This is a genomic window from Sphaerochaeta sp. PS (assembly GCF_032144095.1).
Classification (GTDB): Bacteria; Spirochaetota; Spirochaetia; order Sphaerochaetales; family Sphaerochaetaceae; genus Sphaerochaeta.
This window is the reverse complement of the sequence record NZ_JAVSNJ010000007.1, coordinates 1-57,671: the sequence shown is the minus strand read 5'-3', so window position 1 is coordinate 57,671 and position 57,671 is coordinate 1. Positions and strand designations below refer to the sequence as shown.

Annotated in this window: 50 protein-coding genes, 5 tRNA genes, 1 other RNA gene and 1 riboswitch (1 of these 57 running past the window's edge); of the genes, 18 read left to right on the top strand and 38 right to left on the bottom strand. The window is 52.0% G+C overall.

What is annotated here, in order from left to right; translation table 11 throughout:
• The 12 genes from ROJ03_RS08030 to dnaA form a co-directional block, all read right to left on the bottom strand.
• Window positions 1–482 carry the 5' portion of a YDG domain-containing protein gene (locus tag ROJ03_RS08030; RefSeq protein ID WP_313726500.1) on the bottom strand. It extends 3,211 nt beyond the left edge of the window, so the window shows 482 of its 3,693 coding nt (coding positions 1–482); the start codon lies at window positions 480–482; the stop codon falls past the left edge of the window.
• Window positions 483–491: 9 nt separating this feature from the next.
• The gene (locus ROJ03_RS08025) at window positions 492–1,571 is read right to left on the bottom strand and encodes a hypothetical protein (protein ID WP_313726499.1); all 1,080 of its coding nucleotides are present in this window, start codon (window positions 1,569–1,571) and stop codon (window positions 492–494) included.
• A 412-nt stretch (window positions 1,572–1,983) separates the two neighbouring features.
• A complete protein-coding gene (locus ROJ03_RS08020; RefSeq protein WP_313726498.1) occupies window positions 1,984–2,685 on the bottom strand; it encodes an anaerobic ribonucleoside-triphosphate reductase activating protein in 702 nt (233 codons plus the stop codon).
• Window positions 2,682–4,763 carry a ribonucleoside triphosphate reductase gene (locus ROJ03_RS08015; protein ID WP_313726497.1) on the bottom strand — a complete coding sequence of 694 codons (2,082 nt, stop codon included), beginning with the start codon at window positions 4,761–4,763 and terminating at the stop codon, window positions 2,682–2,684. Before ROJ03_RS08015 ends, ROJ03_RS08020 begins: the two co-directional genes overlap by 4 nt.
• A gap of 75 nt (window positions 4,764–4,838) precedes the next feature.
• Window positions 4,839–4,985: riboswitch (cobalamin riboswitch) on the bottom strand.
• 173 nt (window positions 4,986–5,158) lie between these two features.
• A complete protein-coding gene (gene jag / locus ROJ03_RS08010; RefSeq protein WP_313726496.1) occupies window positions 5,159–5,869 on the bottom strand; it encodes an RNA-binding cell elongation regulator Jag/EloR in 711 nt (236 codons plus the stop codon).
• 56 nt (window positions 5,870–5,925) lie between these two features.
• Window positions 5,926–7,743 carry a membrane protein insertase YidC gene (gene yidC, locus ROJ03_RS08005; protein ID WP_313726495.1) on the bottom strand — a complete coding sequence of 606 codons (1,818 nt, stop codon included), beginning with the start codon at window positions 7,741–7,743 and terminating at the stop codon, window positions 5,926–5,928.
• A 102-nt stretch (window positions 7,744–7,845) separates the two neighbouring features.
• On the bottom strand, window positions 7,846–8,241 hold the full coding sequence (gene rnpA / locus ROJ03_RS08000; protein ID WP_313726494.1) for a ribonuclease P protein component: 396 nt from the start codon (window positions 8,239–8,241) through the stop codon (window positions 7,846–7,848).
• Window positions 8,177–8,344, bottom strand: a complete 168-nt coding sequence (gene rpmH / locus ROJ03_RS07995) for a 50S ribosomal protein L34 (RefSeq protein ID WP_313726493.1) — start codon at window positions 8,342–8,344, stop codon at window positions 8,177–8,179. The genes rnpA and rpmH overlap by 65 nt, the downstream gene beginning before the upstream one ends.
• Window positions 8,345–8,455: 111 nt before the next feature.
• Window positions 8,456–8,776, bottom strand: coding sequence for a DUF721 domain-containing protein (locus ROJ03_RS07990; RefSeq protein WP_313726492.1), 321 nt, complete (start codon window positions 8,774–8,776; stop codon window positions 8,456–8,458).
• Complete coding sequence (recF, locus tag ROJ03_RS07985; RefSeq protein ID WP_313726491.1) at window positions 8,766–9,857, bottom strand: DNA replication/repair protein RecF; 1,092 nt, start codon at window positions 9,855–9,857, stop codon at window positions 8,766–8,768. Before recF ends, ROJ03_RS07990 begins: the two co-directional genes overlap by 11 nt.
• A complete protein-coding gene (dnaN, locus tag ROJ03_RS07980) occupies window positions 9,857–10,963 on the bottom strand; it encodes a DNA polymerase III subunit beta (RefSeq protein WP_313726490.1) in 1,107 nt (368 codons plus the stop codon). The genes recF and dnaN overlap by 1 nt, the downstream gene beginning before the upstream one ends.
• A 214-nt stretch (window positions 10,964–11,177) precedes the next feature.
• Window positions 11,178–12,599, bottom strand: a complete 1,422-nt coding sequence (gene dnaA / locus ROJ03_RS07975; RefSeq protein WP_313726489.1) for a chromosomal replication initiator protein DnaA — start codon at window positions 12,597–12,599, stop codon at window positions 11,178–11,180.
• A gap of 199 nt (window positions 12,600–12,798) precedes the next feature.
• Between dnaA and gyrB the strand changes: the two genes are divergently transcribed.
• Together gyrB and gyrA are read left to right on the top strand one after the other, a co-directional pair.
• Complete coding sequence (gene gyrB, locus ROJ03_RS07970; protein ID WP_313726488.1) at window positions 12,799–14,838, top strand: DNA topoisomerase (ATP-hydrolyzing) subunit B; 2,040 nt, start codon at window positions 12,799–12,801, stop codon at window positions 14,836–14,838.
• Window positions 14,839–14,852: 14 nt separating this feature from the next.
• The gene (gene gyrA, locus ROJ03_RS07965; protein ID WP_313726487.1) at window positions 14,853–17,390 is read left to right on the top strand and encodes a DNA topoisomerase (ATP-hydrolyzing) subunit A; all 2,538 of its coding nucleotides are present in this window, start codon (window positions 14,853–14,855) and stop codon (window positions 17,388–17,390) included.
• A gap of 512 nt (window positions 17,391–17,902) precedes the next feature.
• On the opposite strand, the gene ROJ03_RS07960 is transcribed toward gyrA, so the two are convergent.
• Window positions 17,903–18,130, bottom strand: coding sequence for a NifU family protein (locus tag ROJ03_RS07960; RefSeq protein WP_313726485.1), 228 nt, complete (start codon window positions 18,128–18,130; stop codon window positions 17,903–17,905).
• Window positions 18,131–18,237: 107 nt separating this feature from the next.
• Here ROJ03_RS07960 and ROJ03_RS07955 point away from each other — a divergent pair, with 107 nt between their 5' ends.
• The 4 genes from ROJ03_RS07955 to radA all read left to right on the top strand — a co-directional run bounded on the left by ROJ03_RS07955 (window position 18,238) and on the right by radA (window position 22,299).
• Entirely contained in the window at window positions 18,238–19,008 is a 771-nt protein-coding gene (locus ROJ03_RS07955) for a ParA family protein (protein ID WP_313726484.1), read from the top strand.
• A gap of 61 nt (window positions 19,009–19,069) precedes the next feature.
• Window positions 19,070–19,942, top strand: a complete 873-nt coding sequence (locus ROJ03_RS07950; RefSeq protein ID WP_313726483.1) for a ParB/RepB/Spo0J family partition protein — start codon at window positions 19,070–19,072, stop codon at window positions 19,940–19,942.
• Between the two features lie 20 nt (window positions 19,943–19,962).
• Window positions 19,963–20,913: a peptidylprolyl isomerase gene (locus ROJ03_RS07945; protein WP_313726482.1), complete on the top strand. Its 951-nt coding sequence runs from the start codon at window positions 19,963–19,965 to the stop codon at window positions 20,911–20,913.
• A 24-nt stretch (window positions 20,914–20,937) separates the two neighbouring features.
• A complete protein-coding gene (gene radA, locus ROJ03_RS07940; RefSeq protein ID WP_313726481.1) occupies window positions 20,938–22,299 on the top strand; it encodes a DNA repair protein RadA in 1,362 nt (453 codons plus the stop codon).
• Window positions 22,300–22,558: 259 nt separating this feature from the next.
• On the opposite strand, the gene ROJ03_RS07935 is transcribed toward radA, so the two are convergent.
• The gene (locus ROJ03_RS07935; RefSeq protein WP_313726480.1) at window positions 22,559–23,752 is read right to left on the bottom strand and encodes a TraB/GumN family protein; all 1,194 of its coding nucleotides are present in this window, start codon (window positions 23,750–23,752) and stop codon (window positions 22,559–22,561) included.
• Between the two features lie 80 nt (window positions 23,753–23,832).
• On the opposite strand from ROJ03_RS07935, the gene ROJ03_RS07930 reads away from it, so the two are divergent.
• Window positions 23,833–24,777 carry a lysine exporter LysO family protein gene (locus ROJ03_RS07930; protein ID WP_313726479.1) on the top strand — a complete coding sequence of 315 codons (945 nt, stop codon included), beginning with the start codon at window positions 23,833–23,835 and terminating at the stop codon, window positions 24,775–24,777.
• Here ROJ03_RS07930 and ROJ03_RS07925 read toward each other — a convergent pair.
• On the bottom strand, window positions 24,774–25,205 hold the full coding sequence (locus tag ROJ03_RS07925) for a hypothetical protein (protein WP_313726478.1): 432 nt from the start codon (window positions 25,203–25,205) through the stop codon (window positions 24,774–24,776). The two genes, ROJ03_RS07930 and ROJ03_RS07925, sit on opposite strands and share 4 nt — an antisense overlap.
• Window positions 25,206–25,223: 18 nt before the next feature.
• Between ROJ03_RS07925 and ROJ03_RS07920 the strand changes: the two genes are divergently transcribed.
• The gene (locus ROJ03_RS07920; RefSeq protein WP_313726477.1) at window positions 25,224–25,934 is read left to right on the top strand and encodes a SprT family zinc-dependent metalloprotease; all 711 of its coding nucleotides are present in this window, start codon (window positions 25,224–25,226) and stop codon (window positions 25,932–25,934) included.
• Window positions 25,935–25,994: 60 nt separating this feature from the next.
• On the top strand, window positions 25,995–27,206 hold the full coding sequence (locus tag ROJ03_RS07915) for an FprA family A-type flavoprotein (RefSeq protein ID WP_313726476.1): 1,212 nt from the start codon (window positions 25,995–25,997) through the stop codon (window positions 27,204–27,206).
• On the opposite strand, the gene ROJ03_RS07910 is transcribed toward ROJ03_RS07915, so the two are convergent.
• Genes ROJ03_RS07910 through ROJ03_RS07890 form a run of 5 tightly spaced genes read right to left on the bottom strand, consistent with a single transcriptional unit; the run spans window position 27,193 to window position 33,847 of the window.
• Window positions 27,193–27,921 (bottom strand): gamma-glutamyl-gamma-aminobutyrate hydrolase family protein, encoded by a 729-nt coding sequence (locus ROJ03_RS07910; RefSeq protein ID WP_313726475.1) that lies wholly within the window; start codon window positions 27,919–27,921, stop codon window positions 27,193–27,195. The two genes, ROJ03_RS07915 and ROJ03_RS07910, sit on opposite strands and share 14 nt — an antisense overlap.
• Complete coding sequence (locus ROJ03_RS07905; protein ID WP_313726474.1) at window positions 27,918–29,363, bottom strand: aminoacyl-histidine dipeptidase; 1,446 nt, start codon at window positions 29,361–29,363, stop codon at window positions 27,918–27,920. Before ROJ03_RS07905 ends, ROJ03_RS07910 begins: the two co-directional genes overlap by 4 nt.
• A 17-nt stretch (window positions 29,364–29,380) precedes the next feature.
• Window positions 29,381–30,565, bottom strand: a complete 1,185-nt coding sequence (nagA, locus tag ROJ03_RS07900) for an N-acetylglucosamine-6-phosphate deacetylase (RefSeq protein WP_313726473.1) — start codon at window positions 30,563–30,565, stop codon at window positions 29,381–29,383.
• A gap of 46 nt (window positions 30,566–30,611) precedes the next feature.
• Entirely contained in the window at window positions 30,612–31,973 is a 1,362-nt protein-coding gene (locus tag ROJ03_RS07895) for an MATE family efflux transporter (RefSeq protein WP_313726472.1), read from the bottom strand.
• On the bottom strand, window positions 31,970–33,847 hold the full coding sequence (locus tag ROJ03_RS07890; RefSeq protein WP_313726471.1) for a YgiQ family radical SAM protein: 1,878 nt from the start codon (window positions 33,845–33,847) through the stop codon (window positions 31,970–31,972). The genes ROJ03_RS07895 and ROJ03_RS07890 overlap by 4 nt, the downstream gene beginning before the upstream one ends.
• A gap of 68 nt (window positions 33,848–33,915) precedes the next feature.
• Between ROJ03_RS07890 and ROJ03_RS07885 the strand changes: the two genes are divergently transcribed.
• From ROJ03_RS07885 to ROJ03_RS07875, 3 genes are all read left to right on the top strand, one after another.
• On the top strand, window positions 33,916–34,848 hold the full coding sequence (locus ROJ03_RS07885; protein WP_313726470.1) for a diacylglycerol kinase family lipid kinase: 933 nt from the start codon (window positions 33,916–33,918) through the stop codon (window positions 34,846–34,848).
• 276 nt (window positions 34,849–35,124) lie between these two features.
• Window positions 35,125–36,549: an MGH1-like glycoside hydrolase domain-containing protein gene (locus ROJ03_RS07880; protein ID WP_313726469.1), complete on the top strand. Its 1,425-nt coding sequence runs from the start codon at window positions 35,125–35,127 to the stop codon at window positions 36,547–36,549.
• 13 nt (window positions 36,550–36,562) lie between these two features.
• Entirely contained in the window at window positions 36,563–37,318 is a 756-nt protein-coding gene (locus ROJ03_RS07875) for a TerB family tellurite resistance protein (RefSeq protein WP_313726468.1), read from the top strand.
• A 7-nt stretch (window positions 37,319–37,325) separates the two neighbouring features.
• Here the strand turns inward: ROJ03_RS07875 and recR are convergent, their stop codons facing one another.
• Genes recR through dnaX form a run of 3 tightly spaced genes read right to left on the bottom strand, consistent with a single transcriptional unit; the run spans window position 37,326 to window position 39,841 of the window.
• Window positions 37,326–37,916, bottom strand: coding sequence for a recombination mediator RecR (recR, locus tag ROJ03_RS07870; RefSeq protein WP_313726467.1), 591 nt, complete (start codon window positions 37,914–37,916; stop codon window positions 37,326–37,328).
• A gap of 2 nt (window positions 37,917–37,918) precedes the next feature.
• Window positions 37,919–38,236 carry a YbaB/EbfC family nucleoid-associated protein gene (locus tag ROJ03_RS07865; protein WP_313726466.1) on the bottom strand — a complete coding sequence of 106 codons (318 nt, stop codon included), beginning with the start codon at window positions 38,234–38,236 and terminating at the stop codon, window positions 37,919–37,921.
• Window positions 38,237–38,257: 21 nt separating this feature from the next.
• Window positions 38,258–39,841 (bottom strand): DNA polymerase III subunit gamma/tau, encoded by a 1,584-nt coding sequence (gene dnaX, locus ROJ03_RS07860; RefSeq protein ID WP_313726465.1) that lies wholly within the window; start codon window positions 39,839–39,841, stop codon window positions 38,258–38,260.
• 296 nt (window positions 39,842–40,137) lie between these two features.
• On the opposite strand from dnaX, the gene ROJ03_RS07855 reads away from it, so the two are divergent.
• Window positions 40,138–41,016, top strand: a complete 879-nt coding sequence (locus ROJ03_RS07855; protein ID WP_313726464.1) for a sensor domain-containing diguanylate cyclase — start codon at window positions 40,138–40,140, stop codon at window positions 41,014–41,016.
• Between the two features lie 9 nt (window positions 41,017–41,025).
• Here the strand turns inward: ROJ03_RS07855 and ffs are convergent.
• From ffs to ROJ03_RS07825, 6 genes are all read right to left on the bottom strand, one after another.
• Window positions 41,026–41,124: signal recognition particle sRNA small type (ffs, locus tag ROJ03_RS07850), an RNA gene on the bottom strand.
• A gap of 13 nt (window positions 41,125–41,137) precedes the next feature.
• Window positions 41,138–41,222 (bottom strand) — tRNA-Ser (locus ROJ03_RS07845).
• Between the two features lie 50 nt (window positions 41,223–41,272).
• A tRNA-Ser gene (locus ROJ03_RS07840) sits at window positions 41,273–41,359 on the bottom strand.
• A 29-nt stretch (window positions 41,360–41,388) separates the two neighbouring features.
• Window positions 41,389–41,462, bottom strand: a tRNA-Arg gene (locus ROJ03_RS07835).
• Between the two features lie 20 nt (window positions 41,463–41,482).
• Window positions 41,483–41,569 (bottom strand) — tRNA-Ser (locus ROJ03_RS07830).
• Window positions 41,570–41,618: 49 nt separating this feature from the next.
• A tRNA-Ser gene (locus ROJ03_RS07825) sits at window positions 41,619–41,703 on the bottom strand.
• A gap of 168 nt (window positions 41,704–41,871) precedes the next feature.
• Between ROJ03_RS07825 and ROJ03_RS07820 the strand changes: the two genes are divergently transcribed.
• Window positions 41,872–43,278: a M28 family peptidase gene (locus ROJ03_RS07820; protein WP_313726463.1), complete on the top strand. Its 1,407-nt coding sequence runs from the start codon at window positions 41,872–41,874 to the stop codon at window positions 43,276–43,278.
• Here the strand turns inward: ROJ03_RS07820 and ROJ03_RS07815 are convergent.
• The 3 genes from ROJ03_RS07815 to ROJ03_RS07805 are packed head-to-tail and all read right to left on the bottom strand — an operon-like array spanning window position 43,268 to window position 45,708.
• Complete coding sequence (locus ROJ03_RS07815) at window positions 43,268–43,864, bottom strand: YigZ family protein (RefSeq protein ID WP_313726461.1); 597 nt, start codon at window positions 43,862–43,864, stop codon at window positions 43,268–43,270. The genes ROJ03_RS07820 and ROJ03_RS07815 overlap by 11 nt on opposite strands.
• 1 nt (window position 43,865) lies before the next feature.
• Entirely contained in the window at window positions 43,866–44,789 is a 924-nt protein-coding gene (locus tag ROJ03_RS07810; protein ID WP_313726460.1) for an aldo/keto reductase, read from the bottom strand.
• On the bottom strand, window positions 44,776–45,708 hold the full coding sequence (locus ROJ03_RS07805; protein WP_313726459.1) for an 8-oxo-dGTP diphosphatase: 933 nt from the start codon (window positions 45,706–45,708) through the stop codon (window positions 44,776–44,778). The genes ROJ03_RS07810 and ROJ03_RS07805 overlap by 14 nt, the downstream gene beginning before the upstream one ends.
• Before the next feature lie 128 nt (window positions 45,709–45,836).
• On the opposite strand from ROJ03_RS07805, the gene deoC reads away from it, so the two are divergent.
• The 3 genes from deoC to ROJ03_RS07790 all read left to right on the top strand — a co-directional run bounded on the left by deoC (window position 45,837) and on the right by ROJ03_RS07790 (window position 49,084).
• Entirely contained in the window at window positions 45,837–46,502 is a 666-nt protein-coding gene (deoC, locus tag ROJ03_RS07800; protein WP_313726458.1) for a deoxyribose-phosphate aldolase, read from the top strand.
• Entirely contained in the window at window positions 46,489–47,631 is a 1,143-nt protein-coding gene (locus ROJ03_RS07795; RefSeq protein ID WP_313726457.1) for a thymidine kinase, read from the top strand. The genes deoC and ROJ03_RS07795 overlap by 14 nt, the downstream gene beginning before the upstream one ends.
• A 91-nt stretch (window positions 47,632–47,722) precedes the next feature.
• Window positions 47,723–49,084, top strand: a complete 1,362-nt coding sequence (locus ROJ03_RS07790) for a glycoside hydrolase family 28 protein (RefSeq protein WP_313726456.1) — start codon at window positions 47,723–47,725, stop codon at window positions 49,082–49,084.
• Between the two features lie 85 nt (window positions 49,085–49,169).
• On the opposite strand, the gene ROJ03_RS07785 is transcribed toward ROJ03_RS07790, so the two are convergent.
• The 5 genes from ROJ03_RS07785 to ROJ03_RS07765 all read right to left on the bottom strand — a co-directional run bounded on the left by ROJ03_RS07785 (window position 49,170) and on the right by ROJ03_RS07765 (window position 55,693).
• Entirely contained in the window at window positions 49,170–50,273 is a 1,104-nt protein-coding gene (locus ROJ03_RS07785; protein ID WP_313726455.1) for an ABC transporter ATP-binding protein, read from the bottom strand.
• An 11-nt stretch (window positions 50,274–50,284) separates the two neighbouring features.
• Window positions 50,285–52,522: an iron ABC transporter permease gene (locus tag ROJ03_RS07780; protein ID WP_313726454.1), complete on the bottom strand. Its 2,238-nt coding sequence runs from the start codon at window positions 52,520–52,522 to the stop codon at window positions 50,285–50,287.
• A gap of 78 nt (window positions 52,523–52,600) precedes the next feature.
• Window positions 52,601–53,680 carry an ABC transporter substrate-binding protein gene (locus ROJ03_RS07775; RefSeq protein WP_313726453.1) on the bottom strand — a complete coding sequence of 360 codons (1,080 nt, stop codon included), beginning with the start codon at window positions 53,678–53,680 and terminating at the stop codon, window positions 52,601–52,603.
• A gap of 115 nt (window positions 53,681–53,795) precedes the next feature.
• Window positions 53,796–54,653 (bottom strand): GNAT family N-acetyltransferase, encoded by an 858-nt coding sequence (locus ROJ03_RS07770; protein WP_313726452.1) that lies wholly within the window; start codon window positions 54,651–54,653, stop codon window positions 53,796–53,798.
• 77 nt (window positions 54,654–54,730) lie between these two features.
• Window positions 54,731–55,693: a bifunctional 4-hydroxy-2-oxoglutarate aldolase/2-dehydro-3-deoxy-phosphogluconate aldolase gene (locus tag ROJ03_RS07765; RefSeq protein WP_313726451.1), complete on the bottom strand. Its 963-nt coding sequence runs from the start codon at window positions 55,691–55,693 to the stop codon at window positions 54,731–54,733.
• A 141-nt stretch (window positions 55,694–55,834) separates the two neighbouring features.
• Between ROJ03_RS07765 and ROJ03_RS07760 the strand changes: the two genes are divergently transcribed.
• Entirely contained in the window at window positions 55,835–56,872 is a 1,038-nt protein-coding gene (locus ROJ03_RS07760) for a sugar kinase (protein ID WP_313726450.1), read from the top strand.
• A 259-nt stretch (window positions 56,873–57,131) separates the two neighbouring features.
• On the opposite strand, the gene ROJ03_RS07755 is transcribed toward ROJ03_RS07760, so the two are convergent.
• Window positions 57,132–57,671 (bottom strand): hypothetical protein (locus ROJ03_RS07755; RefSeq protein WP_313726449.1); only part of this gene is annotated, 540 nt, incomplete at its 5' end.

Below are 57,671 nucleotides of genomic sequence, written 5' to 3'. Positions count from 1 at the left end.
GTGTAGGTATCTTCAGAGGCAGGCTTATATTCCATTGCAGTAGTTGTACCTGTAACACTGCCCTTATTGTCAAACCGAGTTGGAGCTACTGGGCTGAGGGTATTAGGAGTTGATTGTCCAAAAACCACAAGAATGGTCTGTTCTACTAACTTACCAACTGAAAGGAGGACTTCCTTGGAGCCTGTGCCAATTTGAGTTTTATCTCCATCAAAAGCAGTGACAGTAAGAACCCAGGTACCTGGAGTAAGGTCTGAAATCTTTATCGTTGTTTCCGTAAGGTTTTCCAGCAAAATGGTTGATCTGCTTCCGGCAAGCGTCCCACTAATTGCATAGGTTGCTACATCTACTCCAACATTTTCAAACTCAACCTGCAAAACAATCTCACCCATTTTCTCCATCATGTCGCTACAACCGACAAAAAGGAGGAGCATACAGGCAAGCACAACAAGCAACGCTGAAATATGTCTGTTCATGTTTTTCATACCATCCACCTATAGAGTAATTCGGAGGCCAGCCTGACATCCGTACATCAGCCCAAAATCGGACTTCTCAAAGAACAACACCCCCAAGGGAGCGATGAACAGCGTATAGCGTTGACTCATTTCATAGGTAATGTAGAGGGCAAGACGGATTTGCTGGTCAACGAAGAACTCAAAGCCATAGGTCCCATCCTTGTCGGAATCGGCATCCAAAAAGTGGAAGATGACACCATAGCCAAGTTCCGGGATGAGCCCTACCTTTTCTGATAGGGGAAGAGGATAGCCAATTCCAACGGCCATACCAAGCGCCTGTTGTGATTTGACCCAATCGCTTTTGGGAGGACCCTTGCTGAATGTAAGGGAGGTATAGCCAAGCAGTTTTCCCAAGGAGATGTTTGCCTGGAAGGCTCCACCCAACAGATAGGAATAGAAATCACTGCTGCAGCCAGAAGGAACCAGGCCATAGGCCTTCACATCAAAGGATTGGTTGCTAGGGTGCCTGGACTCCGGCTTGGGGGTATAGAGTGACCAGCTCTTTTGGAGATAGTCATACTGATAGGTGAACATAGTACCCCAGTCATCGTTGTTCTCTGTTTGCTGCACAAACAGGAATTCGTTGGCACTGTCAAACTCCTCTATCAGCAAAGCTGAAGCAGGATCGTCCGATACAACCCAGGATCTACCTGGTTCGCTTCCGTGTTGGTACCTGAGCATCTGAACTGGGCCACTGGAGGCCTTGATGTGGAACCTGACAGGACCTTTCGGCGGAAAGGCAACAAGTGACCAGGCTTTCTTGGTATTGTCGTACTGGTAGGCATAGAGATCTCCCCACGCTCCCTCAGTTTCGGCTTGCTGCACAAACAGGAACTCCGTTTCACCATCAAAGTCCTCCAGCTGGAGCAAGGAACCTGAAGAGGGGATACTTTTCCAACCCTTGTCTGGTATTGTTCCCGTCTGGAAACGAATCTTCTGTATTGACGCTGTCACTGGGCTGATCTGCACCTTCAAGATAGAAGCCGAAGCGAAGGCATACGCCATGGACAGAAGTAGCAACAACCCGGTGCACAACAAGGAACGAACTCTTATACGCATTACTACCACCTACAATATCCCCTGAGCTATACAAACATGAGAAAGACGAAGGATAGAGAAGGTAGAAACGTAGGACAAAAGAACAGAAAGGAGAATTATGGATGAGAAATACTACTAAAGATGAAAGTGTGCAAGAGAATCCACTGCTCCAACCATTTTCCCTTTGATCGAGAGTTTTTTACCTTCAATACAATATTCCTCTACCTGCTTATACCAAGAAGACGATCAAAACAACCAGCTTGGCATATTTGGTCGTTATTTGGCATATTTGGTCGCAGCTCGACTATTAGTTAGCTATTTTCAGTATTTTTTGTGACATGGTGTCGCTTAAGGATGCAAACCCACCTTCAGACAAAAGGACCCCACCTTCCCGAATACAATGCGAAAAGGTGGGGTGGAAAAATGTTTGGGTTTACAGGATAAGATTTGGCTGCAAGAGCTTCAGCTCCTGTTTCCAGGAGTCAACCTCTGCCTGTAGGGGTTGCCCTGCATGGATTCGAAACGCATCCTCCTCCTTATACAGGGGAGGCTTCCTATAGCTGTTGATCCTCCACAAGGGAACAACTGGCATCGCCTGTGCAATTGAGATGAGGTCCTCCTTGCCTATAGTGGGGGCAAGGGTGGTCCTCACCTCATACATGAAGGAAGGAAAGTCTTCCTTTTTCCTGGCGAGCAGGGAGAGGCTCTGCCGCACCGTATCAGGGTCGGCATGCTGGCCGCAGATCTCCCTATAGCGAACAGAGGGTGCCTTCACATCCAGGGCCACATAGGAGAGCAGGTCGAGGTCGAGCAGTGTGGCAAGTAGCGAAGGGGAGCAACCGTTAGTATCCAGCTTTATCGCAAAACCCAATGCATGAACCATTTGGATGGAGGATATGAGATCTTTCTGCAAGGTGGGTTCCCCACCGCTGAACACCACCCCCTCCAAAAGCCCTACCCGCTTTTCCAGAAATGAGAGGGCTTCAGAAAACAGGACAGGGCCCTCACCAAAGCCTATGAGTTCACGGTTGTGGCAGTAGAAGCAGTCATAGGTGCACCCCTGGGTAAACAGTACACAGGCAAGACGCCCTGGAAAATCCAGGAGCGTCGTCTTTGCTATTCCTCCCAGGTTCATGCACCTGAGACCTTATAGAGCTTTCTCTGCCTGTACTCCTCTTTCTTCCCCTGGTGGAAATCCTTGACAGGGCGGAGGTAACCGACTACACGGGTCCATACCTCTGTCTCCTTGTGACAGTGAGGACAGACCGGCTGTTCCCCTACCAGATACCCATGCTCCTCACAGGTCGAGAAGGTGGGGGTCAACGATACATAGGGTAGCTTGTATTTGGTGAAGATGGTCCTGATAAGCCTTTTTGCTACCTCTGTATCGACAATCCTCTCCCCCACATAGAGGTGGAGGACCGTTCCCCCGGTATACTGGCACTGCAGCTCATCCTGCTTGTCCAAGGTCTCGAACATGTCATCGGTATAGCCAACCGGCAGCTGGGAGGAGTTTGTGTAGTAGGGAACATCGACACCAGCTGTGATGATGGCAGGGTAGTGCTCCCTATCGAGCTTGGCCAGACGATAGCTTGTCCCCTCTGCCGGGGTAGCCTCCAGATTGTAGTAGTGCTTGGTCTCCTCCTGGAACGACTGTATGGTGGATCGGAGAAGGGTGAGGGTCCTTAGGGCGAAGGCCTGCCCTTCGTCGGTGACAAGGCTGCCCTCTTCTCCCAGAAGGTTGAGTGCTGCCTCTTCCATCCCAACGATGCCGATGGTGCTGAAGTGGTTTGCCCACCAGGCTCCCTCGCGTTCATACACCGCCTCAAGATTGCGCCGGCTGAACGGGTACATCCCCCTGGCAGTCTCATGCTCGATGACCTTTCGTTTGGTTTCCAGGCTCTCCTTTGCAAGGTTGGCAAACTCAACCAGATTGGTCCGGAAGACCTCCTCATTCGCACTCTCATAGGCAAGCCGGGGCAGGTTGATGGTCACCACACCTACCGATCCGGTAAGGGGGTTGGAACCAAACAGTCCTCCACCACGCTTACGGAGCTCCGAGGTGTCGAGACGGAGACGACAGCACATGGATAGGGCATCCTCAGGGGAGAGGTCACTGTTGATGTAGTTGGAGAAGTAGGGGATGCCATACTTGCATGTCATCTCCATGATGGCGTCGGATACCTCGCTCTCCCAGTCAAACTCCTTGGTGATGTTGATGGTGGGGATGGGGAAGGTAAAGACACGGCCCGAGGCATCACCTTCACACATCACCTGGCAGAATGCAAGGTTGAAGATGTCCATCTCAGCCTGAAATTCAGAGTAGGTCTCGTCCTTGCACTCACCACCGATAAGGACGCTCTGCTCCGCAAGCGTCTTGGGCACCTTCAGGTCAAAGGTAAGGTTGGAGAACGGGCACTGGAACCCTACACGGGTTGGAACATTGAGGTTGAAGACAAACTCCTGGATAGCCTGCTTCACCTCCTTGAAGGTAAGCTTGTCATAGCGTATGAAGGGAGCACAGTAGGTATCGATGGATGACCATGCCTGGGCACCCGCACTCTCACCCTGGGTCGTGAAGGTTGCGTTGACTATCTGGCCAAGAAAGGATCGCAGGTGCTTGGCAGGCTTTGAGGACACCTTTCCCTCAACCCCACCGAAGCCCATGGTCAGGAGCTGCCGTAGGTCCCATCCACAGCAGTAGGGTCCGAAGAACCCCAGGTCATGGATGTGCAGGGCCCCACTGAGATGGGCATCGCGGATCTGCTGCGGATAGATCTCATGGAGCCAGTACTGCTTTGTAAAGCTCTCACGGATATAGTTGTTCATGCCGTTTACGCTTTTCCTGGTGTTTGCATTTTCCTGGATGAGCCAATCCTTGTCATCGAGGTAGGACTTGAAAAGCTTGGTGGTCGCATCGACAAGCACCCTCCCTTCCCGGATCTTCCTTCTCTGCTCTCTATAGAGGATGTAGGCCTTGGCGACGGAAGCCGATCCATTGGCCATAAGGACCTCTTCAACCTGGTCCTGGATTGTCTCCACATCGACCTGTTCCTGCTGAAGGGATCCAAGGTTCTGCAATACCTTGTTTGCAAGGTTTTGTGCATCTACCTGGACGTTTGCAGCCTTTGCTGCCTTTTCGATTGCAATGGTAATCTTCTGTCCATCGCAGAATACTACCTGCCCATCTCGCTTTACAACCTGTGTAAGCATCTGATCCTCCTGGGGAGGCATGGCAAGAAGAGGGAAGAAGAGTTTGCTCTTGTTCCACGCCTCTGTCATGCTCCGTGACGGCGTGTCTGTATAGGCAAGTATCCTGGCTTAGGCGATCGCTTGGGGTATTCCAGGCAAAAGCCATCACAGTGGCGGGACCGCGTGGGCTTTACACCCAACTTCCCTTGCTCTATACACACAACATATAGTGTTTGTGTACTATCTGTACACTACTGACAGTAGACGCGTTTCATTTGCTTGTCAATCGAAATAGGGAAAATTCTTTCAATCCTCACGGTGCATCAATGAAGGCGATGCTATCAGCATCGCCCTCATCCTTACAGATCTTATTGTATTCTATCGCTAAACGGTATCCGTTCTGGATCCTGTCCCGCTTACTGCATCGCCGGGGCATTGCCATCACGCTGGCTGGTGATGCGGATCTGCTTGTACAGCCCTTCACCCTCACTCTTCGTCTCTACCCCACCGAAGTCGGTCAAGGCAGTATGGACGAGTCTTCTCTCGTACGGGTTCATAGGTTCAAGCAAGCGGCTACGGCCACTCTTGCGTACCTGTTCGGCACTCTTGAACGCCATGCGGATAAGCTGCTCTTCGTGCCTCATGCGATAATTTTCACTATCCACGACAATCTTCAGGTCTGGTTCGGTCTTCCCTACAAACACGTTCGCAAGCAACTGGATTGCATCGAGGTTCTTGCCCTTCCTGCCAATGATGATGCTGGAGTTTTCGCTTTCGATATTGAGTCCCAGCTTGCGTTCCTTGCGAAAACTGATGGTAACCTTACCCTCATATCCCATCTTCTGCAGCATGGTTGCCACGAAGACCAAAACGTCATGTTCCAGGACACTGTTTACAGGGAAGGCAATGTCTTCGCCATCGCCGGGCCTTGATTCATAGATATCGCTATCCATGCCATTGTTGTCTTCGTCAAAATGAATCCTGATCTTTACATTGCTTTTCTTGAAAAGTCCCTTGCGTACCGGTTCGACAATTTCCACATCAAAGTCTTCACGTTCAATATGCAGCTCTTCAATTGCCTTTGCAATTGCCTCCTGCTCAGTTCTTCCTTCGAATTCTTTCATCATATGTTACTCCGTTCCGGGAGGGCATACCCTCCCGAAGTTAAAATTTCTTGGTAGGGCTATTTTCGCTTTCCTTTAGGGCCGGGGAAGGTCCTTACGTTGCTTGCCACCTCTTCTGCCTTTTCCGCCTTCTTCTTGCGGTTTGTATACATCTGCTGGAAGATGGAGATTGCGTTCATGACCGACCAGTAAAGTATCAGGCCAGAGGGAGCGCTATACAGGACGAAGAAGAACATCAGCGGCATTCCGTAGGTCATGAACTTCATCATGCCCTGTTGGCTGCCCGCTGTTGTGGCATTCTGCGTAATCTTCATCGAGAAGATCATGCTGACAGTGTAGATGATGGGAAGCAGATGCAACTCATTTCCTACAAAAGGAATGGTGAAGGGGAAAGTGAATACGGTATCAGGCATGGAAAGGTCTGGGATCCAGCCTGGGATAAACATTGCCCCTCGAAGCTCAAAGTGCTTGTTGAGAAGGCCGTAGAAAGCGATGAGGATCGGGAACTGGACCAGCATGGGCAGACAGCCTCCCATCGGATTGATCTTTTCCTTCTTGTAGAGGGCAGCGATCTCCTCGTTCTGCTTGGTCGGGTTATCGGGATACTGTTCCTTGATCTCCGCCATCTTGGGAGAGAGTGAGGACATCTTGGCTGTGGATTCCATACCCTTCTTGGTGACAGGATAGAGGGCAAGCTTCAGCAGGAAGGTGAGGATGATGATACCCACGCCATAGTTGGGAATGAGCTTGTAGAGCCAGTTGAGGATGGCCTTGAGGATGTTCTCAAGCCAACCGAGCCAGGTATTGCTGTCCAGTGCCTGCTCGAGTTGCAGGTTGGAAACCCCAAAGCTATTGAGCGATGCTTCATCATAGATGCTCATGTAGCTCTTGATCTGGGGTCCTGCATAGAAACGGAAGGTATCGGTCTGCGATGCACTCTTAATCGAGGGCCTGGAGAAGTACATGCTCGATTCCATAGGAATGCTGGCATTGGTATTTTCGCTGAGGCTTACCGTATAGGCTGTTGCATCGGGGATTGCAATCATGGAGAAGTACTTGCCTGCAAGGGCTACCCAGGAGATGGGCTTGGCCGAGGTATACAGGCCGTTGTTCATCTTGATCTGCTTTTTCTTGGAGGATCCATCTTCCTTGACGTAGAAGCGCCTATAGTTGTAGTTGTTGTTGGGAGCGCTGGTAAAGGATGGCCCGATCTGAGGCTCGAACCCTAGGGTATAGGCATAGTTCTCGAACGAAAGAGGGATGGACTTGTTTATGCTGTTCTTGAGGTTGACATCGACCTGGAAGAGATAGTCCTCTTGCCCAAAGACAAAGGTCTTGGTAAGGGTAAAGCTATCGCCGGTGGTCTTCCCATCCTGGTTGAGCATCTCAAAATCCTGGCTGAAAACAACTTTGTTTCCCTGGATGGAGTGCCTGAAGGTAGCGTCGATGGGATTGGACTTGTCATTTCCTGCATACATGAGGAATGCATTGTTGCTCTCAGGACCCTTGAAGAGCAGTTCAACAGGTTGCCCCTTATCCAGGTGCTTGTTCAGCTTGAACGAGGAGATGGAGGCACCGACAGGATTGAACTCAATGGTAAAAAGGTCGGTCTTGAAGGTGAAGGGGGTAGCGGTCCCCTTCTCGCCAACGGCTACAAGGGAGCCTGGCAGATTGGTCCCCCATGCAAGGTTGGCAGACACCATCGCATTCTGGGCAGGAGCCAAGGCTGATGTCGTATCAGAAGCAGGCGCAGCTACTGGTGCACTCTGTTGGGTGACAGCTGTGGGTGAAGGTGCGAAGAACGTGGTCTGCAAAGTCATTCCAACTGTTATGACTACAACGGAAAGGACAATGGCTAGAATGGTATTTTTATCCATATCTACTCCTGATGGGTTTTGTCATGAGATGAAAATCACAGGAAAGACTAGGATTATTCGAAGGTTCTACACAAAAAACCGATGTCGGACTACAGCATAGTCCTAAGGCTGAGGGAAAACCTCAGCCTGTTCACAAAGAGATATGAGTTGCTTCGTTTGGATTTCATGGTCTGGAACCTTTCCTGGATATACGATAAACGCAAAGTCGTAACCTGAGAGCATCCTAGGTTTTGCATTGCGCCATATTTCCTTGATCTGACGACGGATCCTGTTTCTTTGCACAGAATTCCCGTAGTGACGAACAGGAATAACTATAACTCTATTCCAATCAAGGCCATTATGGCTAACAAGCATCTTCAAACCTCGGCAAGAGAATGTCTTGCCGGTTTTGAAAATTTGGTCAATCTCCGGTTTACGTTTTACAATTTCTTTCTTAGAAAGGCTTTTTCTCATCACATACGCTAAGCTTATGCCTGCCCTTAGCTCTTCTACGAGCAAGTATGAGTCTACCACCGACTGTTGCCATGCGTGCACGGAAGCCAAATTTTCTATTTCTTTTCACTCTGCTTGGCTGGTAGGTCCTTTTTCCTTTGTAACTCATGAGATGTTCTCCAATTTTTCATCGCTTTACGCGGATAGTATTCTAATCAAAACGGAGGGATACTCCCCCGAGTGGTGCAGTATATAGAGCAAGTTTCTTTAGGTCAAGTAACTAGACGCTAAGGATCTGAAGCGACTTTACACCCAGAGATGGGTATTTCCTCTGGACTAGGGCAAGTATCTTCTTTTGTTGCATCATGGTTATCTGGGCCCACGAAGGGTGGTCCGCTTTCAGCACCAGCGTACTCCCCTTTATATCAATTATTTTTACATGTGGATAGAGTCTGGTACCAATTATCTCTTGCCAATTGAGCCCGATCGACGCTTTTGGGTTTTCTGGACGTATATCAAGCCTTCTGAGAACCATATCAAGCACCTTTTTGCCTTCTATGGGTTCACCGTCCTTGCATATACGATTTCGTTTATCCTTCATGCCTGCAGAATCTCCCTTCCCTAACATCATACAACAAAGCATCTTCACCAGCCAGAGAAGCAAAGTAGTGCTCCTGGGGAAGAAATGTGAAAAATGCCTGGCTGTACCCTTGCATCAGGGAGAGGAACATCTCCCGTTTGGGTAGGTCAAGCTCAAGCAACACGTCATCGACAAGAATCAACGGTTGTTTGCCGCTCTTCTTGTGGAAGAAGTCCATCTGGGCAGTACGGAGAATGAGCGAAGCGAGCCTAAGCTGGCCAGTCGAACCTATCTGCGAAAAAAGCCCTTCATCGACGGTGATGTTGAACCTGTCACGATGGATCCCACTGGTTGTGGTCTGCATGTTCAGGTCCCGCTGCCTTGTCCCTTCGAGATAGTCGACTATCTCATCCTCGGTGGAGAACGAGCCCCAGGAACCTTGGTACTCAAGGTGGATGTTGAGATCTGAGTTTGAGACCTTCCTATACATTTCAGGAAATATCTGGTCAAACTCGGCTACAGCCTTTTCCCTCTCACCCTGGATGGCAAGCCCATACTTGGCAAGCTGAATATCATACAAGCCCAGAAGGCTCTGCCGTCCCTCCTTGATCGCCAGGTTCCGTTGTTTCAGCAACCCTCTGTACCGTCTCATGTCATCGAAGAAGAGGGGATCGTACATGCTCATCGTCTGGTCGAAGAACCTTCTTCTCTGTTCGGGTTCCCCTCTGACAAACGCAATATCATCATGGCTGAATACGATGCAGGGGATGTTGTATATGAGCTCTTTCCTGTCCTTGATCTCCCGTCCATCAAGCAGGACCTTGCGTTTGGTATCCTGGAATTCCAACACCAACGAGTGCAACAGGCCATCTTCACCCAGGTACTTTCCACTCAGCCTGAAGGCTTTCTGGCCATGTTGAGCCAGTTCCCTCATCTGTGCCGAGCGAAATGAAGAGCCATAGCACAGGGTGTATATGGCCTCAAGAAAATTGGTTTTTCCCTGCCCATTCGACCCAATGAGAAATACCTGTCGTTTGTTGACAGGTACTGCCTCGGGGCAAAGATTTCTGAATTGAACTGCCTGTATCTCAGTGAATACCATCAGGCATTTGGCTGCATGGGCATGATGACATGGTAATAATCACGCTCACTCTCCGCTTTGATGGTCATTGCCTTGGTGGGCTCACTGAAGTTGATGGAGAAATATTCTCCTTCCATGGCCTTCAAGGGGTTGATGAGATAGGTGAAGTTGAGGGCTACCTTGTTTTCGGGTCCTTCATACTTGCAAGGAATGATTTCCTTTGCCTCACCGACCTCGTTCTCGTCACTGGTAAGCAAGACACCAGCTTCACTGATGTCCAGATAGATCCGCTTAGCCTTGTTCTCGATAAGCAACGAAACACGTCTGAGTGCATCAAGCATATCCTGGATTCTCATGATGCTGCAGTAGTTCTGGCTTTCGGGAATTACTCTTTGGTAGTTCGGATACTGGCCCTTGATGAGGGTTGAATAGAAAAGCCTGTTTGCAATCTGGGCGAAGATGAGGTTCTCGGTGATGCAAAGATTGAGACTTCCCTCTTCGGTGGAAAGTTTCTTCAGCACGGCAAAGAACTTTGGAGGGATGATGACAGGGGAAAAGGCTGGAATGTCCTCGTCAAATTTCCGTTGGACTATGGAAAGCCTCCTTCCGTCGGTTCCGACCATGTTCATCCCAGTTGCAGTTCTCTCAAGATAGAGGCCACAGAGGAAATAGCGTGTCTCATCCTCGCTGATGGCAAAGATAGTCTGGTTGGCCATGTCGCTGAAACTTCTCTGTGAAACGGTGAAATAGGAGTTGTCTCCGATACTTTCCATGGTTGGAAACTCTTCTGCATTGATGGTCCTCAGCTTGAAATCGATTGTCTGGTTCACGGGTTTTATGGCAAAGACACCGCTTTGTGCTGTGAATTGGATTTCGCTATCGGGAAGGGAGCGCAGGATATTCAGGAACTTGTCACAGTAGACCATGGTTTTTCCCTTCTCCAGGGTCTGTACGGCAATCTCTGTGCTGAAGCCGACTTTCTGGTCAGTTGCTCTGATTACCAGTCGGTCATCGAAGGTTTCCAAGTAGACGTTTGAGGTGACGGAAAGCGAATTTCTCTGACTCGTAAAATCCATTGAATATATGATTTCGTTGAGGATCGAATCTTTGCTGCAAACGAATTTCATCTGTAACTCCTAATGTATAAGATTTAATAGTAATAATAGTAATAATAGCACGGATTCTGTGGATAACTGAATAATTCATTGTACAAGCTTCTCTTAGGTTTTGTCATCCTGTGGACAACTGCTGAAGTTATCCACATTTGCTCCACAAGCAAATATAGCTATCCACAGGTTTTGAAAGTTATCCACAACCTATCCATATGGTATCCACAGGCATTTACCGCTTAACATTCATTAAGTCCCTCTTCAATTTCAGCACGGTATTGGTGAAGGCTTCATCGCTTTTCATCAAGGACTCTATCCTGTCGTAAGCATGCATGACGGTAGTGTGGTCACGGCCTCCAAACTCGGTCCCGATTTCTGTTGTTGAGAACTCCGTTATGTCCCTGGATAGGTACATGGCGATCTGTCTGGGCTGGATCAGGCTCTTGTTTTTCTTCTTCCCCTTTATCTCAAAGGAACTGACGTTGAAGTACTCGCCGATCACCTTGATGATCGTGTCGATGGAGAGAGTCTGGTTGGCATTGGCTGCAAGGGAGGGAAGGGTTCCCAGAAGTTCCTTCGCCTTGTCCAGGGATATTTCCTGGTCGAGCAGCTCGCTATAGGCAATGAGCTTGGTCAATGACGATTCCAGGTCTCGGACATTGGTACAGACGTTGGTAGCAATGTAGTCGATGATGTCCTCATTCATTGCACTGCCCCTCTGTTCGGTCTTGCTCTTGAGGATCGCGACCCGGGTCTCATAGGAAGGCGGCTGCAGATCGACATTCAGCCCACGTTCAAACCTGGAGCTGAGTCGGTCGCTTATGTTCTTTAGCTCGCTGATGGGTCTATCACAGGTGAATACCATCTGCTTCTTCGACTCGTAGAGGTTGTTGAATGTATGGAACAGCTCCTCCTGTGTCCCATCCTTGCCCTGGAGGAAGTGGATGTCGTCGATGAGCAGCACATCAACCTTCCTGAACTTGTTCTTGAAGCTCTGCATCTTGTTGGAACCGACCGAGTCGATGAACTCGTTGGTAAACATCTCAGCGGTAACGTACATGACCTTCAGTTCTGGGGTGTTGTCGATGATATGGTTGCCTATTGAGCTGAGAAGGTGGGTCTTTCCCAATCCTACTCCTCCATAGATGAGACAGGGGTTGTAGCTCACCCCTGGGTTCTTGGCAATCGCAAGGCTTGCGTTGTAGGCAAAGGTGCTGTTGTCCCCAATGACGAAGTTGGTGAATTTGTAGGAGTAGTTGAGGTTGCTCTCCTGCTTGATCTTCAACGTAGTCTCTTCGGAATTCCTGGGTTTGGAAGGCTGCACAACTTTTGCCTCCAACGGGGGCTCCATAAATGTGGTTGGGTCCTGTTTCTTGTGCTCCTGGATTTCCGAAAGGGATTTGACGATGAAATCCACGGCGATCTCTTCTCCGGTCAGTTCGCTTAGCGTATTGACCAGCAGATCCCTGTATCTGGCTATCACCGTATCGAGAATAAATTGGCTGGCACCGGCTAGGATGATCTTCTTGTCATCGGAACCGATGTAGACGATACGATTGAACCAGGTCGTATATTCCTGTGCCGGCAGTGTTTCCTTAATGCGTAGGATTGTCTCCTGCCAGAATTCATAGTAGTTGCTATTTGTGTCGCTCATACGGGCATTTTACTCTGTCGTTCATCGGCTTGCAAGGGCTCTTTGAACTACTCTCTCCAGTGATGGATAATTTATTGCATTAAAAGCAGTTAAAAATGGTCTCTTTTTTATTGGAATACTTGCAACTATGCCCTATTTCTGGTATAATCAGTAAGGATTGGCGTAAGCCTTTTTTTATTATTACATAAGGATATAACTAATGAGTGAAGGGAGCTTTGACAAGGGATCCTTCCAACCGCCACTACACCACAGTGGTTCGGTTATGGAAGCTTCAACAAATACCTATACTGCCGGGAGTATTCAAGTCCTTAAGGGGCTTGAGGCTGTTCGAAAGAGGCCTGGGATGTATATTGGTTCCACTGGCATCGAAGGACTTCACCATCTTGTCTACGAGGTGGTTGACAATAGCATCGATGAAGCTATGGCAGGGTATTGTACCGATATCCAGGTTTTTCTAGACAAGAATGAACAGGGCATGGATGTCTGTACCGTTGAGGACAATGGTCGGGGAATCCCTGTCGACATGCATCCTACCGAGCACAAGAGTTCTCTGGAAATAGCCCTTACCCAGCTGCATGCCGGCGGAAAGTTCGACAAGAACTCCTACAAGGTGTCCGGTGGTCTGCATGGTGTTGGTGTCTCATGTGTCAACGCCCTCTCCGATTGGCTGGAGGTGGTTGTCTACACCAATGGAGGCATCTACAAGCAGCAGTACTCAAAAGGCATCCCTAAGGCTGATGTAGCGAAGATAGGCGACAGTGACCGCACCGGCACCATCGTGAGCTTCAGTCCCGACTATACCATTATTGAGCAGAATGCGTTTAGCTTTGAGACCCTGGTCAACCGTTTCCGTGAGCTCTCGTTCTTGAACAAGGGCATTACCATCACCATCACCGACAGGCGAGACGAGGAGAAACGGGAGAAGACTTTCCATGCTGAAGGTGGCATTAGCCAGTTTGTCAGCTATCTCAATGAGTTCAAGCATGTCCTGGTCGACCCTCCCATCGCGGTGGAAGGTGAACGGGATTCCATCAAGGTCGAGATTGCCATGCAGTACAACGACAAGTATGATGAGAAGGTCCTTTCCTATGTCAACAACATCAATACCCGCGAGGGTGGTACCCACCTTACCGGTTTCAGGACCGGTCTTTCCCGGGTCATCAACGTACAGTTGCAGAAAAACCCCAAGCTTTTGAAAAAATACGAGGAAAAACTCGAACAGAGCGATATATCAGAAGGCCTTACCGCCATCGTGTCAGTCAAGGTCCCGGAACCCCAGTTCGAGGGGCAGACCAAGATGAAGTTGGGTAACTCCGCTGTCTCGGGCATCGTCTACTCCATGGTCTATGAGAAGCTGGGAAACTACTTTGATGAATTTCCTGCCATCGCGGAGAAGATCCTCGACAAGATCATCAGCGCTGCCCTGGGAAGGGTTGCTGCACGCAAGGCTCGTGAACAGATCCGCAAGAAGAGCGAAGGTGGCGGCCTGCCGGGCAAGCTTGCCGACTGCTCAGAAAAGGATCCTGCCAAGTGTGAGGTGTTCATCGTTGAGGGAGACTCTGCAGGTGGCTCTGCCAAGCAGGGACGTGACCGTAAGTTCCAGGCGATCCTACCCCTCTGGGGGAAGATGCTCAACGTGGAGAAGGCACAGGAGTTCCGGGTGCTGGGAAATGACAAGCTACAGCCGGTCATCTCAACGATCGGGGCTGGCATCACACGCTACAACGACACCGGAAAGGGTCAGGAGAGCGATGGCGAAAACAGCATCACCTTCGACCTCAGCAAGGTACGTTACCACAAGATCATCATCATGGCCGACGCCGACGTCGACGGTTCGCATATCAGGACCCTGCTTCTCACCTTCTTCTTCAGGTATATGCGCCCGCTCATCGAGGCAGGCTATGTCTATTTTGCCATGCCTCCCCTGTACAAGATCACGATCGGCAAGAAGGTCGAGTATGCATATGACGAGGAAGCCCGCATAAAGATACTTGAAGAGAACAACATTGGCGAATCTTCCAAGGCATCCATCCAGCGGTATAAAGGTCTTGGTGAGATGAACCCCGAACAGCTTTGGGAGACAACCATGAATCCCGAGTCCCGCATGATCAGCCAGATCTGCCTCCATGATGCAGAGGAAGCCGATAGGGTGTTCTCCATGCTGATGGGCGAAGAGGTTGAGCCCCGTAGGGCCTTCATTGACGCTAATGCCGTCTATGTATCGAATCTGGATGTCTAGGAAAGGATAGTATTGTGGAAGAAGCAAACGAAAGCAGAATAATTGCAGTGGATGTGTCCAAGGAGATGCGAACCTCGTACCTCAACTACGCCATGTCCGTAATTGTTAGTAGAGCTCTGCCTGATGTACGCGATGGGCTCAAGCCTGTGCACAGGCGAATTTTGTATGACATGTTTGAGATGGGCATCAAGGCCAACTCCAGCTATAAGAAGAGTGCACGTATCGTTGGTGACGTTTTGGGTAAGTACCATCCCCACGGTGACGGATCTGTCTACGATGCCCTGGTTCGGTTGGCCCAGGATTTCTCCTTGAGATATCCTGTGGTTACCCCTCAGGGTAACTTCGGTTCCATCGACGGCGACCCTGCTGCAGCGATGCGTTACACAGAAGTCAAGATGAGCCGCATCGGTGAAGAGATGCTGGTGGACCTCCAGAAGGAGACGGTGGATTTCGGCCCCAACTACGACGAGTCCCTGGAAGAGCCGACGGTCCTCCCTGGTTCGTTTCCTTTCCTGCTTGCAAATGGAAGCAGCGGTATCGCAGTCGGGATGGCCACCAACATGGCCCCCCACAACCTGCAGGAGATCTGTGACGCAGTCTGTGCGGTCATTGAGAACCCGGACATCACCATCGATGAGCTGATGGAAGAGCATATCAAGGGCCCAGACTTCCCCTCTGGCGCAGTTATCTGTGGCATGCAGGGCATCAAGGATGCCTTTACCACCGGTAAGGGTAAGATCATCATGCGCTCCTGCTATGAGATCGAGACAAATGATCGCGGTCAGGACCACCTGATCTTCACTGAGATCCCCTACCAGGTAAACAAGGCCGATCTGGTCAAGAAGATCGACGACCTCAGAAAGGATGCGGTAATTCCCTCCATCTCTGTAGTCAGGGACGAGTCAGACCGAAAGGGTATTCGTGTTGTAGTCGAGCTGAAGATGGGAAGTGAGCCGATGGTTGTCCTCAACCAGCTCTTCGCCCGTACAGCCCTTCAGACCAACTTCAATGTGAATAACCTTGCCCTGGTCAATGGAAGGCCCCAGCTGCTCACCCTCAAGGATATGCTCGTCCATTACATCGAGCATCGCCAGGAGGTTGTGACCCGCAGGACCCGATATGATTTGAGAAAGGCCCAGGAGAGGGCCCATATCCTACGCGGTCTGAAGATTGGTCTGGACAACATCGACGAAGTGATACGCATCATCAAGGAGTCCCAGGACAACACGATTGCTGCAGAGCACCTCATTGTCCGCTTTGGCCTTGATATGATTCAGGCCCAGGCCATCATCGACATGAAGCTGGGACGCTTGAGCCATCTGGAGTCCTTCAAGATTCTGGATGAGTTGGCGGAGCTTGAACAGAAGATCTCCTATTACCAGGAACTGCTTGCAGACCCGGTAAAGATCCTCAAGGTTGTGGAAACCGAAGTTCGCTCGCTGCCTGCCTCCCTTGTACCTAAGGATCGCCGCCTTACCAAGATCATCCGTGAGGAGATCGGGCAGAGCACCATGGAAGACTTCATCAAGAATGAGGAAGTCGTTGTGCTGATCAGCAACAAGGGATTTGCAAAGCGCATCCCGACCGAAGAGTATGACACCCATGGAAGGGCCGGCAAGGGAACGAAGACAGCCAAGCTACAGGATGGTGACTTCATCGACCACATGTTTGTTGCCTCCACCCATGAGTATGTGCTGTTCGTCACCAATGCTGGAAAGGGCTACTTTACCAAGGTCTTCGACATCCCACAGGCATCAAAGAATGCCAAGGGCACCAGCGTAAAGAATATCCTGCAGCTGGAGACGACAGAGAGGATCACCTCGATCATCAACTTCAAGGATTTCAGCGAGGACCAGTACATCATGATGGCCACACGAAAAGGCGTTGTGAAGAAGGTATCGCTCTCCAACTTCCGCAATGCAAGGGTGCGCGGCATCATTGCCATCTTCCTTGATGAAGGGGATGAGCTGCTGCACAGCGAGTTGGTCCAGGAAGGCGATGAGTGTATGCTCATCACCAGAAAGGGACGGGGTCTCCGGTTTGCCCAGGCAGATATCAGGGCAATGGGACGAGCCTCCCGTGGTGTGAGGGGTATCAGGTTGCTTGATGATGATGAGGTAGCCGGGCTGCTGAAGGTCGATGAGGCCAAGCGGATCCTGATGGTTACCGAAAATGGTCAGGGCAAGCAGGTTACCTTCGACAGTTTCACCCCCCATGGACGTGGAACACAGGGCCAGAGGATCTACCGTCTCGGTGGAAAGGCTGATTTCATTGTTGGGGCTTTGGCTGTCAACGATGAGAATGATGTTGTCTGTGTTACCCTGATGGGCCAGACCCTACGCGTCCATGTGAAGAACATCTCGGTACAGGGCCGGAATGCAAGTGGTGTGCGGGTTGTCACGATGAAGGGCAAGAAAGACTCCATCGTAGCCATCGCAGCCACTGGCGACGAAGGCGATGACGAGGATGAGCTGGAAGATGAACTTCTGGAGGGTGTAGTACCAGTAATGGAACAGGAAGAGGTGGAAGAATCTCCTTCTGACGTAGATTAAAAACATTTGTATAGTAGTTTGACTCGGGCCGTTCCTCTCTTGGAACGGCCTTTCTTTTTGCCTAAAAGCAAGACAAAATATCCAAACAAATCTGTATCGTTATATAGAAACACCTCTAAAAAACCTGCATTCTATGCATTGGGATGCAGTTTTTAGCGCTTTTGGAAAATCCTTAAAAAAAAAGTGAAAAAACCAACCACTTTGTTTAGACATGCTTGATAGGTTGAACATAGTGGGCATATTCCCATCTCAAGATCGTCCACATCTTGTTGAGGTTTTCTGAAAACTTGTAGGTTTGAGTAAGTGGGTGTTGAAAGAGTGTCTTGGGTTTCACGTGAAACATGGGGGGTGCTGAGGGTAGTGAGGCTTAAGGCTTTGAGGAGACAAGTTTCACGTGAAACATAGGCAGCAATGTAATCTTGCCCCTGGGTGACAAAAGGATCTGGGCATAAAAAAACGTTTCACGGATTGGTTTCACGTGAAACGTTTGAGTTGTATAAACAGTATGAGCTTTAGGCTTCGGTGCCGTTTATAACGGTAATTTTAGGATCGACGAAGTTCTTGAGATATCGTTCAACACCATTCTTGAGTGTCATCTGGGACATTGGGCAGCCAGCACAAGCACCCTTAAGACGCACTGTGACGTCATTTCCCGTCAAGCTGATGAATTCGATATCGCCTCCGTCATTTTGCAAAGAGGGCCTAATGTCCTCAATTGCTCTTTTGACTTTATCTTCCATGTAGTTTTCCTCCATCGGATAGGTTAAAGATACAATAGCAGGACCTAAGGGTCAAGGAGTTAGCCTTTTTAGGTGACAAGTGATGCAAATTTCCGTATAGTAGGAACATGAGTGTGAAAAAAATCATCTTTTTGAACCAGAAAGGCGGAGTTGGGAAGACCACCACCGTTGTTAACCTTGGTTCTGCATTGGCTCAGATGGGAAAAAAAGTCCTTATCCTCGACCTTGATTCACAGGGTAACCTCACCAGCGGAATTGGTTCCGATGGTCGGGGGCTTGGGATGTACGAAGTCATTGCAGGAAAGTGTTCGGCTCAGGATGCTTGCCAAAAGACCCTGGTTGATAACCTGTTTATCATCCCGAGCAACATCCATATGGCTGGACTCAACATTGAATTGGTAGCCCAGTATGAGAGGGAACTGTTCCTGAAAAGGGCTTTGGAATCGCTGGATGACAGTTGGGACTATATCCTAGGGGATTGTCCCCCATCCTTGGGGCTGGTAACCGTCAATGCGATGACCTGGGCCCAGTATGTGATCATCCCCATGCAGTGCGAATACTATGCAATGGAAGGGCTTAACCTCCTGATGAGGACGATTGGGAATATCAAGAAGTCATTGAACCCCGACCTGAAGATCCTTGGGATCCTTTTCACCATGTTCATCAAACGGACAAAGCTGACGACCGAGGTTGTTGATGATGTTTCCTCATATTTTCCTGACCTGATCTTCTCCACTATCATCCCCAGGAGTATCCGGCTTGCAGAAGCCCCTTCCCATGGGCTACCCATCAATATCTATGATGGGAGGAGTAACGGGGCCAAGGCATATGGTTCTTTAGCCAAGGAGGTTGAAAAACGTGTCGGAAAACTTAAGTAAAAAACATGGATTAGGCAAAGGTATCGGTTCTTTGATGCAAGACTACTCTTTTGACTCCGTCTTGGAAAATGCTCTGGGCATCCCCCCTAAGGATACCGCAAGGCAGGAAGGGCTCTCTGTCCTGCAGGTGCCTCTGGCAAATGTCAGGGCTAACCCCCGCCAGCCACGTAAGGAATTCAATGAAGCCAGCCTTAAGGAGCTTTCCGAGTCCATCAAGACCCAGGGGGTGCTGCAACCCATCCTTGTCGAGGAGATAGCCCCTGGTGAATACAGCATTGTTGCGGGAGAGCGTCGCTACCGGGCCTCCAAGCTTGCTGGATTGGAGACGATACCTGTCCTTGTGAAGGATTTCTCCGATATGCAGAGGCTTGAGGTCTCCCTTATCGAAAATATCCAGCGGGAAAACCTCAATCCTATTGAAGAAGCCAAGGCTTATGCCTATCTTATCCAGGAAGCAGGGATAACCCAGGAGGAATTGGCAACAAGGGTTGGCAAGAATAGGTCAACGATCAGCAACAGCATACGGTTGCTCCAGTTGACCGGTACCATGCAGCAAGATTTGCTTTCGGGAAAGTTTACCGCCGGGCAGGCAAGGGCACTCTTGTCAGTGGTCAATCCTGCAGATAGGGAGATCCTCTATCGTACCGTGTTGGAGAAGGAGCTCTCTGTACGGGCAACCGAACAGCTGGCCTCCCAGTTCAACAAGGGCAAGCGGGTTGCATATCAGGAAAAGAAAAAACGTGCCAAGAAGAGTTTGGCAAAAAGCCCTGACATCATCGGTGTGGAGGACAAGTTCCTGCTTGCCGTTGGTTCTCAGGTAGAGGTAAAAGGTTCTCTGGAGAAGGGAAGACTGGAAATTCCCTATACTACCAGCGAAGAATTGGAACGACTGTACCAGTTACTGGCCCCTGGCCAAGATCTGTTTGAAGTATAGTTTTAGGAGATAGGATACGAATGGATACAAAGAACCTGCCAGATGGCCTCTATGCCATCATGCATACCACAAAGGGTGATATCACCCTGGTCTTGGAATTCAAGAAAACCCCGATGACCGTCGCCAACTTTGTTGGCCTGGTCGAAGGTTCCTTGAATGTGAACGGGAAAAATAAGCCTTTCTACGATGGGCTCACCTTCCACAGGGTCATTGAGAACTTCATGATCCAGGGTGGATGCCCCAAGGGCAACGGCACAGGCGGCCCAGGGTATACATTCCCCGATGAGTTTGATGACTCTTTGAAGCATACTGGCCCAGGAAAGCTTTCCATGGCCAATTCGGGTCCTGCAACGAATGGAAGCCAGTTCTTCATCACCCATGTGGCTACCCCCTGGTTGGATGGAAAGCACACGGTGTTCGGGCATGTCCTCGATTCACAGGATGTGGTTAATGCAATTGCCCAGGGTGACAAGCTCACCTCTGTGGAGATCATCAGAAAGGGAAGTGAGGCAGAAGCCTTTGTTGTTTCACGTGAAACATTCACAACCCTGGTGGTAGAAGCTGAAGAGAAGGCGAAACACAAGAATGCTTCAAAGCTGGCAAAGCTCGATCAGGAGCTGAAGAATCGCTGGCCTGAAGCAATTGAGACTCCCAGTGGCCTTCGGTATGTGGTTGAGAAAAAGGGTGACGGCAAGAAATCCCCCAAGCTCGGACAGATGGTTACCGTACATTATACCGGTACCCTGCTCGATGGACGCATCTTTGACAGCTCGGTAAAAAGAGGTTCTCCTGCAGAGTTCTCCGTTGGAGAGGTCATTGAAGGGTGGAATGAGGCTCTACAGACCATGACCAAAGGTGAGAAGCGCACCCTTATCATCCCACCAGACCTTGGGTATGGTTCAATGGGATATCCTGGTGTCATCCCACCAGACTCATATCTCGTGTTTGAAGTAGAGTTGCTTAAGTTTTAATGTTTTCAGTATAAGGAGATATCGGTGAAAGACAAGGCTTTGCAGTTCGTCTGTACCCAGTGTGGCCGCGTAGAGACCAAATGGTTGGGACGCTGTCCCGACTGTGGCAGCTGGAACTCCTTCGAGGAGGAGCTTGTTGCCCCTGCCCAACCTTCAGGTGGCAAGAGTGCACAGATCACCACTGAGACAAAGCCCCTTTCCCTCGATGAGATCGTTGTCGAGCCTGGCTTTCGGTATGAGAGCGGTATCTCCGAACTGGACCGTGTATTGGGGGGAGGGGTCATGCGTGGCTCCTCCATCCTGCTTGGAGGCGAACCTGGGATAGGCAAGTCCACCCTCATGCTGCAGATGATCGAGAAGTGTTCCTTCGACCGGTCGGTCCTGTATGTATCAGGGGAGGAGTCCCCTTCCCAGGTCAAGCTCAGGGCCCAGAGGCTTGGGCTCTCGCTCCCAAAGATTTCCATCTTCTGCGACACCCGTATCGAGGTACTGGTCACCGTGCTACAGAAGATGAAACCCCAGGTGGTTGTGGTGGACTCCCTGCAGACACTGTCCAGCGGGGAGGTGGCCTCCCCTGCCGGTTCGGTCAACCAGATCAGGTTCTGTTCTACCGAGCTGGTGGGTATCTCCAAGCAGTTGGGCATCTCTCTTTTCCTTGTAGGCCACGTCACCAAGGAAGGGGTTCTTGCTGGGCCCAAGGTCATCGAGCATCTGGTCGATACCGTGTTGTACTTTGACCAGGTGGGAAGTGGCATACGCCTGATCAGGGCAGCGAAGAACCGCTTTGGCTCCGTTGATGAGATCGGTATCTTCCACATGGGGGAGAAGGGCCTGACAGCAGTGCCAAACCCCTCCTCGTTCTTTATTACCGATAGGGAAGGGCAGAGCGCCCCTGCCGGCATTGCCTACACGGCTGTGGTCGAAGGGACCCGTACCTTTCTGGTTGAGATCCAGGCCCTGACCGTGCCTTCCAAGAATGGCTTTTCCCGTGTCTACTCCGACAAGATCGATACGGCTCGGGTCACCAGGATAGCCGCCATATTGGAGCGGCACGCCCAGATCCGGTTGAACGACCAGGATATCTATGTGAATGTGGCGGGGGGGATGAAGCTCAGTGAAGTATCGATTGACCTGCCCTTGGCCCTGGCCCTGTGGTCAGCCCTGAAGGGTGTGAGCCTCCCCTCTTCCCTGGTCTCCTTTGGAGAGCTCAGCCTGGCAGGAGAGGTGCGTACCGTGGGCTTTTCCGAAAAACGGGAGAAGGCAGCTTCGGAGCTTGGCTTTGAGAGGGTCCTGCTTCCCAAGAGCAACAAGGGCAAAGGAACTCTCAAGCAGTACCCAGTCGACACCATCAAGAAGGCCTTGGGTGTCTGTGGGACCATTGGCTGATACGCCAGACAAGGCTCAATTGTGTTTTATCTAACTTAATAAGTATCCCTAACTAATATAGTTTTCCCTGAGAAACAGGGCCTTGGTGATCACTATTGCAGGTTTTTTAGGAAACCTGATACCATTGATGCTAGGTCGAGGCTTAGCACCTCTCCATATTCCAGATATGCCTACTGATGGTTTTTGTGAGTGTTCCATGGCTCAAACAGTACAAAAAAGGCGCCCTTGCTGGGACGCCCCTATTCGTTAGCCTGCCTACCTAACCCAATCTACTCAAGAGGATGGGGAATACCACCACATTGCCGATCGAGGCAAAGAAGCTGGTCAACAGGAAGATCAACAGGATATGCAGAACCCGGTTCTTGTACCAGCCCTTGAAGGTGGTGGCATCGTCACTGAGGTTCTCGAAGTCCTTGACCTTGGGCTTACGCAGGGTAGCCTCCATCAGACCGCTGACCATACCGATGCCAATGCCAGGATGCAAGCTTGTTAGGGGTGCTGACAATATGCTCACCAGGATATTCAGCGGGTGTGCCAAGGATAGGATTGCCCCCAAGGCTGTAAAGGACATGTTTGTAGCAAGCCAGTATCCGAACAGTTTGAACCCCTCTTGCTGCCCAAGGTTGAGGAAGCCATAGAGAAGGATGCCGATGATGAGGATGGGGAAGGCCCACGAAAGGATCTTTCCCCCATTCCCAGGAGGGGGGACGTCAATGATATCCTCAAGGTTTGTGGAGAGCTCTCCGCTTTCCAGTTTCTCAAGGGCCTTGACGATACCTCCCTGATGACCTGCACCTATGACGGCAAGCTTCTTTTCCCCAGGGGCTGTGAAGATGCTGGTGGCAAGATAGCGGTCACGCTCGTCGATGAGGACAGCCTTCACCGAAGGAAGTTCCTTTGCCATCTCATCCATCATGTTCTGCATGACATCGCTTTTCTTCAGTTCCTCAAGGTCTTCTGCAGAAATCTTCTCATTGCTGAAGACTGCCGAGATGATGGTTGCAATGAGCTTTGCCTTGTTCCACAGGTTGGAAAGTCTCCAGGCCCGCTTGAAGGTGATCTGGATGTCGCGGTCGCAGAGCGAGTAGGGGATCTCCCTCTCCTTTGCTATGCGTGCAGCCCCCAGTATCTCCTCGCCCGGGGCACTTCCCGACTGGTTTCCCATCCGCTTCTGAAACGAGGCGAGGGCCATGTTGGCCACCAGCAGGAAACCCTTGTTTTCCTTCAGGACCTTCTTGATGTCCATGTTGGACCAGGAGCTCTCCTCTTCCTTGTTCTTGAAGCGTCCATCGTCAAGTTCAAGGCAGATATGGTCGGGACCTTCACTGTCTATATACGAGGTAACCTCATCAACGCTCTCTTTTGAGACGTGTGCAGTTCCCACAAGAATTATTTGCCGACCGTCCTTGAACGTGAGTCGGTGGAAGGTATCACTCAGTTTTTCTGCAATCATGCAAACAACTATACTCAAGAGAGGGCCGAGAAACAAGGGAATTTGACACGGCGCAAAGATTACTATACATTTTGCCCATCATGGACACCTTCATCTACCTAGGAAAACTGGCCCTTGCACTGCTTTGCGGAGTGGTTGCAGCACGATTGCTGGGAAAACACCGATTTGTCAAAACCGCTGCAGTAGGACAGACTTTTTTGGTCTGGCTTCTGCTTTTCTTTATGGGTGTGAACACCGGAAGCATCGACGGCATAGCCAAACAGTTTGGGACCATAGGGCTTTCCGCCCTCATGCTCACCCTCATAAGTGTCCTGGGTACCATGGCTGTGGCCCTTGGTGGCTCCATGATCTTCTCTTCGGATGGGCCAGCCCTAGCCATCGACATTGCTCCACGCAAGGAGCAGAGCCTGTTCAGGCGGATATGGGATGTCTTGAAAGAGCCCCTTTTTCTGGTAAGCATCGTGGTTCTGGGAGTGCTCCTTAGGCTTTTTACCCCTCTGTTCGGCTGGTATAGGAGCTCGTTGGTAAGTTACCTGCTCTATGCGATGCTCTTTTGTGTGGGAATGGGCTTGGTGCAGAAAAACATCAGCTTTCGGGGAATCCTCTCCGACAAGGGCTTGCTGCTGCTCCCCCTCTTCACGATAGTCGGCTCATATCTTGGAACCTTGCTTACTCCCCTTGTTACCCCGTTTACCATCAGGGAGGGGTTGGGTATGGTAAGCGGCTTCGGATGGTATTCGCTTTCGGGCATCCTCATCAGCGATCTGGGCTACCCGATCCTCGGATCGGTCTCCTTTCTGGTGAACCTGCTGAGGGAGAGCTTCTCCTTCTTCCTCATCCCGCTTTTGGGCAGGCTGGGCAGGCGCTACTACTATCCTGCTGTCTGCACGGCAGGGGCTACCAGCATGGACGTGACCCTGGTCCTGCTTACCAGCCACTTTGGGACGAAGGTAATCATTGGCAGCATCTACCATGGGGTGGTCATGAGCCTGGTTGCACCCTTGCTGATCCCCCTCTTCTTCTAGGGCCTGTACAGCAGCTGTATCACCAACTCGACCACGCTCTCCTTGAGTACCCTCAGGTAGATGAGCGACGGCCCATCGCTGAGAAGTGTCTCAAGCCGTCTGGTGATGAGATCACTCTGGGGGGCGATGGGTAGCTGAAGGAAGTGGTAGGAACCCGCCTCGATGCTAAAGTCGCTTGGCCGCTTTGGGTGCTTTTCCCCTTTTGCAACAGCAAGCCTCATCTCCTCCCCGGGAGGGTCCTGGTAGCCGCCCTCCAAGGTGGTGAGGATGCCGGAGAGGTGAATGCAGGCCTCGCTGCCTATCGGGGCGCTGTCCATGTGGGTGAGCATCATCTCGATAGCCTCTTCCCCCTCCCTGGGGAGGTTGGGAAAAGCTACATATGGAATTTCCTGAAGCAAATGGAGTATCATGGGCTCTATCTTGTGCATGGGGGTAACTGTACCAAAATGAAAACAGTCGGTAAAGTGGCAGGTATCAGCTATACCTTGTCCCGCCTTCGGCGATGCAGGAACATTACCGTCAGGGTACTGGGCAATGGCGATGTCAGGGTAAGTGCACCCTATCGGGAAAGCCTCACCACCATTGAGCGAGTCATTACCGGTAACCAGAAGAAACTCGAAAAGACCATTGCAAGCCAAAAAGAGGCACATGAGCTCTATGGGCATACCTGGGAGCATGGTGATACCTTCCTCTTTGCTGGGAGGGTGCACACGCTCTCCCTCCAGCCGGGAAAGAGGGCAACCATAGCGATCGTGGCAGACCTGTTTGCAGTTACCTACGTGGATACCCCTCCAGAAAAGGAGGCCCTATCCCATGCCCTCAAGCAGATCTACCGAAAGGCGGCTAGGGAGCGGATCGAACCACTGATACGCTTTTGGTCTGAACGGCTTGGACTTGATGCTCCCTCCTATACCATCCGGGACTCACAGAAGCGGTGGGGGAGCTGTTCCTCCCGGGGGAATTTGAACTTCTCCTTACGCGCAGCCTGCCTGTCGGATGAGGACCTCTCCTATCTGGTACTCCATGAGATGGCCCACCTGGTCCACTTTGACCATGGTCCCCTCTTCCATGCCTTTCTGGACAAACACCTTCCCTTGTGGAAGAAACACCAGCAGAACATCTTCTCCTTGCAGAGAAGGGCAGACCTCACCCCCTAGGGCGGGTGGCAATTCCCTTGACTGCACAATTGGTGTATCCTAGCAGGAGAGGAGAATCATATGAAACCTGATGTTATGGCTGATGGTATCTACCGTGTAGCTGCCAAGATTGGAAATAGGGATCTGTTTGAGGGCATATGGCCAATTCCCCATGGGGTCATGCTCAACGCCTATATTGTGAAGGGCTCCGAAAAAACTGCCATGATCGACCTGGTCAAGGATTGGGATGGGGCCTCTGAGGCAGTTGACAGGCAACTGGATGAACTGGATTCCAACAATGGGAACCTGGACTTCCTGATCCTGAACCACATGGAGCCTGACCATACCGGCGCCATGGTAGCGTTTGTAGAGAAGCATCCCAATGTGGAGATTCTCTGCTCCGATAAGGCTGTTGCCCTTATCAGGCACTTCTATAAGATCGAGAAGAATGTACGCCCTGTCAAGGATGGGGAGACGATCGACCTGGGGGGAAAGACCCTGAAGTTTTTCATGACCCCGAACATCCACTGGCCTGAGACCATGATGACCTATGCTGTTGAGGATAGGATCCTTTTCAGCTGTGACGCCTTCGGCTCATTCGGCCAGTACGAGCACTGCTTTGACGATGAGCTCACCCTTAGGGAGAGAACCTTGCTGGAAGGGGAGACCGAGCGCTACTATGCAAACATCGTCTCTTCCTTCTCCTCCTTTGTCCTGAGGGGTATCGCAAAGCTTGCTGACCTTCCCATCAGCCAGGTTGCCCCAAGCCACGGCGTGGTGTGGAGAGGGGAGCCTGAAAAGATCATTGCATGGTACAAGAGCCTTGCCACCTATATGGATGGCCCCAGGGAGAAGGAGATCACGGTCATCTGGTCCAGCATGTATGGCAACACGGCGGCCTTGGTCCCCTTCGTGGTGGAAGGGGCGGAGAGCGAGGGCCTGAAGGTCCATGTCCTTGAGATCCCCCAGACCCATGCCTCGTTTGTCCTGGAGAAGGCCTGGCGGTCTGAAGGGCTGGTCATCGGCATGCCGACCTATGAATACAAGATGTTCCCTCCGATGTACCATATCCTGGACCTCCTTGAACGAAGTCATGTACAGAAAAGGAAGACCATGCGATTTGGTTCCTTTGGTTGGTCAGGGGGTGCCCAAAAGCAGTTTGATGTGTTTAGCGAGACCATGAAGCTGGATTGTGTCGGGGTTGTGGAGTACCAGGGATCTGCTACGGAAGAGGATAAGAAGCGTGCGTACGCCATGGCCAAGGAGATGGCAAGGCAGATCAGGAATGCCTAGAGGCCTCAACGAAGGCTGAGAAGAGGGGCAACATGCTTTCTGAGGTTCTCATCATGTCCTCAGGATGCCACTGTACCCCAATGCACCAGCTGCCGGCCCCCTGTTCAATGGCTTCCACGAACCCATCATCACACAGGGCCGAGGCAACAAGGCCCCGCCCCAAGGTTGCGATACCCTGGTGGTGGAATGAGTTCACCGAAAGGGAAGGAAGGCCAAAGATTTTGCTGAGCTTGGTTTCCTTTTGCAAGGTTACCGTATGGAAGAAGGGAACATCCTTTTGCCCTTGGGCGTGGATGGTTCCCTTTTCTCCGCTTAAAGATAGGTCCTGGTAGAGCTTGCCCCCAAAAAACACGTTGATCAGCTGCAGGCCCTTGCAGATTCCCAGGACAGGGATGCCTCTCCTCTGTGCAGAGCGCAGCAGCTCCAACTGGAAGAGGTCGGACTCTTTCTCAATCTTTCCACAGAGGGAAGACCGTTTTTCCCCGTAGAGCTCCGGCTCGATGTCAAACCCTCCGGGAAGCAGGATGCCATCACAGAGATGGAGCAGCGCCTCGACTTCCGAAAGGATGGTAGGAAGCAGGATCGGAAGGGAACCGGCTTTCACCAGCGAGGCGGTATACGCCTCATTGGTGAAATCTCGCCGTACACCCCTGAAGGCTGAGGATAGGGGTGGTGAATCCAGAGTCCCCGCTATCCCGATGACCGGTCGCCTCACTCGATGATGGAAAGGAGGTGGCGGGTAAAGCCACTGATTCTCTCTACCGACGAGAGGGAGAGCCTCTCCTTGACCGAGTGGACATCAGCCATGTTGGGTCCGAAGGATACGGAGTCCATTCCAGGGACCTTGCTGTTGATGATCCCACACTCCAGACCAGCATGGATTGCAGTTATGACAGGTTTCTTGTGAGCATACTCCTCATAGGCCTTTGCACAGAACTTGGTGAGAGCTGAATCCGGGTTGGGCTTCCAGGAAGGGTAGGCTCCCACATACTCAACACTCGCCCCACAGCTCACAAGAGCCTGGCCAAAGCGGTGGGCGACATCGTCGCGTGAGGAGAGGATCGACGAGCGATGGCTGCTGGTTACGGAGAAGATACCATCCTCAAAACGAACGATGGCCAGGTTGGAGGAGGTCTCCACAATACCTGGGATGGTCATGCTCATGGCATCGACACCATGGGGTGCTATGTAGAGGCTCCTGATGAAGGCTTCGCTCTGGGCTGAAGAAGCTGCCTGCTTGGGGAGCTTTGCGTTTTTGAGCTCAAGGGTAAGGCCTGGGTCACTTATCGCAAACTCATCCTTTTGTTCGGCAAAGCTCTTCTGTACTGCCTCTTCGATCGCCTTCCTCTCTGACTTGGGTGCGGCGAAGCTCATCGAGCAAATCGAAGGGATGACGTTGCGTTTGGTTCCCCCTTCACAGGCGAAGAGCATCTTGGTCTTGACCGAAGCAAGGGCTCTGGCCACCACCTTGATGGCATTTGCCCGCTGTTTGTGTATCTCGCCGCCACTGTGCCCGCCAAGTAGGCCATTGGCGGTAAGGCAGAAGCCTTCGTAGTCGGAAGGGATCGTTTCCAGCTTGGCCGGGAGCTTTGCATCGACCTCAAGCCCCCCGGCACAGCCGATGTAGAGGACTCCTTCCTCCTCGCTGTCCAGGTTGATAAGGAGACGGCTCTCTACCATATCCTTCTCAATGTTGAATGCGCCGGTAAGGCCGGTCTCCTCACTTACGGTGAAGATTGCTTCCAAGGGTCCATGCTTGCCCTCAGGGTCGGCAAGGATATCCATGATCATAGCCACGGCGATGCCATTGTCGCCACCGAGGGTAGTATCCTTGGCATGCAGGGTGTCACCGTCACGGACCAGGATGATGGGGTCGGTGGCGAAGTCGTGGTCACTCTCTTCTGTCTTTACGCAGACCATATCCATATGCCCTTGCAAGGCTACTGATGGCCTTTTCTCATATCCTGGATAGGCTTTCTTTCTGAGGATGACATTTCCTATGGTGTCGACAATTGCCACAAGGTTGTTTTTCTTTGCGAATGCCAAAAGGAATTGTCGTACCCCTTCCTCGTTGCCCGATTCTCGGGGAATCTGGGAAAGTTCAGAGAAATAGGACCAAAGCCTCTGGTTTTCCAAGCCTTCAAATAGTGATTGCATGCAAATAGCTCCTTATGTTATGCGAAACGGTCGCGTATGAGTTCTCCATCGATGAAGAGACCTTTCATCTGCAGGTTCTGGTCAAGGATAACGATGTCGGCCTTGTAGCCGGGAACCAGCATTCCTTGCTTGGTGAACGAATAGATCCTTGCAGGGTTGGTTGATGACATCTGTGATGCCTGCTGGATGGGGATCTCCCACTCCACGACATTCCTGAAACCCTGGAGCATGGTCAGTGCGGAGCCCAAAAAGAGGGTCGGGTCCTCGATGCTGACAAAGGACCCTTCAGGGCCGATGATGCAGGGGATCCCATTGGCTGTCATCGGGCCTGTCCGCTGCTTGGTGGGCTTGAGCGAGTCGGTGATCATGACAATGTTGTCCAGGGGCTTCTCCCTGAGCAGCATCTTCACCAGTTCCTGGTGGACATGGATGCCATCACAAATGATCTCGCACTGCATCTCACGCTGGATCAGGATGGCACCTACCGTCCCTGGGTTCCTGTGGTGGAGGCGGCTCATGGCATTGAAGAAATGGGTGGAGTGGAAAATGCCACACTGCATCCCTTCCATGATGTTTTCGTAGGTTGCGTCGGTATGGCCTGCAAGCAGGACGATGTTCCTCTGCCTTGCCAGCAGGGCGAGTTCACGCATATGCTTGAGCTCTGGGGCTACCGTCATGCAAAGGACCTTCCCCTCACCGGCATCGATGAGCTGGTTGAAGATGTCCAGGCTTACCGGAAGGACTCCCTTGGGGTTCTGGGCCCCGATACGGGCAAAGGAGATGAAGGGCCCTTCAAGGTTGATGCCCATGATCTTCGCACCCTTTTCCTTGCCCATGGCCTGGGCTATGGCCTTGGTGCTCGCAAGCATGACATCAAGTTCGTCGGTATAGACGGTGGGCATGAAGGCACTTACCCCAAAATCGGCCAGCCTTTCGCTCATCCCAAGGATGGAGGCAGGAGAACAGTCCTCGGTCCCATAGCCACCGATGCCATGGAGGTGGGAGTCGATGAACCCCGGCATGACGTAGCTACCGGCCATATCAATGACAAGCGTATCGGGGGGGAACTTCTTCTCTTCGAAGCGTCGCATGTTGAAGATGTCACCGATCAGGCCCTCTTCATTTATGTACAGGGCACAATTCTTGAGTTTTGCGTATCCTGTGACGACTGTGCCATTGATGAGAACTGTTCGTATAGCCATTGGATGACCTCTCTTGCCATAAATATACGAGCATACGGGCGTTAGGTCAATGAACAGCAGTGAGGTCCGTTATCCAGGAATCCTTCTTCACCCTAACCAGGCCGATACAGAGCTTGGTAGCCTCTTCCATCCCCAAAAGGAGGTAGAGTTGCCAGATGCTTAGGTGTAGGACCAAAGCCCCGATAAACGCCAGGGGAACACCGACTGCCCAGACTCCGAACATCTCGGCAAACATGGAGAATCGGGTATCGCCTCCGGCTCGGAGGATTCCGACTATGACCGCCATGTTGATGCTCTTGATGGGAAGAAGCATGGCATTTGCAAAGAGGCAGAATACTGCCATCCTCCGTACCTCTTCGCCAATGTTGAAGAGGTTTGCAAACCAGGGCGCCAGGGTTGCCTCCAAAAGGCCAGCCCCGATTCCCACGACAAGGGCAATGAGAATGAACCGTTTGGCATAGAGCCGTGCAAGGTCGTTCCTGCCTTCCCCTATCTTGATCCCTATCATGATGAGTGTTGCGTTGCTGACCCCCATCATTGCGACAAAGAAGAGGTTCCCGATGGATTCGGTGACATTGACAGCGGCGAGGGCACTGATGCCCATCTTGCTGAATGCAATCTTGTAGGTTGTCATCCCCAATGCCCAGAAAATCTCGTTGAGGAGAACCGGTAGGCTGGTAGGGATGATGAGGGCGAGAAATTTCCTGTCCCATCTGAAGGCGCTGGTATCCTTGATGGCCAAAACCGGGTGCTTTGCATAGGTGATGATGATCAGCAACACCACTTCGGCGAGTCGGCTGACTGCCGTGGCTATCGCCGCCCCGGCAACCCCGAGGACGGGAAACGGGCCGACGCCGAAGATGAGGAAATAGTTTCCCAAGGCATTGAGGCTGAGGGAGAAGAGAGCTACCCAAAGGGGTGTCTTTGCTTTGCCGATCACCCGCAGGGCTGTGGAGAATACCTGGCTTATCGCCGAGAACACATAGCTTACTGCAACGATCTTCAGGTAGGTTACCCCAAAGTCGACAACGACCTTATCATAGGTGAATATGTGCATTAGTTGGGTCGGGATGAAGAATGAGGCTATCGAGGCGAGCCCAGCGCCCAGAAAGGCTATCGTGACGGAGAGGGCTATGACCCGCTTGATGTTCTTTTCGTTCCCGGCTCCCCAGTACTGGGACATGAAGATGGAGGACCCACTGGAGATCCCAAAAAACAGGAGGCTGATGAGAAAGAACATCTGGTTTGCCAGCCCGACAGCTGCTATGGCCTGCTCCCCAAGCTGTCCTATCATCAGGGTATCGACAAAGGAGAGGGAGTTTGTCAGCAATCCCTGGAATACTACAGGGAGGGCTATGGAGAGCATCCGCCTGGAGAATTCCTTGCGGTTGTCTAGTTGAGGTTTCACAGAGGGTACCGTCTTGCCAGAAGCACTCTTGACAAGTCCTTTTTCTTAGCTTTATCCAAGGCTTCGATGACCATTGCCCGGTTCTCGGCCTTGTTGTACTGCAGCAGTGCTCGCTGCAGATGGCGTTCCCGACCTTTGGGAATATAGATGGGAGCATAGTTTTTTTGCGGCCTTGGGTCTAGGCCGGTATAATACATGCAGGTCGATACGGTCCCCGGGGTCGGGTAGAACTCCTGGACCTGATCGGGGACAAAGCCGGTCTTTTGCATGAACAAGGCGAGTTCGATCGCACTGTCGAGGGTGCTTCCTGGGTGGGCCGCGATAAAGTAGGGAATGAGGAACTGGCGCTTGCCCAGCTCTTCATTGGTCTCCTTGTAGAGGACGCTGAACTTTTCATATAGCTCGGCCTTGGGTTTTCCCATGGCGTCGAGTACCTGGGGGTCGATATGCTCGGGGGCCACCTTCAGCTGTCCGCTTACGTTGTTGAGCACCAGGTGGTTCATGAACCTCTTGCGGGTCTTCTCGCTGGCTATCTCCAGCAGGTAGTCATACCGGATCCCCGAACGGATGAAGACCTTCTTAACCCCTGGCACTGCCTCCAGTGCTTCAAGGATGTCGAGATACCGCTCATGGGAGTCCTGGAGGTTCTCGCAAGGGTCGGGCCAGAGACACTCCTTGGTGGGACAGGGGCCGAAGCTCTCCTGCTTGGCACATGCCCGTCCCTGGAAGTTTGCAGTAGGACCTCCCAGGTCGTGTATGTAGCCTTTGAAGGATGGGTGACGAACCATCCTCTTCGCCTCTTCGACAAGCGATTGCTTGCTTCGGGTCTGGATCATCCTTCCCTGGTGGCTGGTAATGGCACAGAACGAGCACGACCCGTAGCACCCACGGTTGCTGGTTATGGAGAATTTTACCTCCTCCAGGGCCGGTATGCCTCCCATCTTCTCGTAGTCCGGATGGGCATCCAGGGTAAAGGGAAAGGAGTAGAGTTCATCAAACTGCGTGTCGGTGAGCGGGTGGGCAGGGGGATTCTGCACCACGATACGGTCCATGCACCTTTGGATGACCCTCTCCCCCAGTATCGGGTTCTCATGGGTCATCTGCAGGTTGAAAGCCTTTGCATAGGCCTTCATCCCTTCCTGGGTTGGGGTGTTGGAGAGCTTGTCACGTTCGCTGACCTCCTCAAAGGAGGGTAGGGTAATGACCCGATACTCTGGGTCCATGTCTGCCAGACCCTTTTCGGAGAGGGCAAAGACAGTGCCCCGGATATCCTGCATCTCCCGGATGGCTTCGCCCATCTGCAGGCGCTCGAGTATTTCAAGGGTCTGCAGTTCCCCCATGCCGTAGACCAGCAGGTCCGCCTTGGCGTCAAGGAGGATGGGTTTGCGTACCTTGTCGGTCCAGTAGTCATAGTGGCTCAACCGCCTCAGGGAGGCCTCAAGCCCCCCTACGATGATGGGTGTATCCTTTCCATAGGCTTGCCTTGCCCTGTTTGCATAGGAGAGGGTAGCCCTGTCAGGGCGGAGGCCTGCCTTCCCACCTGGGCTGTACTCATCCTCGCTTCGGGGTTTTGCGTTTGCGGTGTAGTGGGAGACCATGCTATCGATATTTCCACCGCTTATCATGCAGGCCAGACGGGGTTTTCCCATCTTGAGAAAATCTTCTGTTGAATTCCACTGGGGTTGTGCAATAATACCCACACGATAGCCTCTGCTTTCCAACAACCTTCCCAACAGGGCAGGTCCGAAGGAGGGGTGGTCGACATAGGCATCGGCTGTAATGAAGGCTATGTCAAGCTGGTCCCAGGACCTTTGCTGCATATCTGGACGAGTTGTTGGAAGAAACGCTGTTCGCGGTTGTATTTGTTGAATCACCCAGCCATAATAGGCTATTGCTTACAGGGTGTAAACTAGGTTGCGTATCGTTGGAAGAGGAGCTCTATATGCCTGATAACAAACTCTTTATAGTGCTGAATCCCCATGCTGCAAAAGGAAGGGGCAAGTCCTGCAAGGAAACCATTGCGACACTATTCAGCCAAGGTGGATATGAGACAACCATTGTTGTCACGGAAAAGGGGTTTGGAGCCTCAAGGCTAGCCTACCAGGCTACTGTTGATGGATGGTCCACCATCGTTGCCGCAGGCGGCGACGGGACGGTCAATGAGGTTGCTGACGGCATCCTGCGTGCCGTTACCGAGAAGGGCCTGCAGGCCCCCTCCCTTGGTGTCCTGCCTATCGGGCGGGGCAATGACTTTGCCTGGGGGATGGGCATTCCCCGCGACCTCAAGAAGGCATGCGTTCTCATCATGGAAGGAAACAGACGAACCATCGATGCAGGCATTGTCTATGGCGGGCACTTTCCCCAAGGTAGGTACTTCATAAACGGGCTGGGGATGGGTTTTGAACCCCTGATCAATTTTGTAGCCAGTGATTTCAAGCATATTTCGGGAACTCCCAGCTATCTCCTTGCCCTGCTCTATATCCTTATCCACTACCCCCAGCCCTACCCAGTACAGCTTACTCTTGACGGGGAGACCCGCTCGCTAGAGACCCAGCAGCTGAGCATCTGTAACGGCAGAAGGATGGGCAGCCCCTTCATCATGGGCCCCGATGCCCTCTTCGATGATGGGTATTTCGATGTGGTCTTTGCGAACCGTCCGATCAAGAACACCCGCCTGCTTCCCATTGCCCTGAAATTCTTCAAGGGAGGCCAGGTGAAACTTCCCTCCTTCACCGTTGTCAGGGCCAAGAGCATCAAGCTTGTTTCAAAAAACAACCCGATGCCGGTCCATGTTGACGGCGAGGAAATTTCCAAAGGGTGTGCGGAGTTTTCCGTTGAGCTTCTGGCCTCTGCGCTCTCTGTTTTCGCTCATTGAACAGAAACCTTGTCTAGAGGGGAAAGAAATGATGATACAAGTGCAAAAATATTGAGTTTTCTTTATATTTTTTTCTTTCCTTTTGGGGTTTATTTAACTATTATATAAATGATTACTGCCTATCCTGTTACGCTGTTTTCTAGAGTTTCTTCTTTTTTGGACGTTCCTTAAGATCGTCCAAATCCGGTTGACTTCTCCTAAAAGAGAGTATATTCTAAAAAATGCGCGTCTTTTGTTGTTTTACCAGTAATGGCCTATATAGTAAGGAGTCCCCATTTGATAAAGGATTTGGTACCGTTCGTACATTTTTATGATCAGGATTTTGTCGACATGTATGACAGATCTTGGGTATGGATTGACGAACTCTGGAAGCAGGGGACTGAAGCCAATGGCTTTTCAGGCTCCTATCTTTCCTATCCTGACCAGACTACATTCAATCAGTACTTGTCCTGTTTTTCCGCTCTGTTTCTTGTCTACAGCAACCAGAACAACTCACCGTTTTCGGTGATGGATTTTTTTTACCAGAAACAGGAAGAGAACGGAGCGATACGGGGCGAATACTCCATTGAGGATGGTTCACCGGTTTTTACCGCTTCCAATCCAGAGGGCATTTCCCCTCCTTTGTTCGCATATGTTGAATATGGGTTTTACCATAAGATAGGGAACAAGAAGAGACTGAAAGACATTGTCCCTATCCTTGAGAAATACTTCTCCTGGGTGCAGACTACCTTCCAGAAACCCAATGGACTCTATTCGGTACCTGTCTCTGCATGTGAAAGCGGAAATATCCCAAGGGACCGTGTCTATTATCCTCTCGACTTCAACGCCCAGCTTGCGGTCAATGCCCTCTACATGTCAGCCATCGGGGACATCCTCAATGACAAGGAGCTGAGCTTCAGGTACAAGAGGCTCTATTTCTCCCTGAAGACCAGGATAAACTCACTGATGTGGGATCCTGAGAAAAACTTCTACTTTGACCTGGACATCAAGGGCAACAGGGTCACCAACAAGTTCATCGGGGCTTACTGGGCCATGCTTGCCGAGATCCCCAACGATGAGCGTGCTGCCTACATGATCGAATACCTGCATGACCCCAAGGAGTTCGGTACCGACAATCCGTTCCCCGGTGTCCCTGCCTCCTCCCCTGCATTCAGCGAAAAGGGAAATGGACATTGTGGCGGAGTGCTCTCGGTCAACACCTTCATAGTCATCAAAGCCTTGGAGAAGTTCCAGCAGTTTGTCTTTGCCCGTGAGTGTGCCATCAGGCACATGTACTATCTGCTCGACACCCTCCATCCTGATGCAGAGACCATCGGCGATGTCTGGGAGGCCTACCTTCCCAATAAGGAAGGGTACTCCACCACCAAGGAGATCCCTGGCTTCCCGCGCAGGCGCCTGATGCCCTTCGCAGGGCTGGTAACCATTACGCTCATGATCGAGAACATCATCGGCCTTGACATCTCCCTTCCCCGCAAGACGGTGAACTGGGTCATGCCCTCCCTTGAGGCGATGGGAATCGAGAACCTCTCCCTGAAACGGAATATGATCACCATTCTCAGCAACAAGACCGAACGTGGTTGGGAAATTCGACTCGAGTCTGAAAAGCTCTACTATTTCACCATAGAGATCCTTGGGGAAAACAAGAAGAAAACCCTTCCTATTCCCTCCGGGAAATGCTCGATGCTGATCGATAAGCTGTAACACTATGGCTTGGATGGGAAAACTCTTCGGAGGGACCCTTGGGTTCGTCTTTGGCGGGCCTTTGGGCATGATCGCTGGCCTTGCCTTCGGGCATATGTTTGACAAGGCCGGTACTGTAGGCCAGACGCAAGGTAGCTCATTCCACGCTTCCCAGGACCAGACGCAGATGCTGTTCTTTGTGGGGGCGTTTTCCATGCTTGCCCGCATCGCCACTGTCGATGGCACGGTAACGGCCAGCGAGCGCCAGAAGGTCCTGGAATTCATACGAAGGGACCTCAGGCTTGGCTACCAGGAAGAGGAAGCCGCCCTTCGGGTATTCGATGCCGCCATCACAGGGGCCGGCACCTTTGAACAGTTTGCCAGCCAATTCTACCAGAATTTCTCCCACGCCCCCAATATCCTGCAGTTGATGCTGGATATCTTCTACCGTGTCGCTGCCGCTGACGGGATGGTCAGCAGCGCAGAGGAGACGATGATACGGCGGGCTGCAACCATATTCAACATCCCCTCAGCCTTTGTGGATGCCCTCTACAGAAACTATGGAGGGTATGCAACGGCAACCGAGCGTTCCTATGCAATCCTCAACCTTACCCCCCAGGCAACTGACGAAGAGGTGAAGCGTGCCTATAGGAAGATGAGCATAGAGTTCCACCCTGATACCCTCGCTGCCAAAGGCATGGGAGAGGAGTTCCTCAACCATGCAACCGAAAAGTTCAGGGAGATACAGGGTGCCTATGAGTCCATCAAGCGGGAACGGGGAATCAAATAGGACCTTTCTAGAACACAACCCTTCCCCGTAGTGACCTGGCCAGTGTTATCCTGTCCGCATACTCCAGATCCCCTCCTATCGGAAGGCCACTTGCCAGGCGCGTGATGGCGAGGTCTTTCCTCTCTTTCAGGATGTGGCGGATATAGAGGGCCGTTGTGTCACCCTCTTCTGTCGGATTGGTAGCTATGATGATTTCCGTAAAGGAACCCTGCTCAATCCGCTTGAGAAGCTTTGGGAAGGAGAGGTTCTCGGGACCAACCCCGTCAAGTGGGCTTATCGCGCCCCCCAGGACATGGTAGAGCCCGTTGTAGGCCCCACTTGACTGCAAGGTCACAATATCCTGGGGCTGTTCAACTATGCACATCAGGCTACGGTCCCTCGAACCATCACTGCACAAGGGGCAGGGGTCTAGCTCGGTGAAGGATCCACAGACAGAACAGGGGAATATCTTCTCCTGGATGGTTGCAATGGTCTCACCCAGTTGCCTGTTGTAGGCATTGTCCGTCTTGATGAGATGGTAGGCGATCCTTGAGGCGCTTTTTGGCCCAATCCCAGGGAGCCTGGAAAGGGTATGGATAAGTTGTTCCAGTGCTGTCATCGTCAGGCCTGTGGCATAAAGGAGGCAAGCGACCCGGCATACTTCATGCCCTCCTGCTTGATCTTCTCCTGTATCTTGTTCGAGGCATCGTTGAAGGCGGAGGCTACGAGGACCTCCAAGGTCCCAAGGTCCTCAGGATCGACAATGTCCTTGGAGATCTTGACCGAGGTCACGACAAACTTGCCGTTGATGGTTATGTCAACCATCCCGGCCCCAGAGCTTCCTGTGGCAACTATATTGGGAAGGTTCTCCTGCATCTTCTGCATGTTCTCCTGGAGGCCCTTCATGTTTTTCATCAGTTCAAAAGGATTCATGTCCATATCTATCTCCTCAGTATCCTATCAGTTTTTGATTTCTCCCCGAAACATCGAGGCGATGGAACTGAGTACAGGATCCTCTACGCTTTTTTGTTTCGGTTTCTCTGCCTCAATGCAGAGGACAGTCAGTTTTCCGGAAAACCCAGAAATTTCTTCAATGAGGGATTGCAGTAGCTCAAGGTTCTCTTGTGCCTTGTCCCTACAGAATTCAGTGGTAAAGGTAAGTTTCAGGCTATTGTCCTGCTGTTCAACCGCACTGATGGACTGTGCCACCTGGCTGAGCAAGGGGGCTTTGGAGAGTTTGCTAACCAGGGCAGGAATATCTTCCTTGGTGAAAGGCCTCACCACCTTTGCTGCAACAGGCTTTTCCGTTGGAAGGGGAGCTCTCGCCTCCGGGCTCCTCTGGATTGGCTCTACGGCAGGGGCCCTCGTAGGCAAGGCCTGTGCCAGGGTGGTGACCTTGCCGCTGAGGAGGTCCTCCTTGAGGAGGGCGATCCTACGTACCAGTTCGGTGGGGGATGCGAGGTGGGGTAGGGATGCAAGGCGGCTGATGGCAAGCTCGAGCTCGAAGCGTGGGTTCAGGGAGAACCTGATGTCACGATAGAGCTTGAGGAACATCTCCAGGGCTGCTTCCAGTTGTTCCTTGGTGTAGGCACTGCGTACCTGCAGGGGGATACGGTCGGTCTGGATCCCCAGGATGGACTCTTCGGTTATCCCTTCCTTCATCAATAGCAGGCTTCGGAAGAACTGGGTGAAATCCTTGATGCACTGCTCGATGGATATGCCGTTCTGTAGGAGGGTCTGGACGGCTGTGAGGGCGTTCTGGGTTGAGCCTGAGAGGAGAAACTCCACGATCTCGGTAATCTGGTCGATGCCGACCAGGCCGAGCTTGTCGCTGATCTGGGCCAGGGTGATATGGTCATTGGAGAAGGAGAGCACCTGGTCAAAGAGGGTGTATGCATCGCGCATCGAGCCGGTCGATTCCTTTGCGATCCAGAAGAGTGCATCGTCGTCGGCCTTAACCTGCATATCCTGGGCTGCCTCCATCAGGCAGCTCTTGATGGTGTGGAGGTCGATGAGCTGGAAGTGGAACTGCTGGCATCTTGAGCGGATGGTTGCAGGCACCTTCTGTGGTTCGGTGGTGGCGAAGATGAATACGATATAGGCAGGGGGTTCCTCAATGGTCTTCAGCAGGGCGTTGAAGGCACTGGTGGAGAGCATGTGGACCTCATCGATGATGTAGATCTTGTAGCGGCTTGTCTGGGGGGGGAAGAGCACCTCGTCCTTGATCTGCCGGATATCGTTTACGCTTGTATTGCTTGCTCCGTCGATTTCGATGACATCGACACTATTGCCTCGGGTAATCTCCTTGCAGTTGGAACAGAGCCCACAAGGAGTGGGGGTGGGGCCGCTTTCGCAGTTCAGGGCTCGTGCAAGGATACGTGCGGACGAGGTCTTCCCGACCCCTCGAGGCCCACTGAAGAGATACGCGTGTGCAATCCTTTTCTGTTCGATCGCATTTTTGATGGTTGAGACTACGAATTCCTGGCCGACAAGGTTGTCAAACAGTTGAGGTCGCTTTCTCGTAGCTGTTACTTCATATGCCATGGGCTCTCCCTTGAAAATGTACTGGACAAGTATAGCACAAATCGACATGAGCGGGTACCAAAGAGAAATATGGCTGTGAGGTATCCTTGTGGCATTCTTGAGAGTTTTCCGTAAAATCTGGAGGCAATGTTTTGAGAAGGAACCAATTATTTTTTATTGCCAGATTTGTATCATTGGGTTATAGTAAGTAGGGAAAGTGACGTATTTCTGATTTACCCCTACTCAAATACAACGTTACGTAGTAAATTTTACGGGAACAGCATGTTCTCATTTTTCCACGTGTGAGGATGATTGTTTTGATACATGAGCAAAAGCCTTTGATCAATTTTGAGAATCTTGTCTCCAGCCTTGTCGACGGAGTGTATTTTGCCGATCCTCAAGGGGTGTTTATCTATGCCAACCAAGGTCTTTCGGATCTGTTGGGATATTCCGGCCCTGAAGCCTTGGTTGGAAGAAGCATGTTTGATTTCATTGAAGACGAATATGTGGATGCAATCCGAAAATACCATAGGCCCGGAATTCTGGAGATCTCTGGACAGATTGGGGTTGAGGTGAAGTTGCTTCGAAGCGACGGCCTGTCAGTTTGGGCGGAGGTTCGCCCAACGATCAAGATTCCCAAGACCTGTCCCAGAGGGTCCTTTGGCGTCGTCAGGGATATTACCGAATATAAGCGCCTGGAAGAGAGGCTTCAGAACCTTGCCATTACCGATGACCTGACTGGACTGTACAACCGTAGGGGCTTCAAGCTTATGGCAGAGCAGGAGCTCAAGCATGCCCTTCGGCTCAACGCGGAGACCATACTCTTGAGCATCGATGTGGATAACTTCAAGAACATCAACGATACCTTTGGCCATGATGAGGGCGATAAGGTCCTGAAGCTTGTAGCCTCCACCCTTACCCTGTCCTTCCGGTCAACCGATATAATCTCCCGATGGGGTGGGGATGAGTTTGTGGTCCTTGCCCTTGATGCACCATTAGGATACGTTCCCCTGCTCTCTGACAGGTTCCAGCAGAACCTCTCAAGGGACTCCCTGAAAAGCCTGCTCCCTTACCCCTTGAGTGTGACCATTGGCATGGAGACAACTGAGATACTTGGGGATGTAAGCCTCAATCGGTTGATCATGGGTGCAGACCAGAACATGTACCGACAGAAAAAACTCAAGCGGAATTCATAAAAAAATCCCAGCCAACAAATCGCCTGCGTCTCATGCATAAGTCACTTACCGCTGCTACCTTCCGGTCCTGACGGGGTTGGGTGACTATGCATAGCACAGAATCTGTTGACTGGGAAACAAACGGAGAGGGGGGGATTCGAACCCCCGGTGCCTTCCAGCACACACGCTTTCCAAGCGTGCACCATCGACCACTCGGACACCTCTCCAAACGAACGAAAATGACGGTAAGACTCAACCAAAAAATAATCCAAGCTATCGGAGAGAGAGGGATTCGAACCCTCGGTACCGTAAACGATACAACGGATTTCGAGTCCGTCTCCTTCGACCACTCGGACATCTCTCCCGGTGTGATAACAACCGTACAAACAAAGATGAGACCAAAAGGATTCGAACCTTCGACCCTCAGTTCCGCAAACTGATGCTCTATCCAGCTGAGCTATGGTCTCAATACTGTAAAAAAACAGATCGGAGAAGGGGGGATTCGAACCCCCGGACCCGTTACCAGGTCAACTCCTTAGCAGGGAGCCCGATTCGACCGCTCTCGCACCTCTCCAGAGTAATACATTCATATTGGCAATAATCTACAAGCAACAATGAAAGGACGGAGAGAGGGGGATTCGAACCCTCGGAGACTTGCGCCTCAACAGTTTTCAAGACTGCCTCCTTCGACCGCTCGGACATCTCTCCATAATAATAATCATGGCAAAAGGCTATGCGATTTTCAGGTTGCTTAGCTACCAATCGGGTTTCCACTATATTGAGTGACTCAAACTTTGTCAAGCTACTTTAGGATGAAAGAATCCCTGCTCACTATTTCTTGACAGTGCAACCCTATCTCGGCATCATTGAGCAAGCATGAGGATCCCTAAATTTTTCCAGCGGAAGAAAAACCCTCCCCCCCTCGTCATTGAGGAAAGCGGGCAGAAAAAACAAAAACTTGACACCTTGAAGGCAGGCAAGCTTGCTTCCTTGGCTCTGGAACTCACCTCTTCGCTTATCAACGAATTTGGCCCAAGGGTTGCAGGAACCAAGGCGAGCAGGGAGAGCGCCTCAAAGCTTGAAGGGCATCTGAAGAACTATTGCGACAGTACTGCGTATCAGGAATTTTCCATGCATGACCGAGCCTATACCCTCTGGATACAGCTCATGGTAGGGGTCTATCCTGCAATACTCTTGCTGCTCTGGTTTGGCCTGCCCCTTTTGGGAACACTGTCCTACCTGTTGTTCTGCCTCTATGTGGGAAGGGAGTACCTCCTCTTCAAGCCAATAGGGGAAAAACATACCCCTTCCACTACCGGAGCAAATGTCCATGGGTGCATCGAACCGGAAAAGGAGGTTTTGCATACGGTGATCTTCAGCGGCCACCATGACAGTGCAAGGCTCTATCGGTACAACAAGCTCGACCGGAATACCTATCTGAAGAAGGTCTTCCTTCCCTTCCTGCTCTTTTTCCTTCTTGGCTTCTCCTCGATCCTGCAGCTGACCACAGAAGTGCTGAGCTTGCGCCTCTTTGTCGTGAACATGCCGCCTCTGCCCAACCTGATCCTCAATGCCCTGCTCACCTTGTGCATACCGCTCTTGTTTCCCTTGCGCAATTTTGTCCTTGAAGAGGGTTCTCCTGGAGCTGGGGACAACCTAATCTCCTCTGCCATGTGCGTTGAGTTGGCAAGGTTCTTCGACTGGAAGAGAAAGTGCGGATCTCCCCTCCAGCACACCCGTCTGGTTTTCTGTTCATTCGACGGGGAAGAGGTGGGGCTCAGGGGTTCAAGGGTGTGGTTTGACCAGAACCTGGTCCTGCTCGAGGACCCCATCCAGCTCAACTTTGATTCCCCCTACTATGAGGATGAGCTGACCTTTCTTGAACGTGACGTGAACGGGTTGCAGAGCCTCTCTTCTCCCCTTGCAAGGCGTTGTGTGAATATAGCCAAAAGCATGGGGTATCGTGCAAGCAGCACCTCCATCCCCCTCTTTGCCGGTGGGACAGATGCCGCATCAGGTGCAAGGTGCGGTGTTGAAGCTACCACCCTTACAGCTGTGGCCTGGGATGACCGTACCCGTCCAGCGGTCTACCACACAAGCGATGATGTGGTTTCAGCGATCGAGACGAAGGCTGTCGAGCATGCCATCTCCATAGCCATCCGGCTTGTGGAGCTTGTGGACAGTGACCAGCTGTATGAAGAGTCCGAGACCATACTCAAAGAATCCAAGAGAGATGATGGGGATGGGCCTGACCTACAGTTCAGCAAGTTCTCTATTCGGTGAAAACCACCTGGGCCCTGCCATTCGACAGCTCGGTTATCCCCATCTCCACAGCAAGCTTCCTTGCAGTTGCAAGGGTGCCTGTAAGGGTAACCTCCGTGGCGAACTGTTCGTCCCCAATAGTAGCATCTGATGCTATGAGTATCTTTTTTATGGGTTCATATAGGTTGTAGGATGTCGTTATGGAGAAACTGCACTTCTCGATAAGCTCTTCGGTCCTGAGGATTTCCAAAACACCCTTGGCACTCTCTCCATAGGCCTTCACCAGACCACCGGTACCTAGAAGGGTCCCTCCAAAGTACCGGACGATGAGGATTGCCACATTGGTGATACCGCTTCCCTTGAGCACCTCCAGGGCAGGCCTTCCCGCGGTGTTCTTTGGTTCACGGTCGTCACTGTAGCTGAATTCATCCCCATGCTCTCCCACTACCGCAGCATGAACCACATGGTTTGCCCCTGGGTGTTCACTCTTCAGTTGGGCGACCAAGGCCTTCACTTGGGACAAGGAGGTGCAGGGGAGTGCGAAAGCCAAAAACTTGGACTTCCTGGCTTCCATCTCAAATTCTGCCCTCTCCAAAGGAATTCTCATACTACCACCTATGCCCGAACAGGTTGTCCTGCCCGGGGGGAGCCGTCATGGCCAGCAGTCTTGCCCCCTCATCCAATTCGGCGAGCTCTCCTTCACTGAGATCGACATCAGATGCCGAGAGGTTCTCCAGAAGCTGGCCTTTGTTCCGTGCACCGATAAGCAGGGTTCCAAACCCTTGGCTTCTGGCCCATGCAAGGGCTGTCTGTGCCACTGTGAGGTGATGGGCTTCACTACACTTGTGCAGTATAGCATAAAGATCGCAGTATGCTGGATAGGAGGCGTCCTTGAAGACATAGATGTTGGCCCTCCCATCATCAGGAGCGTGGAGATGGGAGCCATTGAGCAGTCCCAGTCCCAAAGGGCTGTAGCCCACCAAACCAATCTCTTTGCTGGTGCAGTAGGTGCGCATTGCATCAAGGCCTTTGGTCCACAAGAGCGAGCATGGCATCTGTACATAGGAGATGGGGTAGTCGGATAGGGATGCGAGTAGCGGAAGGGGGAAGTTGCTCAGGCCCAAAGCCTTTACCAGGCCTCCAGCCTTGAGCTCTGCCATCGCATCGAGGATGGGTTTTAGGGCGACTGAGCTGCTGGGCCAGTGGAGGTAGAGGATGTCCAGGTAGGAGAGGCAGAGCCTGTCCAGGCTTTTCTGGACATCCTTCCTGACCAAGGCAGGGCCCTTGGGCATGATCTTTGAGGTGATGGTCAGCTCTTCCCTTCCAATGGTGTGGCTGAACCGTTTTATCTGCTGGCCGAGGATCTGTTCGCTTTTGCCATTGGCATAGGTTGCAGCGGTATCGAAGTGGCGGATGTTGCTACGAAGGGCTGCATGGAGAACCTGTAGGGAGTCCGATCGTTCCTGGTTTTCCCAAAAGCCGAAGGACCCCCCGAACTGCCAGCAACCGAGAGCTATCTCACTCTTGATCATCTTCCTCAATGGTAACAAGCTTGTCGAGCATCTTCTGGTCATCGAAAATGAAGGAACCTTCAAATTTCTTGCCTTCGAGTGCCAACGGTAGCCAGTAGAGGTCATCCTCCCACATCCTGTCGTAGGGGATATCTGCTACAGGGCACCAGAAGGGACGGGCCTCTTCGGTCTCCTTGGGCTCCCCGCTATAGGAGTGGGCAAAAAAGACATAGCCACGTTCCGACAGGCCATCCTTGAACTGGAAGTTGAGTTTTCCGACCAGCTTCGGGTCGTGGATCTCAAGGTCGGTCTCTTCCTTGAACTCCCTGATAGCCGCTTCGGTTGCTGTCTCGGCAATTTCAATATGGCCGCCAGGGGCATTCACCAGACCCGATCCCATGCCGGTCTTCTTGTCGATGAGCAGTACCTGGTCCCCGTCGAAGAGGTAGGTGATGACACAGACTTCCTTGGCTTCCCAGCTGTCCCAATCGATTTCGCCCACAGTATCAGGGACGACCATCGGGACACTTTCGTCCACAACGACGGCTGCCTTGGGTTTCTTTGCAGCTTCAGAGGCGGCCTCTTCAGGGTGTGCTTTTGCATAGCAGTCGGGGCAGAGGTTGTCGTCGTGGCCGATGATGTGGTTGAAATCCAGCTTTGAGTTGCACTCAACACAACGGAGCCTGAAGGGAAGGGCCTTCTTCCTGAAGATATAGAAAAGCCCGACACAGACGGCCAGCAAGAGCCATGCAAGGTTGTGGTTGAGCTCCCTGGAGAGGATGGTCACTACCCCTACCTCAAAGACAAGCAGGATGGCGGCTAGGTAGATGGTGGCAAACCGTTTTTTTTCGGTACGGGGAATTTTTCTTTGAGTGAAATTCACCAACAGGATGGCAATCAATGCCCACGTATAGTACTTTTCTATTGCTTCTAAAATCATGTGCTTTAGGGTATAGTGCTCTGACCCCTTCGTCAAGCTTTTGCCAATCGCTCTATTTGCACAATTCCGTTGATAGGGATAGGGATTTGGAGTAAGCTAACCATGTACCTTAAGCATTGGAGGTTGCCATGATAGTTGAGGATATCGCCAAGTATATCGACCATACGGTTCTCGCAGCGAACGCCACCCGTGAGAAAATTGAGCAGATTTGCAAAGAGGCCCAGCAGTGGCATTTTGCATCGGTTTGTGTAAACAGTTGTTGGGTTCCGCTTTGTGCCAAGATCTTGGCAAAGAGTGATGTGAAGGTGTGTTCGGTTGTAGGGTTCCCTCTTGGGGCCATGGCTACGGAGAGCAAGGCCTTTGAGGCGAAGCGTGCTGTTACCGATGGTGCTGATGAGATAGACATGGTCATCAACGTAGGATGGTTGAAGAACCATGATGACGATCTGGTATTGGACGATATAGCCAAGGTAAAGCAGGCTTGTGGGAAGAAGACCCTGAAGGTCATCATCGAGGCATGTCTGCTCACTGACGAACAGAAGGCCCGTGCCTGCCGTCTTGCAAAGACAGCAGGGGCTGATTTTGTGAAGACTTCCACAGGTTTCTCCACAGGTGGGGCAAAGGTGGAAGATATCCGCATCATGCGCAAGGCTGTCGGCCCGGAGCTTGGGGTCAAGGCCTCAGGCGGGATCCATACCTACGAACAGGCGAAGGCCATGGTCGAAGCAGGCGCAACAAGGATCGGTGCCTCCAGCGGAATTGCCATCGTAGAGGGGCAGAATGGCGCGAACTGACCAGCAAGCTGAGGGAAAGGATTTTCTCAAAAGCCTTGGATTTCCCACGATTGATGTCCATGATACGTTTTCCCACTTTGACTTTACCCTACCCGGACGCAGGGTCCTTCTCATAGGACCCATGGGTTCGGGCAAGACCGAGTTTGCAGCCAGGGTTTGGCGTGATGCCGCCATAGCCCAGAAGAAAGGGGAGAAGGTCCGCTTTCTTACCAGCAGCGGTGACGTCGACAGGAGGAAGGTCTTCTTCATCCGCAGCGAGATCGACGGAGCCAGGTTCAGCGAATACCCTGAGGATGCCCTCTGCTATCGCAGCGGCTATGTAAGCTGCGGAACCAACATCGCAAGGATCCGCGACTCCTTTGGCCTTGAGCAGGTGCTTGCAGACAACCCGACGGTGGGGACCTTCATCATTGACGAGGCATCCTTTTTCGACGAAAGGCTTGCATATGTGGTGCGTAACCATAGCTATGAGCGTGGGGTCATGTTCATTTTCCCCACCCTGATCCTCAATTTTCGGCGGGACCTCTTCAATTCGACCGCCCGCCTGATGCTCGACATCGCAACCGATGTAATCCCCCTAACTGCCTACTGTGAGCATCCTGACTGCATGAAGGATGCCTTCTATACCTACCGCTACTACCAGGTCGATGGCCAGGAGTGCCCTGCCCTCTACTTCGATCCTTTGATCATTGTGGGAGGGGATGCCTTCAAGACCAGCACCCTGGAACCCAACTATGCCGCCAGGTGTGACGAGCACCACTACCTCCCTGGCAAGGAGTATACCTTCTTCCACCTCAAGCCTCTTGGCGAACAGGCGGCAAGGGGAGACGAGAAACCCTTGCGCAAGGAACTCGATGCCCTCAAGCATGATATGGAACGCTCCATGCTCTATAGCAATATCCAGGGTAGGTATGCAGGCAAGCAGGATGAGGCGATATTCTTCAACTCCCTGAAGCCGGCAAACATTGCAGAGAAGGCCCTGATCTTCCTGTTTTGCGAGCACAACCTCATCCCCGAAGAACTGTTGCTGAGGCTTGTCGATGACCTCGAGCTCGACAGGTCCTACATGGAAAAAGTTCTTGCCGACAACAAACGCCCAGTATCATTCGAACAATCATTCCTCTTTTAAGCCTGTACAGTACAAAAACAGGACAGCAAAGAATCTTGCCCCGCCTAGGGGCAGGGTTCATCATGGATGGTGAATAGAGGGGGAATGTCTGATGCAATATCATGTGAAGAGTTTCGGTGGTGTCGGTGACGGCCTGTTTGACAATAGCACAAGTTTCGCTCTTGCCTTCAAGGCGTTGCAGCCTGGGGATACCCTGGTTGTCGATGAAGGGGTATGGCTAACCGGCCCGCTCACCCTGAAGGGAAGCAACCTTACCTTGCGTCTTGAAGCCGGTGCAAGGATCCTGTTCAGCAATGATGAACGGCACTATGAACCTGTGCTTTCACGATGGGAAGGGGTAAACTGTTACTGCATGCAACCCTGCCTCTCTGTCGTGGACTCACAGTACATCCGCATTACGGGGACCGGCACCCTGGATGGGAATGGGCAGTCTTGGTGGGATGCCTCCCGCTATAAGCGAGAGTTTCAGACTTCACCCGTAACTGAGATGGAGAAACGCCTTGCCTCACTCAATCCAGGGTATGAAGACCAGAGTGGTGGAGGAGGCGGAAGACAGTCCCAATTTCTGCGCCCCCCTCTTTTGCAGATACGAAACTCTGCCTCGGTGATCGTGGAAGACATTACGATAACCAACAGTCCGTTCTGGACGGTGCACCCTCTCTACTCAAAGGACCTGGCCTTCAGGAACCTCAAGATCTACAACCCCAAGGATGCACCCAATACCGATGGCATCGATGTGGATTCCTGTCAGAAAGTCTTCATCACCGGCTGCCTCATCGATGTCGGCGATGATGGCATTGCCCTGAAAAGTGGAAGTGGACCTGATGGCATCAAGACCAATATCCCTACCAATGATATCCTCATAACACATTGTACGGTCAAGAATGCACATGGAGGAGCTGTTGTAGGCAGTGAAACAGCAGCGGGCATCTTCGATGTGAAGGTCTCTGATTGCCTGTTTGACGGAACCGATAGAGGGGTAAGGATCAAGACACGGAGAGGAAGGGGTGGAGCCTTGCGCAACCTGGTCTTCTCCAACATACGGATGGAGGACAACCTCTGCCCGCTCACGCTGAACATGTACTACCGCTGTGGTTCAAACGACGACGAGAACTTCTCCCTGGAGAAGCTGCCGATCCTATCCACCACCCCAAGCATCGCTGATGTGGTCATACGCGATTGTGTTGCCACAGGGTGTAGGGCATCGGCAGCCTTCATTGTGGGGCTTCCGGAGGAGCCCATCAGAAACCTGAGCATTGAGAACTGCTCCTTTTCCCTTGCCGAAAAGGATCTGGTACCTGTTTCCGAGAGTGAGATGTATCAAGGTCTTCCTGAACCTGATGGAAGGGGCCTACGGTTGAGGAACGTCCAGGTAGAGGTAAAGAATGTAAAGGTCGGTAATGCAGGCAAGGACCTGCTCATCGAAGAGGGTGTAGAGATCGGGCGGGTCTAGCAGCTTCACATACAACTACCTGTTTCCCTAGAGAACAAGGCTGCCTTTCGGGGCAGCCTTGTCTGTAGTGTGCACATTGGGTCTTCTATTTTTCGTCTTTGTTGAGCAACCTGACACGGTCAGGGGCAAAATCGATGGAGACTGCAGAACCCTCCGGGTATACCTTTTTTGCATGTGGGTCGTCGATCTGGACCAGGACCTCACCAAAGGAGGTATGGATAAAGGATTCTAGGCTATTGCCGAGGTAGACGTTCATGCGGACCTTTCCCTCGATGTGGCCAGAACCGGGTTCGACCAGCCTCAAGGATTCAGGCCTGGCCATCAGGACAGCTTCCTCCCCGACCACCACATTGTCCCCAGCCTGGCTTACCATCGCCTCTTTGCCACCCAGCTCACAAACCCACTTCTCCTCGTCCTTTGCCTTCACCAGGACAGGGAAGAAGGTTGCCTTGCCGACAAAGCCTGCGACAAAACGTGAGTTTGGCCTCTCATAGATCTCAGAGGGGGGCCCTATCTGGCGGATATGGCCATCCTTCATGACCACAACCCGGTCGGAGAGGCTCATCGCCTCAACCCGGTCATGGGTGACGTAGACTGCCGTGATGCCAAGGTCCTTCTGTATCTTGCGGATCTCCACCCGCATCTGTTCGCGTAGCAGTGCATCGAGGTTTGAGAGCGGTTCATCAAGGAGCAGTACCGATGGGGTCACGATGAGGCTTCTGGCCAGTGCCACACGCTGCTGCTGCCCTCCGGAGAGCTTGGATGGGGCACGGTCCCCATAGTCTGCAAGCCCGACCATGGCCAGGGTCTCGTTGACCCTCTCCTTGATCTGTTCTGCTGGGACCTTACGGAGCTTCAGCCCATATGCCACGTTATCGAAGACAGTCATGTGGGGAAACAGCCCATAGCTTTGGAACATGGTAGCTGTGTCCCGCTTGTTCGGGGGCATCATGGTGACCTCTTCATTGCCGATGAAGATCTTACCTGTCGAAGGCAGTTCAAAGCCTGCGATCATCCTCAGTGTGGTGGTTTTCCCACACCCTGAAGGGCCGAGCAAGGTTACCAATTCCCCTGGCGCTATCACCAGGTTCGCCTCGTTTACTGCAATGACATCCGATTTGCCTTTCACATTCTTGAACTTCTTGGTCACTTGCTCAAGCGTTACTGATACACTCTTTTTTTCCATCATGAAATACCACCTTAGCGGGTAGAAATAGTTTTTTGGGTGAGCTTGTCATCCTTTACCAGCACCTGCATCAAAGCCCATACAAAGAGCACGATGAAGATGAGGATGGTTGACAAGACGCTGGCAAGACCGAACCTGAGGTTTTCCGAGAAGTTGAAGATGAGGACGGTCAAATGGTTCCAACGGGCTGATATGAGGAAGATGATGGCGCTGACTGCTGTCATCGAGCGTACGAATGTATAGGACATGCTCGATAGGAAAGCGGGGCGGACCAACGGCAGGACGATGGTCCTGAATACGGTGGGCACGTCAGCTCCCAGGTCTGCTGCCGACTCCTCAATTGCCGGGTCGATCTGGTGAAGGGCCGTAATGCCATTCTCCACGCCAACAGGCAACTCGCGTATGACGTAGTTGATGACGATGATGGCGCCGGTACCAACCAACAGAAGGGGTGGCTTGTTGAAAGCCAGGATGTAGCTGATACCTATCAACGTCCCTGGAATTGCATAGGGAGTCATGATCAGAGTCTCCAGGATCCGTTTGCCAGGGAACTTCTTCCTGACGATGAGCATCGCCGTAAGCATCGCCAACAGGCCAGCGGTGGGGGTTGCTATCGCAGCAAGGGTGACCGTGTCACGGATGGATGTCCAGCCACGGGAGAGTGCCTCACCCCAGTTGGCGAGGGTAAAGGAGTAGTCGATGCCCCAGTTCACCACAAAGCATCCTGCAACGATGGTGAGGTAGAGGGCGACTATGAAGCCGATGAAGGCCCAGGAGATTGTCTCCAGGGTGAGCCGTACCGGCTTGCTGGTAAGCTCGGTAAGGTTTGTGGAGGGCTTTCCTGTAACTGTCACATAGCTCTTCTTCGCAACCCATTGGCGTTGGATGAGGAAGGCTGTGAGGGTAGGCATCAACAGCAAAAAGGAGAGGGCAGACCCTGCCCCAAGGTTGCTGCGTCCTGTCACCAGCATATAGGCTTCGGTCGAGAGGACCCGGTAGTCTCCGCTGAGCAGCAGGGGGTTTGCAAAGTCCGCCAGGGAGTTGGTGAAGACCAAAAGCCAGGCAGATACGATGCCAGGAGCCGAAAGGGGAAGGGTGATAGCCTTGAAGGTCTGCCACCGGGTAGCACTCAAGTCGAGCGAGGCATCCTCGACTGTCGAGTCTATCTGCCTGAGGACCCCGCTTATCGTCATGAAGGCGATGGGGAACATGCCGATGACCTCTACGAGGGTAAGGCCGGCTAGGCCGTAGATCGAGGTGTTCAGGTGCAACAGCTGCTTTGAGATGAGCCCGTTGTTTCCAAACAGCAGGATGATCGAGAGGCTTAGGGAGAAGGGAGGGGAGATGACCGGCATGGTGGCCAGGATACTCATCACCCGCTTGTGTTTGAAGGAGGTCCTTTCGATGAGGAAGGCGAACATGAAGCCCACAATGGTGGAGATGGTCGCCGTCAGCACGCCAAGGCGTAACGATCCCCAGAGGGCCACAAGATAGGTTGGTGAGAGGGTCTCCTTCCAGGTCTGGAGGGAGAAGACCCCATCCTTGATGAAGGAGAGCCTTATCGCCTCCAGAAGCGGGTAGGCGATAAAGACCAGCACAATGCCGAAGAGGGTAAGTACCATGAAGCCTGTCATGGGGTCTCTGGTAAAGGATATGACCAGCATGATGCCCAGAAAGATCACTGCAGCGGCAATGAACAGGGTTCTGAGCAGGTTTACGTACCCTGTGGCTGTGCTGTTGGGGACGAGGATCATGATCGCCCCATTCGCCTGATAGCCGTTTGCATCGATGACCGGTACGAAATAGGCCTGGGATGCTATGGCCTCATTGCTGTGTATGTCAGGGTCAAGGCTGAAGTCAGCCTTGTAGGAGCCCGAGAGTTTCATGGGTTCGAGGTAGTAGACACTCTCCATTGCCTTCTTGAACTCTGGGCTGTTCTTGTTTTCATTCCAAAGCTTGAGGTTTGTCTCTGACCCTGAGGAAGGGACGAACAGGCCTTGGCTCTCATCAAAGGTGAAGTAATAGGCACGAGCACCGGCGATGATACTCTTTACTGTAGGGATCCACTGCTCATAGGCCTGAGCGGTCTCTTCCTCAGGAGCTGTCTGGGCAAAGAGAGCTATCTCATTGAAGTTTCGTAGCTCTTCATAGGTCCTGAAGTTTGCAGAGAGGGTGTTGAACATCCATAGGTCCAGCGAGAGGAATAGCAAGGCAGCAAAGCAGAACTGAATTATACGTTTTTTTGTAAACATCTAGTCTGTCCGTTATTAAGACGCACCCTGCAAGGGTAGCCTGCAGGGTGGTGTGAAAGCTAGAATTACCAAAGGTAATTATCTCTTGTTGCCAATTTCATTGGTCCAGCGATCGAGCAGGCGGGTCTTGTTTACGGTATTCCCGTCCCAAGCCATATCCTGCACAACGGTCTTGATGTCACTGATGGCCAGTGCATCTGGATGCTTGGCAGCACCGTCTGCTACAAGGACGACATACCATTCGGTGAAGGTTGTCTGGGCCTTGGGGCTGGAAAGTACCCAGTCATAGAGCTTTTTGGCGTTGACACTGTCCTTGCCGCCAGCGACGAGGGACATGGAAGCCAACTCATAGCCGGTTCCTTCGGAAGGGGCGGTGATGACGATCGGCGAGCCTGCTGCCTTGAGCTTTACCTGGTCGTGAGCATAGCCGATAGCTATGGGGATCTCGCCAGTTGCTACGCTCTTGCCAGGGGCAGAGCCGCTCTTTGCGTATTGGTCGATGTTCTTGTCCAGGGCCTTCATGTACTCGATCATCTTGTCTTCGGTACCGTAGATGTCCAGGATGGTGGTCAGCACGTTGTAGGAAGTACCTGAGGCATTGGGGTTGGCCATGCGGATGTAACCCTTGTACTGGGGCTTGAGAAGGTCGGCCCAGCTGTGGGGAACTTCAAGACCAAGTTCCTTTGCCCTCTCTGTGTTGGTGACAAAGGTAAGGGGTCCTACATAGAGGCCGATGTAGTAGTTGTCGGGATCTCTGAACGCTGTAGGGGTCTTGGTCGCATAGCGGCTGATGTATGGGGTGGTCAGGTTTTTGCTCTTGGCTGTGATGTGGTCAAGACCTACGCCACCAACCCAGATTGATGCCTGGGGATTGGAAGCTTCTGCTTCAAGACGGGCAACAGCCTCTCCACCGCTGAGGCGGACAAAGTTGACCTTGATTCCGGTTTCAGCCTCAAAGAGCTGGAACAGCTTTGCAGCAAGGGGTTCTTCAAGGGTGGTGTAGGCATTGACGCTACCTGAGCTTGCCGCGGGGGCAGCAACGGGAGCAGGGGCAGCTGCTGGTGCAGGTGCAGCAACAGTTGGCTCAGATGAACCCTGGGCGAACAGGGCAGGGACAAGAAGCAACATAACCATGAGAATAGCTAGTAATCTTTTCATCGTTTCCTCCAAAAGTGTATCTTTTCCCAGGAAGGAAAAAGTTGTGTGTAGGATAATGCTACCTCTGCCCTATGATGGCGTCAAGGAAAATAGGCGTCAAGCCAAAGTGTCTGTATTATGGCAAAATCAATCTATGGTAATCCACCCGGAATGCTATCTCGAAGCCCAAACTTGTATACAGATTGAAGGCTCTGGGGTTTTGTGAGTCAACCTCAAGCGAAATTTCCTCAACGGTGTCAAAAAATTTCTCCAGGGCAAGAACAAGCATCGCCTTCCCATGTCCCTTACCCCTGTGGTTTTCCTCGATCGCAATTGCGTAGAGCATGGTGAGCCCATTTTCCTCTTCACATTTCTGCAATATGCCGATGGGCTTCTCTTCAGAATAGTAGAGATATGCCTTCCTCGTTGGGGCATTCAACAGTTGCCCTACGAAGTCCATGGGTTCGTTCAGGAGCTCTGTTGCCGTTTTGTTGTAGAGGTCCAGATGCTCGGCACCTACTTCAATGAGCCTTCCGGCCATGGTGGTGGAGGGTCTTTTTTCTTGCCAATGATTTTTGGAAAGGGTCAGACGAAACTCTGTCCTGTCGATCAGGGGGTAGTGTTTTGCAAGGTAGGAGGTACCGCTCTTGCTTGCAGGCTCCACCTGGAAGAGCATCTGGGAGAAGGGAAGGGGCTTGTAGAGGTTCCTTGCTTCCTCGACCAGGAGGGAGAATCCCCCTTTTCCCCTATGCTGGGGATGGACAAAGGCATTGACCTCCACTTCTTCCCGGGAGGGGAAGAAGGTGGAGAGAAAGCCTATGAGTTTCTTCTGTTCATAGAGCAAAAAGAAACAGGGGATGGTTGGGTTGAAGTTCAGGCTGCTGGAGAGCATGGGCTCGTTTTCCAGCTTTTCGAAGGAAAAACAGACCTTCTGGAGGCTCTTTACCGCCCTCTTTTGTTCAGAACTCAGGGTACTGGTTTGTATGATAGTCATGAGGGAGATGATATAAGAGAGGGGCCAGCCCGTAAAGATACAGGCTGGCCCCTATTGCATTTCTTTCTGGACGGGCGTTATGCCTTGATGAGGTGGACAGCAAAGCCACTGAGTTCCTCATTGAGGTAACAGACCTTGATGATCCCCTTTGCATCGCGGGTTATGGTCTTGTCGTTTACCGTAAAGCCAAACTTGGCAAGGTAGACAAGGGTGCGCTCGATATCGAAGCAACGGAACCCGATATGGCCGTTCTTGCCTGGGAAGGGCTTGTGCAGCACCTCAATGAAGGGACTCATGAAGGTGGAGGAGGATCCCCGCTTGGTCGGCATGCCCAGGGCTGCAAAGCCACCGATGCTTTTCTCTGCCTCTTCTGCATTGGCGTTGTTGAGGCCCATGTGTGCGAACTCCAGGCCCTGGAGGGCTACGACAGCCTCACTGCAGAGCTTGGTGATGGCAGGCCAGTCTTCGTTCTCGATGAGATCGCCCTTGACCATCCATGAGCCGCCAATTGCCAGTACGTTGCTCTGCTTGGCATAGGAGGAGAGGTTGTCGAGGCTGATGCCACCGGTGGGCATGAACTTCAGTTGGGGAAAGGGGCCGGCGAAGTTCTTGAGCATCTCTACACCGCCAGAAGCTTCGGCGGGGAAGAACTTGAGGGTGGTAAGTCCACGGGCAAGGCCCTGCTCGATGTCACTGGGTGTGCAGACGCCGGGGACGATGGGGATGTTGTTCTCCAGGCACCAGTCTACGACAGTGGGGTTGAAGCCCGGGGAGACGATGAACTTGGCACCTGCTGCAACTGCCTTCTTGGCATAGTCGAGGTTGATGACTGTCCCGGCCCCTACCAGCATCTCGGGGTAGGCCTTGATGATGTTCTTGATGGCCTGTTCGGCTGCATCGGTACGGAAGGTAACCTCGGCACAGGGCAGTCCGCCCTCTATCATGGCTCCAGCCAAGCCTGCTGCCTTTGATGCGTCGTCGATCTTTACGACGGGCACGAGTCCGATGTCGTGAATCTGTGCAAACAATTTCTCATGCATAGGTATCGCTCCTTGTATTCATGTAAGGTTTCATTTATGAAACGTTGTTTCAAAATAATGTTGACATAGCTCAGCATACCCTCTATGATTCTAAATATCAAGAGAATAATGAATGTTCACAAAATATTTTAGGAGGAATGTATGGGTAAAAAATTTGTTACCTTTGGAGAGATCATGTTGAGGCTAAAGTCTCCTGGTCATGAGCGTTTCTTCCAGTCTCCCTCATTGGAAGCTACCTTCGGTGGTGGTGAGGCTAACGTAGCGGTATCGCTCGCTCTCTTAGGCAAGGATGCACAGTTTGTGACCGCCCTTCCCACCCATGCCATCGGTGAGGCAGCTCTCCGTGAGGTACGAAAATATGGGGTCGATGTCTCTGCCATCAAGCGGACCAAGGAAGGACGTGTCGGCATCTACTATTTGGAGACCGGTGCAAACCAGAGACCCAGCATGGTCGTCTACGACCGTGAGGGAAGCTCCATCGCCCTTGCAAAGCCCTCAGACTTTGACTTTGACGCAATCCTCGCCGATGCCCATTGGTTCCATGTCACTGGCATTACCCCGGCCATCAGCCAAAGCGCTGCCGACTCAACCCTTGAGGCGATGAAAGCCGCCAAGAAAGCCGGTGCAACCGTATCGGTGGACCTGAACTACCGCAAGAAGCTTTGGAACTATGGAAAGAGCGCCGTTGAAGTGATGCGCTCCCTTGCCAAGTATGCAGACGTCATCATCGCCAACGAAGAGGATATCCAGAAGTGCCTTGGGATCGAAGCCAAGGTGGATGTCACCAGCGGCGAGCTTGAGCTCTCTGTCTATGAGGAACTTACAGCGGAAGTGAAACGCCAGTTCCCCAACATCAGCGTGGTGAACGTTACCCTCAGAGAGAGCAAGAGCGCCGACCATAACGGCTGGCGAGCTGCCATCAACGGCAAGAGTGGTTTCTATGTATCCAAGTACTATGAGATCACAGACATCATCGATCGTGTCGGTGGAGGGGACTCCTTCTCCGCAGGCATCATCTACGCCTTGAGCGAGTATCCGGATGATGAGCAGTATGCGATCGACTTCGCAGTAGCCGCCTCTGCCCTGAAGCACTCCATCGGTGGAGACTTCAACCTCAGCCTCAAGAGTGAGGTCGAGGCCCTGTGCAAGGGTGATGGAAGCGGAAGAGTCCAGCGCTAGGCACCCGATACGCTAGCATAGTAGTACTACAACAGGCTGTTGTTCTTCCCACAAAAGGGAGATCGACAGCCTGTATTCATGTTCTCATAGGAGACATATGGTAGTGCGTTTGTCTGACTCGCCAGGATATGGGCAGAGCTGAACATTTCCCATAAGGCCTCTGGTAATTGCCACTATGGAGAGCCGCTGCAGGGACAAACAAAAACCTCCCGGTTAGGAGGTTCTTGTGGACAGGCAAGCTTGTATGGTGTTGGTTGGATTAGTTTGCCGTGAAGGTGAAGGTTACCGTGCCGGTATGTGCACCAGATACTGCTGCAGCATAGGTGGGGGCATCCACATTGAGGGTGATGGGTATCGATTTGCCGGTAAGGCCGGTAAGGCCGCTTACGCTATCGACATACGAACCAGTGACGGTGGCAGCAAGAGCCCCTTTGGTAGCTACAGTCTGGTCGCCGCAGACAACGGTGTAGTCGATATAGGAAGTAGCAGTCCCATCGGTGTTGATCATCGGTGTTGCGGCCATAGTTACCTTGTACCCAACACGCTTGTTGGAAAGGGTGGTCATATAGGCAACAGTTCCCTGATCCCCACTGGCAGAAACACTCTTTGAGGTAAAATCGCCAGCAGCTGTGTAAGCAGCGACGGTGTTTCCACCAATGGAGCTAGCAGAGACCTTCATGTCCCCTCTCTCAGCTATCGAGGTTGTGACGGTAAAGCTGTCATCAACAGCAAAGATGGTGGTCGAAGCGATGAGCAGGATCAGAAGGGTTGCAATGGTTGTCTTTTTCATGAAGGTTTC

Coding starts and splice junctions, on each gene's coding strand:
- jag (WP_313726496.1), bottom strand. CDS start 5,869: ATGATGAAAGAATTCGAAGGAAGAACTGAGCAGGAGGCAATTGCAAAG.
- ROJ03_RS07905 (WP_313726474.1), bottom strand. CDS start 29,363: ATGCAATCACTATTTGAAGGCTTGGAAAACCAGAGGCTTTGGTCCTAT.
- deoC (WP_313726458.1), top strand. CDS start 45,837: ATGATAGTTGAGGATATCGCCAAGTATATCGACCATACGGTTCTCGCA.
- ROJ03_RS07765 (WP_313726451.1), bottom strand. CDS start 55,693: ATGCATGAGAAATTGTTTGCACAGATTCACGACATCGGACTCGTGCCC.
- ROJ03_RS07935 (WP_313726480.1), bottom strand. CDS start 23,752: ATGATTGCAGAAAAACTGAGTGATACCTTCCACCGACTCACGTTCAAG.
- ROJ03_RS07945 (WP_313726482.1), top strand. CDS start 19,963: ATGGATACAAAGAACCTGCCAGATGGCCTCTATGCCATCATGCATACC.
- ROJ03_RS08025 (WP_313726499.1), bottom strand. CDS start 1,571: ATGCGTATAAGAGTTCGTTCCTTGTTGTGCACCGGGTTGTTGCTACTT.
- ROJ03_RS07915 (WP_313726476.1), top strand. CDS start 25,995: ATGAAACCTGATGTTATGGCTGATGGTATCTACCGTGTAGCTGCCAAG.
- ROJ03_RS07960 (WP_313726485.1), bottom strand. CDS start 18,130: ATGGAAGATAAAGTCAAAAGAGCAATTGAGGACATTAGGCCCTCTTTG.
- ROJ03_RS07920 (WP_313726477.1), top strand. CDS start 25,224: ATGAAAACAGTCGGTAAAGTGGCAGGTATCAGCTATACCTTGTCCCGC.
- dnaX (WP_313726465.1), bottom strand. CDS start 39,841: ATGGCATATGAAGTAACAGCTACGAGAAAGCGACCTCAACTGTTTGAC.
- nagA (WP_313726473.1), bottom strand. CDS start 30,565: ATGGCTATACGAACAGTTCTCATCAATGGCACAGTCGTCACAGGATAC.
- ROJ03_RS07785 (WP_313726455.1), bottom strand. CDS start 50,273: ATGATGGAAAAAAAGAGTGTATCAGTAACGCTTGAGCAAGTGACCAAG.
- ROJ03_RS07925 (WP_313726478.1), bottom strand. CDS start 25,205: ATGCACAAGATAGAGCCCATGATACTCCATTTGCTTCAGGAAATTCCA.
- ROJ03_RS07930 (WP_313726479.1), top strand. CDS start 23,833: ATGGACACCTTCATCTACCTAGGAAAACTGGCCCTTGCACTGCTTTGC.
- dnaN (WP_313726490.1), bottom strand. CDS start 10,963: ATGAAATTCGTTTGCAGCAAAGATTCGATCCTCAACGAAATCATATAT.
- ROJ03_RS07990 (WP_313726492.1), bottom strand. CDS start 8,776: ATGAAGGATAAACGAAATCGTATATGCAAGGACGGTGAACCCATAGAA.
- ROJ03_RS07780 (WP_313726454.1), bottom strand. CDS start 52,522: ATGTTTACAAAAAAACGTATAATTCAGTTCTGCTTTGCTGCCTTGCTA.
- ROJ03_RS08020 (WP_313726498.1), bottom strand. CDS start 2,685: ATGAACCTGGGAGGAATAGCAAAGACGACGCTCCTGGATTTTCCAGGG.
- ROJ03_RS07875 (WP_313726468.1), top strand. CDS start 36,563: ATGGGAAAACTCTTCGGAGGGACCCTTGGGTTCGTCTTTGGCGGGCCT.
- ROJ03_RS07820 (WP_313726463.1), top strand. CDS start 41,872: ATGAGGATCCCTAAATTTTTCCAGCGGAAGAAAAACCCTCCCCCCCTC.
- rpmH (WP_313726493.1), bottom strand. CDS start 8,344: ATGAGTTACAAAGGAAAAAGGACCTACCAGCCAAGCAGAGTGAAAAGA.
- recR (WP_313726467.1), bottom strand. CDS start 37,916: ATGACAGCACTGGAACAACTTATCCATACCCTTTCCAGGCTCCCTGGG.
- gyrB (WP_313726488.1), top strand. CDS start 12,799: ATGAGTGAAGGGAGCTTTGACAAGGGATCCTTCCAACCGCCACTACAC.
- dnaA (WP_313726489.1), bottom strand. CDS start 12,599: ATGAGCGACACAAATAGCAACTACTATGAATTCTGGCAGGAGACAATC.
- ROJ03_RS07885 (WP_313726470.1), top strand. CDS start 33,916: ATGCCTGATAACAAACTCTTTATAGTGCTGAATCCCCATGCTGCAAAA.
- ROJ03_RS07815 (WP_313726461.1), bottom strand. CDS start 43,864: ATGAGAATTCCTTTGGAGAGGGCAGAATTTGAGATGGAAGCCAGGAAG.
- recF (WP_313726491.1), bottom strand. CDS start 9,857: ATGGTATTCACTGAGATACAGGCAGTTCAATTCAGAAATCTTTGCCCC.
- ROJ03_RS07760 (WP_313726450.1), top strand. CDS start 55,835: ATGGGTAAAAAATTTGTTACCTTTGGAGAGATCATGTTGAGGCTAAAG.
- ROJ03_RS07810 (WP_313726460.1), bottom strand. CDS start 44,789: ATGATCAAGAGTGAGATAGCTCTCGGTTGCTGGCAGTTCGGGGGGTCC.
- ROJ03_RS07775 (WP_313726453.1), bottom strand. CDS start 53,680: ATGAAAAGATTACTAGCTATTCTCATGGTTATGTTGCTTCTTGTCCCT.
- ROJ03_RS07790 (WP_313726456.1), top strand. CDS start 47,723: ATGCAATATCATGTGAAGAGTTTCGGTGGTGTCGGTGACGGCCTGTTT.
- ROJ03_RS07955 (WP_313726484.1), top strand. CDS start 18,238: ATGAGTGTGAAAAAAATCATCTTTTTGAACCAGAAAGGCGGAGTTGGG.
- ROJ03_RS07805 (WP_313726459.1), bottom strand. CDS start 45,708: ATGATTTTAGAAGCAATAGAAAAGTACTATACGTGGGCATTGATTGCC.
- ROJ03_RS07865 (WP_313726466.1), bottom strand. CDS start 38,236: ATGGACATGAATCCTTTTGAACTGATGAAAAACATGAAGGGCCTCCAG.
- ROJ03_RS07795 (WP_313726457.1), top strand. CDS start 46,489: ATGGCGCGAACTGACCAGCAAGCTGAGGGAAAGGATTTTCTCAAAAGC.
- ROJ03_RS08015 (WP_313726497.1), bottom strand. CDS start 4,763: ATGCTTACACAGGTTGTAAAGCGAGATGGGCAGGTAGTATTCTGCGAT.
- yidC (WP_313726495.1), bottom strand. CDS start 7,743: ATGGATAAAAATACCATTCTAGCCATTGTCCTTTCCGTTGTAGTCATA.
- ROJ03_RS07770 (WP_313726452.1), bottom strand. CDS start 54,653: ATGACTATCATACAAACCAGTACCCTGAGTTCTGAACAAAAGAGGGCG.